Here is a 45,400-nt window from a genome sequence, read left to right as displayed (position 1 = left end):
AAAGGTAACTCGAGCCTTCCATTAAATATACCTGTATCAATAAAAACATTGGGTGAATACAAAGCAATATGCAAAAAAAACGGTATCACTAACTCAAGGCTACATTTAGAAAATTACAAAAGCATACCAGGTCTTATTGCACATCCAGAGAGGGTTTTTAAGGATGAGTGGGTGAGCTATAAAGATACATTTGATGTCCCTGATTTTTATTCCTATAACAAGTTAAAGAGTATTATTAAGCCATTAGCTCTTAAATCACAAAAGGAATACAGGGCATTTGTTAAAAAACAAGGTGACCCTCAAATACCAAATGATCCGCAGGGGGTGTGGGAAAGTGAATGGGAAAATTGGTTTAAATTTTTAGGTAAAAAAGAACCTTACAATTTAAAATTTATTGCAAAACCATATATAGCTTGGGCGGTAAAAATAGAAGAATTTATGACCCAAGCATTAGGGGGAGGCTCTAAAAACTCATTGCTTTGTCGATTCGTTCGAATCTATATAGAAAAACATGATAAAAGCTTAACTCCAGAAGCATTTCTTACTAAGCAAAAAGTTAATATCAGACCTTTAAAGCAAGAATTAGAAAAGTTGAATACCGATAATATGCGGCGTAATTTAATAATTGCAGTAAATGAGTTTTTGGACTTTGTGATTACCAATGATCTAACTAGTGAGGATGAGGAAACTGGAGAGATCATTCGAGTAATGGATGCTAGAAACCCTTTATCGCTTCTATCAAATTCATCCAGTGTGATGTCTCCCCAGCGAGCTGAATCAACTAAACCTTGCTTACAGTACTATTTTGTTAAAAAGGCCCAAGAGTGGATAATCCCTGCGAAAGCAAAAAATTTTAGAGACCTAAAGCATTTGCAAAAGTTTGATGCTGACTGGCTGAAAGTATCAGCGTGGGAAGTAGATAAAAGTGATCCTGATTGCGTAATAAAAAAGGTTGGAGAGCAGCTTTATATGTGGTCTCCGATCAATTGGCTGCATACGTTTACTTTGACAAAAGTTCCATTACGGGGTCGTCAGATTGCATATAATGACTCAGGTGAAGCTGATGATGTAATAGCTAATGTTGATCAAAATGGAAAAATAATTTGGGAAAAAAATAAATCTATTTTTTCAGGGTTAACAAAAAACCAAGCTTTTATAAAAAGAATGCCTGACGATAACGCAGGGATGTTTATCACTACAAACAAAACAAGTAATAATGGCCAAGGTTATTCAATTCCGTGGATACCTGAAGATCTTATTTACTGGTTGATAAGACTTCGTAAATGGCAGCAAAAATATAATCCTATAGATAGTCCTACAAACTGGTCTAGTTGTAAAAGAACAAATTTAAATGAGTTGCAACTTAAGGCTAAAGGAATAAATTGTTTTTTATTTAGGGCTTATCAGGATGTTGAGCCACAAAGTGTTGGTAATGCGCTAACACCAAGGTTAGCGGCCGCACTTTATAATGTTCAACCATCAAACTTAGAGCTCGCAACGCTATCAGGGAAGGAAACAACATTAAATCAATATAAGTCTAAGTATACTCCTCACTCTATGCGAGTGAGTCTTATAACGGCTTATATAATGGAAATGGGGATGCCTATTGAAATAGTTATGAAAGTTGTTGGGCACTCGTCAATTGTAATGTCTATTTATTACTGCAAAATTACGCAAGGTGACATTAGAAAACGATTAGAGGAGGGCGAGAAAGAGGCATTAAAAACGAGGGTTGACGCTACTCAAAGTTTAATAGAACAAAATAAGATAGAGAAAGTAAAAAATGAACTGGTATCAAATAATGAAGATTTACTAAATTCATTAACAAACTCTATTCCTGCAGGAAACTTCATTTTCAGGGATTATGGTATCTGCCCATATGCCGCCACTCGTTGTGAAGATGGCGGAGAACTTAATGGTAGTGGTACATCATTGCGTGTACCGGCTCCATCTGGTTATCTAGGGACGCAAAACTGTCTACGCTGTCGTCACTTTATTACAGGTCCCGCATTTATTGGTGGATTGCTATCCATCACTAATGAAATATTACTTTACTCTAACACCCAGTCATCTCAATGTACAAAGTTACAAAATAAAGTAACTACTCTTGAGCATAGTTTAGATGAATTAGATCGTAAAGAGTACGTAGCTAATTTAAAAAAAGAAAAAATAGACTTATCAGAGCGTAAAGTTCTTGAGTTAAAAATAAGAAAAACTGAGTCAGAATATGAAAGTGCAGCCAAGAAAATGGATATGCTTTTATGTGACTTACAGTCAGCCTATAAGCTAATTAAAATGACACAGTCAATAACTAATCAAAAAGACAGCTTGTCTCTAGTTAAAATGAGTGATGCAGAAATAGAGATATCTTTAGAAGAAACATCATTATTTGAGCAGCTGCAAGAGGTTTGTGAGAATGCAACGATTTACGAGTCGGCCAATGCATCGCATGCCATAATTCCAAGATCTCAACTGTTGGATAAAATGGCTGCATTTAATGAAATATCTCCAGGTTTATTCTTGCTAACAGAAGAGCAGCAGTTGCATGCTGGAAATCAACTGGCACGCCTTTTAAAGTCTCGTTTAAAAACATGGTCAAAAGTAAGTCGTGTAATTAATTGTGATATTAAACTCTCCGAGCTTCTTGGTGAGGAACAGGTTTTAAAGTCTGAAATAGAGTTTATTAATAAAAACAATGTATTAACTGGTGTTGAGTCATGAATATGTCACCTGAAAATCTACTAACTGAATTACAAAAAGGGTGTTCCGCTAAAGTTAGTGAAACCCTCGAAGCAATTTATAAGGTTTGTATGGAGCAAAGAAATAGAGGTGTTGATGACTATTCTATTTCTACTATATCAAAGTTAGGCACTCAACGAGGAGTTCCAAAGGCACAAAGCATTCGCAATAAATCGGGTGAAAAATATAGAGCACTTATTGCATCATTTGCAGAGAGTAGCCCAGTAAAAGATCTTGGTAAGCAAAAGCATCAAGAGTTAAATTGGATAGATGAAATAAATAATCCAAAGCATCGATTACTAGCAAAAATTCAAGCTTCCGAGTTAATTGCGACTCGAAAAAAGCTACAAGAAATTATTCCACCAAACCTTAAAATTGATATTTATGACTACAAGTCTACTGGGCTTGATTCAGAGCACAAACTGTCGCCTCAAGAGCGCAGGGCATTAGAATATTTATTATCAAATAGCTTTCAAAGCAAATGGAAATTAACACCAACTGATTATGGGGAGCTTATTGATGAAAATAAGCAGGCTGTTTTTAAAGCGGCTACCCTTGACGCTATAAAAAAAGCTTTAGATTTTTTATAGCCGTAATATCTATAACACACGCTAAAATTTAATTTGCTGCGACAACTAACTTGAAAAACTCCGGTACCGATTGGTCCAGTCATAGAATTTTATGAGGGTGGGTCGTCTTCGTCACCAAACTCAAAATAGACTGACTTAGAAAGAGAAGCTCTTGAATACCTCATATCTAAAGAGTTTATGCGCCGAGCAGGTTTGGAAGTGGGGCCAAACGGTAGTATATTATCAAGTAATGATAAAGATAATTTTCTCCCGGTTGCAACTTTAGATGCTGTTAAAAAAGCATTGCAGTATTTGTAATAGTGGGATGGGGCAAACTAATTGTATACCAATCTAATAACGCGTGAAGGATTAGACAAGCTAAATAAAGAGCTTAATTATCTTTGGCACGACTACAGACCTGAAATAACAAAAAAAGTAGCTTGGGCTGCTAGCCTTGGCGATCGTTCAGATAATGCCGATTATAAAGAAAATAAAAGATTACTTAGACAGATAGATTCTCGAATTAGGTTCCTTAGAAAGCGCATCGAAGCCGTCAAAGTTATTGACTACTCTCCTCAGCAAGCCGGCAAGGTTTTCTTTGGGGCATGGGTAGAGATTGAAAATGATGATGGTGAAACAAAAGCTTTTCGCATAGTTGGCCCTGATGAGATCTATGGTCGTAACGATTACATTTCTATTGACTCTCCTATGGCCAGAGCGATGCTAAAAAAGGAAGTTGATGATGATTTTCAAGTTAAAACGCCAGTAGGGATAAAAGAGTGGTTTATTAATAAAATTGAGTATAAGTAAAGAGCTAGTGCAGCTTATGCGACAACTAACTTGAACAACCCGAAAGAGAGTACTTATATTTCAGCCCTCTGAACTTTAGTCATCAAAGTCTCCTTTGGTATAAAGACTGTTAGTCTGCTTAGAGCGATTTATAGTCATTCACACCTAAGAACTACACTTTAAAGTGGTTTAGGGTATGTGCTTACTGGCTACGAATAATGAGCGACGCGCGCATATTGTTCCATTTAACTTTACTGAAAAGTTTTAGAAATCTTAGTGATGGCAATACCTTAGATTATTTGTTAAAACTATATAATGTAGAAAAATGAGCGTGGCATCGGCAGAAATATGCGCGTTGAGCGCACTATTAAATTGTTAAATCTGTAACACTATGGGAGTTGTGCATTGAAAAGGATATTAGTTTTTTTCTTTTTTGTTATCTTTACTAACATGTCTCAAGCTAATGAAGGTCTTGAAAAAGCTCTCGACCTCTGTACAAAGGCAATACTACCAGAAGGGTCAGAAGAGTTTAGTTATTTTGCAGAGGGATACTGTATCGGAGTTCTCGATACAACGAGCTTTTTATGGGGCACTACTCATATGTCAAGAAATACTAAAATCTGTCCTAAGGATTATCCTCATAAATACCTTAACGAAGTTGTGATTAAGTTAGCAGAAATGAAGAGAGGGGCAGATCTAATAAGGCTGGGTGATCGCGCACCTGTACCAAAAAATGAAAAAGAGGCTCGAGAGCAACTAATTGCAAAAACCTCTCTTCCTCCAGGTTACAAAGCGAATAAAAAAGCACCACCAGAGTATTTTATTGGATGGGCATATGTTCAAACACAAAAATGTGATTGACATAAAGGTATGGGTCACTATCTCCTTACAAGATAGGAATTGCTGTCAATGATGTAGATCGATCATTGATTTAACAAATGCAGGCACTGTGACGTCCACTACATTGCGCCTTTGGCTCCATTCCGTGGGCGCGCGTGCTGCAAGCGTTAGTTGACACTCAGTTTTCAAGCAAAGGAGTGGACTGAGTACTCCTAATGTTTAAAATGAAATTTACTGTCAGTTGTTAGGTATAAAAATGAAGGGTTCTAATAGCTGAAGAAAATGCTTGTATACCCCAGCCTAACTCTATCCTTAAACGCTCAGTATTTTTTATATCTACACCTTGATGTATAAAGTTAATTTGCTCAAGATGACTTGGTTTTGCACTGATTTTTCCATTGCTTAAAATCTTTATAAGGTCTATTTGTTTATGAATTTCAGAGAAGCTATCCATAGCAACACCTTAAATTAAGTTATGTTTCCTCGTGTAACTGAAATCGATGTTACCTGTAGATTGCTACTTAAGGCCTTAAATTCTAGCGTATTTACCGCAATTCACTTAACCCTAAAGCAATAGCCTCTTGCTGAAAGCGGCCTGATATATTAATAATTCGCTCATAGGCACCGGTTAAAAAATGCTCCTCTGTCGCTTCAGGCCTATTGCTCATAATTGGCTGATCAAAAAAGTCAGCAAAGTTATTAAAATCAAACTGAGCTTTGGAAGATTTTTTACTTTGTTTATTAAAAGTGATATCGCTTGAGTCTGTATCTGCGGTGTTTTTTCCAGCAGGAGTTTCAATCTTTTCAAACTTAACTACATCGGCTTCAAATGGAACATCTTGATTAACTCTATACGCGTACTCTAAAAGCTTAGGTTCGGCGGGCATGTACATAATAGCTTCTTGGTTTTTAGAGTTTGTTACCCTCAGTATACGGCCCAATATTTGCCTAAAATGCATTTCTGTTTTTATGTTTGTAAGATGGCAGCAAACCTGCAAACGAGGGATGTTTGTACCTTCGCTAATCATACCAACAGAAATAATCCATTTACTGTGCGCATGTCTAAACTGCTGAATAATACTTGTAGGTTCACTTTCTCGGTAGGTCACTACAACGCTGTCCTCGTCAAAGTAAGTTCGCATTAGCATAGAGATTTGATGGGCATGCTCAACAGACGATGCAACAATCAACCCCGCGGCATCAGGGTTTTTTAATCTGATTGAAGTAAGCTTTTTTTGAGCGGAAGAAACGATGTATTTTATTACCGCTTCATTTTCAATAATTTCTTGATAAGAAACGCCAGAGTCGGTTAATAACGCTTTAAAGCAGTTAAATGTTTTGGTTTCAGCGTCATCTACAACTGTAATGCGGCTATTATCAACTGCTACTATTTGTGGAACCCGACAAACATTATCTCCAATAGCCTCAGAAAGCCCGTAAACGTAATCACACGCTATTTTATTGTTAGGCTGTTGATATGATGAAAGAACAATAGGAGCAGCGTCAGAGCGCCAAGGAGTGCCTGTTAAGGCTAATGTGTACTGTGCTTTATTTTGAATGTTAAGTATTATCTGCTCACCCCAAGCATTGGCGTTGTCAATATTAGAGCCAGCACAATGATGAATTTCATCAAATATTACAAAAACACGATATCGTTCAAATAGCTGCCAAAAGTGCACATCTAAATACTGTAAGCTTTGATAGGTTAAAGCTCTACCTTTAGCGCCAATAAGCCCATCAAATCGTTCATTCGTTTTTAGCTGTAAGCTTTCCTTAAAGTCTTGAGAAACAATAGATGACGGTGAAAAACAAATAATCACATCGACCATATTATTTTTTAATAACTGGTTAGCTAATTCCGAAGCCATTAAGGTTTTACCCGCCCCTGGAGTTGCCAAAGCTAAAAAGTGGCTATCTCCATTCTGATATTGTGCAAGCGCTAAATTAATACATTCGGCTTGCCATAGTCTTAGTTTCATATTTTCTCTAATGCTTCGTTTTGCTTCAGTAAGCCTTCAATTGCTCTAATTTTGCCAAGTATTCTGGTGTTGTTGTCTCTGGCTTTGTTATATTGGGGCTGAAGTTCATCTACTAATTCGGGTGACTCCAAATAAAGCTCTTTATATGCCTCAGATTCACCCATATTCAATAATAGCTCGGCTTTGTAATGATTTAACTTATTAAGTAACAGTGCGTGTTTATCATCTGCCTTTTCTGTTGTTGCAATAGGTATGGCACTAGCTAAATGAGTAATTGCCTCAACGTTAAAACTCTCAGTTTTATTGAATCGCGTAAATCCTTTTTTATTTGATACCACCTTTTTCAGCCAGCCTTTTTTAACAAGCTTGATCAGTTCGGCATATATACTTCGCCTAACTGCTGTAGGTACTAAAGAAGAATCACTTTTTAATGCTAAGTACGCCGAGCGTACATCGCTTGTTGTAAAGTTATCAAAATTTGGTGCAACAATAATTTGAGCTACGAGAGGGTCAAATTTCAAAGTAAATCCTAATAAACTTCTTATAATAATGGGTATTATAGGGCGTGGTAGTTAAGCCCTCAACATGAAAATCTAATCATTTTGCCTTGAGGAAAATCAGGTGAGTGATTTAGTTAAACATTTTGGTGAAAAGCTACGAGAAAAACGCAAAGAAGCAGGCTATTCGCAAGAAGGTTTTGCCGCCTATGTCGGTATAGAGCGCGGTAATTACGGAAAAATGGAAAGAGGTAATGTTAATATTAAACTCGAAACCTTATATAAATTAGTAAACGCATTAAATTGCGAGTTCGAAGAGATACTACCGGCAAGGCAAAAGTATAAAATTGACCTAGATTAACCAAAAACTACTTGGTACTAATATATTATTAATTTTTTAATTAATTAGGGTATATTAATCACTATTACCTCAGGAATATAAATAAGCGAGTGAGTTGCTTTAAGCAAAAAAATCATCTCAAGCTCACTGGCTAACAAGGACTTAATTTACATGTTCGAACAAACCTTTAAAAATATCGACGACATTTTCCATAAAGACGCAGGTTGCTCTAGCGAACTAGACTACACAGAGCAATCGTCGTGGATGCTATTTTTAAAATACCTTGATGACTTAGAGTTTACTAAGTCTCAAGAAGCCGAATTGATGGCAGAAGACTACCAATATATTATTGATGAAGAGTACCGTTGGAGTTCGTGGGCTGCACCGAAAACCGCTAATGGTGAGTTTGATCACGACAACGCCTTAACAGGTACCGATTTAATAGATTTTGTCGATGGCGAGTTATTCCCTTACCTTAAAGGCTTTAAGCTTCGTGCTAAAAGCCCTGACACCATTGAATACAAAATTGGTGAGATATTTAGCGAGATCAAAAACAAAATTCAAAGTGGCTACTCACTTCGTGACGCCCTAGAGAAAGTAGATGAATTACGTTTTCGCTCACAAGAAGAAAAACATGAGCTTTCACACCTGTACGAAGTAAAAATTAAAAACATGGGCAACGCTGGTCGCAACGGCGGTGAATACTACACACCGCGGCCATTAATCCGCGCGATGATCGATGTATTACAGCCGCAAATTGGCGAAACCATATACGACGGTGCAGCTGGGTCGGCAGGTTTCTTATGTGAAGCATACGACTACCTTCGCCAAGGTGGTGCAAGCCGTAAGCAGCTTTCAACCAGCGACTTAAAAACTCTGCAAGAAAACACCTTTTACGCCAAAGAGAAAAAGTCTTTAGCCTACGTTATCGCCATTATGAACATGATTCTGCATGGCATTGAAGCACCTAACGTTATTCACACCAATACCCTAGGCGAAAATCTACAAGACATTACTCCAAGCAACCAGCACGATATTGTATTAGCTAACCCACCATTTGGTGGCAAAGAGCGTAAAGAAGTTCAGCAAAACTTCCCGATTAAAACCGGTGAAACTGCCTTCTTGTTTTTGCAGCACTTTATAAAAATGCTCAAGCCTGGTGGCCGTGCCGCTATTGTTATTAAAAACACTTTCTTATCGAATACCGATAACGCCGCCATTGCCTTGCGTAAAGAGCTATTAGAAAACTGCAACTTACACACCGTGCTCGACTGCCCAGCAAAAACCTTTTTAGGCGCTGGGGTAAAAACCGTGGTGTTGTTTTTTACCAAAGGCGAACCAACACAGAAAACATGGTTCTATCAGCTTGATCCTGGCCGCAGCTTGGGTAAAACCAACCCTCTCAACGATAACGACTTAAAAGAGTTTATTGAACTACAAAAGGGCTTTGAGGACAGTGCTAAGTCTTGGTCATTGGCGACGACTGAACTAGATGATGCAACATGGGACTTATCGGTTAAAAACCCGAATCAAGCGGAAGAAGCCCCACTGCGTGAACCTCAAGCCATTATCGAAGAAATCATCGCGCTGGATAAAGAGAGTGAAGCGATTCTGGGTAAGATTCAGGAGTTGTTGTGATGGGGTGGCTAACTTATAAACTAGGCGATATTTGTGATTTTCAAGGAGGTTCGCAGCCTCCAAAGTCTGTATTTATTCAAGAAGAAAAAGATGGATATATTAGGCTTCTCCAAATACGAGATTTTAAAAGCGATGATAAGGCTATTTATATACCAGAGGCTAAGAAAAACCGTATATGTAAAAATGATGATGTAATGCTAGCGCGATATGGTGCATCTGTTGGTCAAGTTCATCGAGGTAAATCAGGCGCATATAATGTGGCTCTGATTAAAACAATTCCAAATACAGATATAATCGATAAAGACTTTTTATATTTATATCTTCACTCAGAAAGTTTTCAAAAACGACTAATGTCGGTTGCAGAACGATCCGCTCAAGCTGGATTTAGTAAAGCGGATATATCGCCCTTTGAAGTTAGCGTTCCACCTATCCCCGAACAAAAACGCATCGTCGCCATTCTCGACCAAGCCTTCGCCGATATAGAGCAAGCCCGCGCCAAGACCGAGCAAAACCTCAAAAACGCTCGCGAGCTGTTTGAAAGCTACTTGCAGCAAGTATTTAGCCAGCATGGTGATGATTGGGGAGTTAAGAAGATTGCTGAAATCGCTGAAACATGTTTGGGAAAAATGCTTGATAAAAAGAAAAATAAAGGCAATCCAAAGCCATATTTAAGAAATCAAAATGTTCAGTGGTTTAATATAAATACAGATGATCTTCTTGAAATGCGTTTTGAGGATAGTGAGTATGAAAGATATGCTATTAAAAAAGGAGACTTGGTAATTTGTGAGGGTGGTTATCCAGGGCGTGGAGCTATTTGGGAGCAAGATGAAGATATCTTTTTCCAAAAAGCCTTGCATAGAATACGTTGTCATAATCCACTCTATAATCGCTGGGTTTTATACTATTTATATCTGAGCGATTGTAATGGCACTCTAAAAAACAGTTTTACTGGGGCTGGTATCCAACATTTTACAGGGAAGTCTCTAAAGCAATTAGCCTTGCCGATTCCACCGGTTGAATTAACCGAGAAGTTTGTGCGCAATTTTGATGAGTTATTTAATCACGTAATAAGCTTGGAACATGTATATCATAATAAATTGAACTCGATAGACGAACTCAAAAAATCCATCTTACAAAAAGCCTTTTCCGGCGAGTTGACCAAAGAAAAAGAAGGAGCGGTGGCCTAATGTCACAAGCAAGGACGCGTAACGAAGCCGACACCAGAGCGGATTTAATTGATCCTAAGTTAGTTGCTGCGGGTTGGGGTGAAGTTGATAACAGCTTTATTCGCCGGGAGCTTATTTGCCCTGGCCAAATTATGGCCGGCGGTAAACGCGCTAATAAAGTGCCTTGCGATTATGTGCTGGTATACAAAGGCCGCAAGCTTGCCGCTGCAGAAGCCAAAAAAGAAAGCCTGACTTATAGCGAAGGTGTGCGCCAAGCCAAAGACTACGCACAACGCCTGCAATGCCGGATTGCGTATGCCACCAACGGCCATGATATTTACCAAATTGATATGCTCACCGGTGTTGAGACGCTGGTAGATGAATACTTATCACCGCAAGCGCTTTGGGATTTAACTTTTGAGCAAAAAGGTGATACCCCTGAAGCCGCTTTCACTACCGCTTGGCGTGATGCGTTTTCCAGCATTCCCTTTGAAGCCAAAGGCGATTGGGCACCCCGTTATTATCAAGAAAACGCCATTCACAATGCGCTTGAAGCCATTGCCCAAGGTAAAAATCGCATACTGCTTACATTGGCTACCGGTACAGGTAAAACGTGTATTGGCTTTCAAACCGCATGGAAGTTGTTTCAAACCCGTTGGAGTTTAACCGCGCAGAAAGATATAAACCTTGCTAAAAAGCGCCCACGTATTTTGTTTTTGGCCGATCGTAATATTTTAGCCAACCAAGCGTTTAACGATTTTGGCTCATTTGGTGAAGACGCCATTGTACGTATCACCCCTGACGATATTCGTAAACGAGGTGGCGTTCCTAAAAATGCTAGCGTATTTTTTACTATTTTTCATACGCTTATGTGTGGTCCTAAAACCGAATTAAAAGAAGCCACAACAGAAGATGATGAAAATGCGCCAATTAAAAAGGCAGAAAACCCGTATTACGAGCAATATCCGACTGATTTTTTTGATTTAATTATTATTGATGAGTGTCACCGTGGTGGCGCAAATGATGAAAGTGCTTGGCGTGATATTCTTAATTACTTTGCCCCTGCTGTACAACTGGGTTTAACCGCAACACCCAAACGCACCGATAATGCCGACACCTATGGTTACTTTGGCGAGCCTGTTTACAGCTATACTCTAAAAGAAGGCATTAACGATGGCTTTTTAACGCCATTTAAAGTGTTACCGATTGTTGGCACGATGGATGAGTATATTTATACAGAAGGTGATGGCGTTGTTGTAAAAGGCGACCCAGAACCCGGCAAGCTTTATAAAGAAGGCGATTTCAACCGTATTATCACCATTCCACAACGTGAAGAACGCCGCGTTCATTACTGGATGGATCGCTTTAAACCCAATGAAAAAACCATCGTGTTTTGTGCAACACAAGTTCATGCCGGTATGGTGCGCGATTTTATTAATCAGTACGCAGTAAAAAAAGGCTGGACCACCAACACTAACTATTGTGTTCGTGTTACCGCTAACGATGGTGTAGCGGGTGAAAACGATTTAAAAACCTTTTGTGATAACGAAAAAACCATTCCAACAATTTTAACCACATCACGCAAGCTTTCTACAGGCGTAGATGCGCGTAACGTCCGTAACATTGTGCTCATGCGTCCTTGTAATAATATGATTGAGTTTAAGCAGATCATAGGCCGAGGCACCCGCACTTACGATGGCAAAGACTATTTTACCATTTACGACTTTGTAAAAGCGCACCATAACTTTGCTGATCCTGCTTGGGATGGTGAACCAATACCCAGCGAAGTATGCCCAGAGTGCGGCACAACCCCGTGCCAATGTGAAGACACTGGCGGCGATGGTGCCGGTGAAAAGAAACCGTGTAAAGTGTGTGAACAAAAACCATGTGTTTGTGAAAAGCCAGAGCCTGAAGGCTGTGAAAAATGTGGCGAAAGACCATGTGTATGCGAAAAGCTCGAAATAAAGCTCTCAGACGGCCGTACACGACAAATAAAGCATATATCCTCAGCAATGTACTGGAGTGCTGAAGGCAAGCCCATTACAGCTAAAGAGTTTGTTGAACGTATGTTCGATGACCTACCGCGCTTTTTTGAAAACGAAGACCAACTACGAGAAATCTGGAGCGACCCAACCACTCGCGAAAAGCTATTAGAAGATTTAACCGAAGCGGGTTACGATAGCGAAAAACTCGATAGCATGAAGGCAGTAATTGATGCTCAAGACAGCGATGTATACGATGTTTTATCGTACGTAGCCTATGCCGCAGAAGCGCAAACACGCACCGAGCGAGCTCAACAAGCTAAACCTAAAATAAACTCAGCGTTTAGCGATTATAAACAACAAGAGTTTATCAACTTTATATTAAGTAAATACATTGAAGACGGCGTTCAAGAACTGGCACCAAAAAAAATGCGCAGCTTAGTAGAGCTTAAATACAACACCATTAACGACGCCGCCATTGAATTTGGCTCACCAGCCGCGATACGCGACACATTTATAGGTTTTCAGAAGTATTTGTATGCAAGGTAGTTAAATTATCTATAGCTATCAGTAAGCAATTGAAAAAGCTTACTTGATGCCTCTGAGGGGTAAGTGAGCGACTATACTCTTAAGAGGCTGATATAATTATTAATTTAAAAAAAGGTAAGAAGAGCAAAAATTACTTTTGCTCTTCTTACTGCTAGGCGTGCTTATAACCAGTATACCCACACCCACACGCCCCACAATAACTACAGACAATCCAATTACATGCCGCGCATTCTATATCCTGAGAGTTATCAACAGGATTTTTACACGAGTAACAATCATATATAAGTAACTAAAAATAACAGTGGAGGTTTCTACCCTAATGCAATTTAAGTGATGCTAGCTGTGCGTCTTAAGAAGAAAAAATTACGCTCAATTTTTTACTATTTAATCTCGGCTAGTTTGAAAAGTTATAGTTTTGAATAGTATGAAAAATAGTACGCATACTAGTTTTTGAAGCTTTAAAAGCTTAGCTCTTATAGTATTTAGTATGTTTGTAATGGTTCTAAGGCATAGTCGGCATTTTCTGAGCGGTCGCCAAGGCTTGCCGCCCAGCTTACTATTTTAGTCACTTCAGGGCGTTTAACGTTCCATAAATGGTCGTGTTCTTGCTGGAGTTGTGTGTAGCCTTCGCGGGTAATTAAATTAGTTTTCACAATGCTTGTCTTGGATTTACATGTGGTCAAGCAAGGTATAAAAAAAGCTATGTTTTGTCAAAGCAGCCATCCTGAAATGTTCCGTAACAATCTAGCTGGGTAATTTGTTTTTTATTATGCGGTTTTTCATTTATATTAATGGCTATAGCTTACAACAATAAGAAATAGTCATGGGACATGAAACTACAAAAGTGTTAGTCGTTGATGATGATATGCGCTTACGCAGTTTATTAGAGCGTTACTTGGTAGAGCAAGGGTTTATAGTACGCACTGCAGCCAATTCAGAGCAAATGGACCGCCTTATTGAACGTGAGAATTTTCATTTAATAGTGTTAGATTTGATGCTACCCGGCGAAGACGGCCTTTCTATTTGTCGGCGTTTAAGACAAAAAGAAAATGAAATTCCGATTGTTATGCTCACCGCAAAAGGCGATGAGGTCGACCGTATTATTGGGCTTGAGCTTGGTGCTGATGATTATATTCCAAAGCCGTTTAACCCTCGTGAGCTACTGGCGCGCATTAAGGCCATTTTACGTCGACGTGCAAAAGAAGTTCCTGGTGCTCCTGCCGCAGAAGAAAATCACATTACTTTTGGGGAATTTTCACTTAATTTAGCTACCCGTGAAATGAAGCAAGGCAATACAACGATGTCGCTGACCAGTGGCGAATTTGCAGTATTAAAGTCGTTAGTTACTCATCCGCGAGAACCGCTTAGCCGTGATAAGTTAATGAATTTAGCTAGAGGCCGCGATTACAGTGCACTGGAACGCAGCATTGATGTGCAAGTCTCAAGACTTAGGCGCATGATTGAAGCGGATGCAGCCAATCCCCGTTATATTCAAACCGTGTGGGGTTTAGGGTATGTATTTGTTCCTGATGGTAAAAAATAGCCTACATGAGTATGTTTCCTAAAAGTGCATTTGGGCAAACGGTATTTTTGGTTGCAGCATTGCTGCTGATAAACCAAGTTGTATCGTATATCACTGTAAGCCTGTATGTTGTTAAACCGACTATTGAACAAGTTAATCTGATCCTCGCTAAACAAATAAAAACCGTATTTATTGATTGGGAGGATGGCGAAGAAGTTAGCGATAAAGTGTCGAGTAAGCTTTTTGAAATTACCGGCATAAGTATCATGAACCAGCGCCAAGCAATGCGCGAAGGGTTAGGGCAAGCACGCGAATATTCAATGTTGTCACGCAGTATGTCAGAACAGCTTAACGGTTCTGCGCGAGTGCGTATCAGCCAAACTGATCCACTGGTTTATTGGATTGAAGCACCACAAGCTCCTGGTTATTGGGTGCGCGTGCCATTGACTGGTTTTAAAGAAAATAATGTCGAGTTTTTGACTTTTTACCTCTCTAGTATCGGCTTTTTAAGTGTATTAGGGGGATGGCTATTTGCTAGGCATTTAAATCGGCCGTTAAAAGAGTTACAGCATGCGGCTGTTAAAGTGGGAGTTGGAGACTTTGCGACCAAGTTAGAAGAGCGTGGTTCAACTGAAGTGATCGAAGTAACCCGCGCGTTTAATCAAATGTCTCGTGGTATAGCAGCACTTGAAAACGATCGTAGATTGCTAATGGCTGGGGTATCGCACGATTTACGTACACCGCTTACCCGTATTCGTTTAGCTACCGAAATGATGGCCGATGAAGAAGACTATTTACGTGAAGGAATCATTTACGATATTGAAGATATGAATGCCATCATCGATCAGTTTATTGAATACTTGCGCCACCATAAACGTGAAGAGCTTGCACTAGAAGATTTAAATGCGTTAGTTGCAGAAGTAGTACATTCTGAACAAAAACATCAACGTACAATTACTTTTAGTGAAGACCTAGCTATCCCCAATATCTCACTTAGCATGTTGGCGATGAAGCGTGTATTTACTAATATGCTTGAAAATGCCATTCGTTATTCAGATGGCGATATAGCGGTTTCAACTACGCTCAGTAATGATAAAAAATACGCTATAGTTGCAGTCAAAGACTCCGGTCCTGGTATTCCTGAAAGTGAACTGGAAAGCGTATTTGAACCATTTAAACAAGGCGATGCAGCGCGCGGTAGTGAGGGAAGTGGCTTAGGTTTGGCTATTATCAAACGCATTGTTGATATGCATAACGGTAAAGTAAAGTTAGTAAATCGCCCCGAAGGAGGGCTGAGTGCACAAGTTTTTCTCCCTTTGAAATAAGTGATTTTAGTTTAGGTTGAGTAATCTGATGCACTGTTTAGTCTGCTAATATAGGAGTTATAAACAAAATGGAAGATGATAAATTTAATAAATTAAAGCGGCTAATAGATAAAGGTAAGTGACATTATATTTTTGTTTATGGCGTGTTTGGTTGGGGAGTTTCGACAGCTATTTTATTTTCGCTACTGCTGGTTTTTTCGGGCGAAGCTTCTTTTGTTGATGCAATATTCCTATCGCTTATTATGTTTCCAATAGGGGGTTTCTTTTGGGGGCTTTATATGTGGTCTTACTTAGTTAAGCAATATACTAAAATTAATAAAAAGCGTAGCGCTTAACTTATGTTTCGGTGCGCAGTTGTCACTATAAATTGTATATAGCACTGAGAACAAAAGCGCGATTTTAATCGCGCTTTTACATTATTACGCTAAAGTGCTTTAAACCGAATAGCGGTTCCACCGCAGGTGGCAAGCTTTAGAGTTTACTTATCATTGGCAGTGACGGTGCGTTTTTAAATTCATCATAGCCTCAGGTGTTTTTTATGTGCATACCTTACGAAACATCACTTAATTTATTGGGTTCATTAAGATGTAAAATGATGTCTGAGTTAATGAAACCTAGGCTTTTCGACAGTTTGAACAGTATGTCATAGGGAATTAAACGCGCTGTGCTTTTTAAGGGCGATGCCATCTGACTAAGGCGTTAAATCGGCTTGAAAAGTACCCGTTCGACGCTGGTTCAGCATCATACCTGCGTAATCAACGAGTGCGGCTTCATGAATACTAATATGAACACTATCAGTATTTTGGGTCGCGGAGTATGTACGAGCGCTACATCTTGTTATGGGGAGCTAATGGCTTTGAGTTAAAGCCATTAGCTTAACAGGGCTTATTTTTTCGTAAACCCGCGTTTCATATAGTTAGGTGTGGCAAGTGCGCCATGGTGAATACCCGCATTGTAATATTCACTGTGCTCGGCAACTTTGGCTGCATCGTCTTCTCTAAAACCTGCAAACATTTCATCTTTACGAGCAAGAGTAACAGACCATAAACCGCTTGGATAAATTGGCTGTGGGAACGGCAGTGTTTGTAAATCAACAAAACCTACTTCGCTCATCGCATCACGCATTTCAACAAGTAGAGGCATATGAGTTAATGGTGATTCGCTTTGCTGCACCATAATACCACCTGGGCGTAGCGCGTTTAGACAGCTGGTGTAAAAAGCATGATTAAATAAGCCTTCACCAGGACCAACGGGGTCGGTGCCATCAACGATAACAATGTCGATAGATTCGCTTGGCAGTTCGCGCATATACTTTATGCCATCGTCAAATATTACAGTGGCACGCGGGTTTTGATTTGACTCGCACAGCTCTGGGAAGTATTTAAGTGACATTTGTGTGACGACTTCGTCAATATCGATTTGTGTTACTGACTCAATACCTGGGTGTTTTAGTACTTCACGTAAAGTACCGCAATCACCGCCGCCAATAATCACTACATTTTTAGGACCTGGATGAGCAAGTAACGCTGGGTGACTGATCATTTCATGGTAAAAAAAGTTTTCGCGGCTGCTGACCATGGTACAACCGTCGATGACCATCAGGTTACCGAAGTCAGTTGTTTCATACATTTCGACTTTTTGAAAAGACGATTGCTTTTCATCTAACTTTTTATTGATCCGTAATGAAAACGCAGTACCGTCACGTTCACTGATTTCTGTAAACCACTTACTTTGATCTAATTTTGCCATGTCGCTAGTTACACTTATTGAGTTATGGGCGAAAAAGGAGGCAATTCTGCCAGTGCTTGACGATTTGCTCAATGAAATTTTATCAGTATAGCGAATATTTTACCGATGCTTTGGGGAAAATATCAATTTTTGTTAGCGTAGCGGTTAATGACGTATTAAAATGCGCATCTTATAGATGAATTTGCTAACGAAAGAAGAGTTGCGATGACTTGGGGTTTGGACACTGCACGGGAAACTTATAATGTTGCTCATTGGAGCGATGGTTATTTTGATATTAACGCACAAGGTGAACTCGTTGCGTATCCTGACGGAGATCAAAATAAAGCAGCTATTTCATTAAGTGAATTGACCGAACAATTCAAAAAGCAAGGCCTGACTTTACCGGTACTGGTGCGCTTTACTGACATTTTAAAAAACCGTGTAGATACCTTAACTAGTGCGTTTAGCAAAGCCCGCACTGCACGTGAATACCAAGGGCAATATACCTGTGTTTATCCAATAAAAGTAAATCAGCAACGTTCTGTCGTTAGTAAATTATTAGCTCATCCTAGTGGCCTTGTTGGACTCGAAGCTGGCTCAAAACCTGAGCTAATGGCTATTCTAGGCGTTGCCAAAGAGCCCATCACCGTTGTTTGTAATGGCTATAAAGACAGCGAGTTTTTACGCTTAGCGTGTATTGGACAAGCCATGGGCCATAAAGTAAAAGTGGTGGTTGAAAAACTGTCAGAGCTAACTACCTTACTTAATGAAGTTGACGACCTAGGTATTGAACCTGCCATTGGCATTCGTATTCGCTTAAACTCTATTGGCAAAGGTAAGTGGCAAAACACTGGCGGGGAAAAAGGTAAATTTGGTTTAACTGCTGGCCAAGTGCTTAGTGCGGTTGAGCTACTTAAAAAGCACAATAAATTGCACTTAATGCAAATGGTGCATTTTCATATTGGTTCACAAATTGCCAATATTCGCGATATTCACCGCGCTTTACGTGAATGCTCGCGCCATTTTGCAGAGCTTGCCCAGCTTGGTGTGCCACTTAATACTGTTGATGTAGGTGGCGGTTTAGGAGTCGATTACGAAGGCTCAGGTTCGCGTAGCGCCTGCTCAATGAATTACACGGTCGATGAATACGCTCGTAATGTTGTAAATGCCTTTGCAGAGGTGTGTGAGCAGCATAATTTACCACACCCAGCTATTATCACTGAATCTGGCAGAGCACTTACCGCGCACCATGCTGTGCTTATCACCGATGTGATTGATGTTGAGCAAGCTCCTAACCATCTAAGTCCAACCGCCCCTCAAGCAGGTAGTATTTTAGTGCTTGAAGAAATGTGGCAATGCTTGCAACGTTTAACACCACGTATGGCACTTGAAATTTATCACGATGCTATGCATTTATTTAGTGAAGCACATGACCAATATGTTCATGGTTTAGTGAGTATGTTGGAATGGGCTAAAGTTGAGCAGTTGTATTTTACTATTTTGCACCGCGTGCGGGCTTCGCTTAGTACTAATGCGCGTGCTCACCGAGAGGTGCTTGATGATTTAAATGAAAAGCTGGCTGATAAGCTGTTTGTTAATTTCTCATTGTTCCAATCATTGCCCGATGTTTGGGGCATTCAGCAATTGTTTCCGGTTATGCCTATCGAGAATCTAGATAAACCACTAACACAGCGCGCGATCATTCAAGATATAACCTGCGATTCAGACGGCCAAATTCGTGAATATGTTGAAGGTTCAGGTATCGAAACAAGTTTACCCATTCCAGAGTATAAACAAGGTCAGCAGTACCATATTGCGATGTTTATGGTGGGTGCTTATCAAGAGATTCTTGGTGACTTACATAATCTATTTGGTGATACCGACTCGGTGCATGTTGAGCTAACTGAGCAAGGTTATCAGCTTAACAATGCCATAAAAGGTGATAGTGTTAAGGATGTATTAAAGTTTGTTGGCTATGATATCGAAATTTTGGCTGATAATTTCGCGAAAACAGTAAATCAACTTACCGTTAGTGAGCCAGTAAAAGCACAATATATAGATGAGCTAAATGCAGGTCTAGCAGGGTATACTTATTTTGAAGATTGAAGAGACTGTGTTTGTTGCAGTATGGTTTATGAAAGGAATTGAGTCGTAATGTCATTTGTTCGTTGTATTATCAGTACTTTACTGTACACCATAAATACTATTGTGTGGTTTGTGCCGATTTTTATTTGTGGGTTGATTAAGTTAATTCCAATTAAGCCATTACAAAAGTTAATGAGCTTAATTGCCAAAAAGTGCGCCAGCATTTGGGTGTCGTGTAATTCAATTAATCAAAAATTACTCACTCCTTATCAATTAAATGTCACAGGTCTTGAGGATACTAAATTAAAAGACTGGTATTTGGTGATTGCCAATCACCAAAGCTGGGTTGATATTCTAGTATTGCAGCGGGTGTTTAATCGCCGCATTCCCTTTTTAAACTTCTTTTTGAAAAAAGAGCTAATGTACGTGCCTATATTAGGTCTTGCATGGTGGGCTCTTGATTTTCCATTTATGACTCGAACTAGTAAAAGCCAGTTAAAAAAGAATCCTAAGTTACGCGGTAAAGACCTAGAAACCACTCGCAAAGCCTGTGAAAAGTTTAAAGAAATGCCGGTCAGTATTGTTAACTTTGTTGAAGGTACGCGCTTTACGCCTGCAAAGCACCAACGTCAAAACAGTCCGTTTACTGATTTATTAAAACCAAAAGCAGGTGGCATTGCCTTTGTTATGCAAGCAATGGGCGATCAAATTTCTAAGGTTGTTAATGTTACTATTCAATATCCTGACGGTATTCCGACCTTTATTGATTTTTCCAGTGGTCGCGTTAAGCGTATCAACGTACATGTTGAGGTAATGCCTGTTAGCCCCGAGTTGACCGGGGACTACTCTAATGACAATGAGTTTAGAGTGCGTTTTCAGGCTGAAATAAATCGTCTATGGCAAGAAAAGGAACAGCAGCTTAGTAAGTTAAAGCAGCAACCTTGAGTATCCAAGCTGGCAATAAAAGGCAGCCAATTAGTGGCTCACATCGAGGCCAATTAAGTACATGACTGAAAGGGGAATAACAACACCATGAAGCACACCCACTTACAAGAACTGGTTTTTCCTTGGTTTGATAAAATGCCTAAGGCTGAGCTATTTAGTGCGCTAACGGTCACCGCAATTGGTGTTTTGTCTTTACTTATTATTTATATGTTTATTCGCCAATTAATGTTGCCGGGTATTCAAAAGATGGTCACTAAAATATCACCTGAGCGTATCGGTTTATTAGCACCAATATTAACCAAGTTAAACCGACGTATTGCTGGAATGATATGCTGTGTTATTTATCTCGCTACTTTTGACAGCATTTATCCTGTTAATGAGCTCTCAGCAGAAGTACTTAAAACCACCGGACATATTGTATTAATTATTTATGCTGGGTTTATTTTAAGTAGTATTGTTAGTATTGCTGGAGAGGTTTACAACCAATTAGAGTTTGCCCGAGAAGTACCTATTCAAGGCTTGATCCAAGTTGTAAAACTTATCACCTTTATAATTTGTGCAATTTTAATTATTAGTATTCTACTTGAAAAATCGCCGACCTATATTCTTTCGGGGTTTGGTGCCATTGCAGCGGTTACCTTGTTGGTATTTAAAGACACTATTTTAGGCTTTGTAGCGAGTATTCAAATCGCAGCAAACCGTTTAGTTACTTACGGTGATTGGATTCAAGTTGATAGTTATGGTGCGGATGGTGAAGTAATTGATTTAGGCTTAAACACGGTAAAAGTACGTAACTGGGATAATACTATTACGACTATCCCTACTTATATGCTTGTAGCAGGGTCGTTTAAAAATTGGCGCGGTATGCAAGAGTCTGGTGGTCGTCGCATTAAGCGCTCACTGAGCATTGATATGAACAGTATTAAGTTAGTGGATGCGGATTTTCGTAAACGTATTGATGATGGGATACCACTGCATGAATATATTCGTGTTTCTAGTTTACCTGAGCCGGTTTCAAATTTAGGTTTATTTCGTCGTTACGCCGAAGGTTATTTAAAGCAGCATAAAAAAATCAATACCTCGCTAACTTTAATGGTTCGTGAGCTGCAGCCATTAAACCATGGTTTACCCATCGAGTTTTACTGCTTTAGTGAAGATAAACGTTGGATCTCGTATGAACATTTACAAGCTGAAATAATGGATCACCTAATTGCTGTACTACCTATTTTTGAGCTTTATGCGTTTCAAAGTGTTACTGGTCAAATTGTTAATCCAACTAATAACACCTCTAGTTAAATCGAGTATTACAGTGGTAAATAGCTCTGAAGCAGCCCCACAAAAATAAAGCCAATTAATAGCCACCAAATAGGTGGCTTAGCTAGTCTTAGCCATGCAAGTACGCCGACTACAATAGCAATATGCCACACTGAGCTAACCGCCGAATTCCAAATTGGCGAATACAGCGCGGCGGCTAAAAAACCGACTACAACTGCATTTAATGCGGCTATACTACTTGCAAAGTGTGGTCTATTAGCAAGCGCTAACCAACTTTTTTGAAACGCCAACATTAATAACAAACCGGGTAAAAATATCGCTGCTGTAGCGATTAGTGCACCTACAACAACTTGCTCAGGGTAAAGCTGGGCACCTAAATAGGTCGCGATTGTAAACATTGGCCCTGGCACAGCTTGGGCACTAGCATAGGCACTTAAAAACTGTTCTGTAGCAAGGCTTGGCACACTGGCTTGAAGTATTGGTAACACTACATGACCGCCGCCAAATACCATGGCACCGGTTTGATAAAATGCTGTAAATAGCTCTATGTCGTTACCAAAACGGATAAAACTCACTATTAGTAGTAGAGCGAAAATCCCTAATGGTAGCCAGCTTATTGCTTGCTTTTTAGCTGGCTTTGCAAGGAGTTCATTATTGTTATTAGAATTGATATTGAGTAGCGGGAAAAGAGCACCAAAAGCAGCGGCTGATACTAAAACAATAATTTGCGTAGCCATCGCAGGAAATAAAATAAGTATTAGTGTACTGATTAGTGTTATTGCTTTAAGCATATAACTTGTACAAAAACTCTTGGCCATACTTAGGATTGCATCGGCCACAATGACCACGGCAAATAACTTCAAGCCAGAGATAACCGCATGGTAAACATCATCAAACTGACTAGCGCTTACGGCTAATAGTAGCATGATCAGTAGTGAGGGGGTGGTAAACCCTAAAAAGGCAGCAAAACCACCAAGTACGCCACTGCGCTCAACGCCAATAGCAAAACTGACTTGGCTAGAACCGGGTCCCGGCATAGCTTGACTTAAGCTGATTAATTGCGCATAACGGCTGGTGCTTAACCATTGTAAGTTATCTACAAAGTGTCGTTTAAAATACCCTAAGTGAGCCGCAGGTCCACCAAAACTGATGCAGCCAAGTAAAAAAAATTGTTTGAATATAGCTAGCAACATACCCTGTTTATTCCATCTTTTTATATTTCTATATTATGACAAATAAGCGCATTCTTTTTATGACATTTTTATAGTTTTATCTTCATCATTTGTATTTTATGCCCGAACGAGTAACAGCATATCCTCATGCAAGTATGAAGGCTTATTAATAAATTGCAGTAATAAGCGGTACTATACATCTTTGTTATTTTGGCTACGATACTCGCTTAGATAAAGTTGAAGTTCTCACTGAAGTAAATGTCTTTGAAGCGTTGTTTAAAAAGCGTGCTGGTTTCGTTATTGGCGTAGAAGAAATCACCGAATTATGCAGCTCAAAAAATAGGCCTGCTCAACAGCTGAAAGAGGTTTGTCGTTATAGCAACATTATTCACGGTAGCTTGATTATGATAATAAATTTATCAAAATATAGCTGCCTCGTGACTTACAATAACCAATACATAGGTTGATGAAAGTGCTTGAACTTACTCGCCTTGTTACGTCATACAAGCGGCTGCTAGTCAGTGAGTTTTTAAACGCGTCTTCATCGTTTGTTCATATATTCCTTTGCATACTGTTCGTCATTAAAAAATGAGTGGAACAGGAGTGACCATGACATTAACCAAATCTATTTTAGCAGCCAGTGTTGTTGCCGTATTTTTAACTGGTTGTCAAACCAATAATACAGGCATGGGGGCGGGCATTGGTGCCGCGACAGGTGCAGTCTTAGGTAAAGCGACAGGTGACCATGATGATAAGCGTATCTTTATCGGTGCTGCTATTGGTGCACTAGCAGGCGCAGCCGTTGGCGATTACATGGATAAACAAGAAGCTGCATTTCGTGATGAACTTGCAGGCTCAGGTGTTGAAGTTGTGCGTGAAGGCGATAATTTACGTTTAGTTATGCCATCAAATATTACCTTTGCAACGGATCAATCTTATATTACATCTGGTTTTCATGACACCTTAAATGCCATAGCTAAAGTGATGAACAAGTATGAAAAAACCTACTTAAGCATCAGTGGTCATACTGATAGCAGCGGTAAAGAAAGCTACAATATGACGTTATCTGAGCAGCGTGCGCAGAGTGTAAAGGGGTATTTGGTTAACCAGCAAATTCTTAATAATCGTATTAGCACCCAAGGTTATGGTGAAAGTCAACCGGTTGCCAGTAACGATACTGCCAATGGCCGCGCACAAAACCGTCGTGTAGAAATTCAAATAGTACCAAATACCGAAGGTTAATAGCCTAGAGGTAAAGTGATCTCAATTTATTATTTACTATAATTTTATTGAGATTTATTACCGCTTTCAATCACGGTTAAACTGTAATTCACACAACGTTTGATAAAGAGGATTGCTTGTTAGTAATTGTTGATGAGTGCCGGTTGCGATTACCTTGCCATTTTCCATTACGACAATTAAATCAGCGTGTTTTACCGTAGCTAGGCGGTGGGCAATAATTAAGGTCGTGCGATGCTGCATTAAGTGATCAAGAGCCGCTTGTACGTGATGCTCGCTTTGTGCATCTAAAGCACTGGTTGCTTCATCGAGTAATAGTATTTCTGGGTCTTTTAATATTGCCCGTGCAAGTACAATGCGTTGCTTTTGTCCGCCAGATAACCGCACGCCTTGTTCGCCTAAAAAGCTTTTATAGCCGTTTGGTAATTGTTTTATAAATTCATCTGCATGGGCGTGTTTAGCTGCCGCATAAACTTGCTCGTCACAGGCATCTGGGTTGCCGTAACGTATATTGTGCATTACATCTGAGCTAAATAAAATCGGGTTTTGTGCCACCATGCCCATACTGTCTCTGAGTTTATTGAGCGACAGCTCCTTGATATTGATACCATGAAATTTAATCTCGCCATTAGCCGGATCGTAAAAGCGCTGAAGTAATTCAAATAGAGTTGTTTTCCCCGCGCCAGATGGGCCAACAATAGCCACTGTTTTACCTTGTTCAATTGTAAGTGAGATATTATTAAGCGCACTGACATCGGGACGAGATGGATAATTAAAGGTAATATTGTTCAGTTCAATCGCCGCTAAATTACTATTGGCTTTGAGCTGCTCATCGAGGGGCTCCGCGGGATTAACAATTTCACTTTTTACGGCTAATAACTCAAGTAAGCGAGCTGCTGCTCCTGCTGCACGTTGTAGCTCCCCATACACTTCAGCGACGGTTGCCACTGACATGGCGACCATAATGGCGTAAAACACAAATGCGCCTAGCTCACCGCCGGTCATTGTGCCTGCTAGTACATCACTGCCACCAATCCAGAGCATCACACTAATGGCGCTAAAAGTTAGGAATATCACTGCGGCAATTAAAAATGAGCGCTGTTTAATGCGGCTTTTGGCAACACTAAAAGCTTTTTCGGTTTCGAGTGCGAAGGCATGCTGCTCGCGCTGCTCATGGCTATAACTTTGTACTACTTTAATATTTTGAATAATTTCGCCTGCGTAGGTGCTTATATCAGCAATTGCATCTTGGCTAGAACCAGCAAGTTTACGTACCCGCTTACCAAAGACCATCATCGGTACCAGTACTAGCGGCACACAGGCAACCACCACTAAGGTGAGTTTTAAATTTGTGAATAACAACATGGCTAGGCCGCCAATCAGCATGAGCGCGCTGCGTAGTGCCATTGAAAATGACGAACCAATAATGGATTGTAGCAAGGTGGTGTCGGTGGTTAAGCGTGACATTAACTCACCACTGCGGTTTTCTTCAAAATAGCTTGGGTGCAAAGTTACGATGCGATTGAATACGGCTTTGCGAATATCGTTACTGACGCGCTCACCAATCCACGACATTAAATAAAAACGGCTAAATGTGCCCACGGCTAATAAGCTAATTAAACCAATAAGTACCAATACAGCTTGTTGTAACTGGGCTTGGGAGCCTGCGATAAAGCCATGATCTATGACAAATTTAACGCCTTGCCCTAATGATAAGTTAACACCTGCTGTGACTAAAAGGGCAGCAAGCGCCGCTACTACCATCCATTTATACGGTTTAATAAACGCAAAAATAGGTAATAAACTACTAAAGGCGGCTTTTTCTTTTGCTTGGGAGTCTGCTTTGATCATGATGGATTCTTTTTTATGGATAAGGTATAGATATGGCTGCAAATAAAAATATTTCAATAACCAATCTTAATAACTAATAAAGGACTAACTCGCCATCTTAAAGCAGCGTATAAAGTCAACGGCCAGTTTAACGTTAAAATAATATCCATTAAAGGAGGGAGTGCCTAAGGCGTAGATGGCTTAATTTAGGTCGTATGTCGCTTAATAAAACCTACAGATGAGCTGGAAGCAACGAGAACTGGTGAAATGCTCAGTTTTATGACGAACAAGTAAGGGTGTGCTCGTCATATGGCGAATGAGCAAGTTATTGGTACACTTATAGCTAAGCAAGGCAGAAAATAATTGAATTTAAAAAGGCTCGTTTATTCGCCGAGGTTAATATCGCAGCCCTGAATGAACGAGTATGTAAATTGTACAATATGGCTGGAAAGTCATTAACGTGGGGCCGATTATAGGCTATTTCGGGCAAGTATATGGTTATGCACTGCTTATTAAAAATAAAACAGTATTAAATAAAGAGTTATAAATGACACTTTCACTTTGGTTAAGTTTAGCCGCTATTTGCATGATGGGGGCAATGTCGCCAGGGCCAAGCCTTGCGGTGGTGTTAAAACACAGCATCCACGGCAGTATGAAAAACGGCATGTTGGCAGCGCTTAGCCATGGTATTGGTGTGGGGTTTTATGCCGCTGCGTCGTTACTTGGCTTGGGTGGGTTAATGTTGCGGTTTCCTACTATTTATCAAGTGTTGGTCTACTTAGGTGCAGCGTATTTAGCCTATTTAGGGATTAAAATCTTATTAAAAAAACCAAGGGGGAATGAACTAAAAGTTGCTCAGCAAAGTGGTAGTGCCAAGCATGCGTTGCAAGATGGCTTTGCGATTGCGTTTTTAAATCCAAAATTAGCGGTATTCTTTTTAGCGTTATTTTCACAGTTTATAAACCCTGAAAACCTGACGTTTAAGGTGGGTGTGATCATGTGCTTAACTGTATTTTTAATCGATACGAGTTGGTATTTATTGGTCGCATTCTTAACTGACTACTCAAAAAAGCGCTTTGGTTTTACCCGTCAAAACCCATGTTTTGAAAAATTATTAGGGGTTATTTTTATTGTCCTTGCTGTACGGGTGATTATTACTTTATAAGGGATTAATATGTCTGACAACAGCTTAAAAAGTGCTGCTTTTGCTCCCAAGGTAAAGTCTTATTGATTAATTGCAGGGGGGAATATTAGCGGCAATATCGCCCGAACTGAAGCGTAAGCTAGTGGTTAAACGTGGCGTGTTTTTTAAGAAAAAGTCAATTCCTCTTGAAAAGATAGCAGATATAGCATTAAGTTAAGGGCCGTTAACGCGGCTATTTTGTCTATATAGATTAAGCTTTGAAACTTGGGCAATCAGGCCAAGGTGCATTAGTCTCGTTATTAGGTATGATTAATGCCAGTGACTTTCGCGAAGTAATCCTAACCTAAAGAGATAACCTAGTCGGTACAAAACCAACAAAAGCTAAAGCAGATGAACCACTGAGCCAAGTAGAACTTATGAGAGCTCTCACTCATAGCGTAAAAAACATAGAACAAATGCTAGTTACGCTACTGGATGAGAAAAAATTAAAATACTTGGCAAATTTTTTCTGCATTACATGTAATAACAGTGACATTTTTGTAGCCAATACGAGTAAGAGCTTCGGCGCTTAGAGATGCACGAGCCCCACTGGCGCAGTGTAGGTAAATTGCCCGAGCAGGATCTTTTTCAATTTCCATTAACTTCATTTCGAGTAAACCACGTGGGATATTAATAGCGCCAGTTGCAGCCTTGGTTGCGTGCTCTGCGGGCTCGCGCACGTCAATAAGTAGGCCCTGGTTTTGCTCAAGCTCTTGTTTTGCTTGTGCGGCATCAATACGGCGTTGGTTTGGAGTAACTATTTTCATTAGATCTGGGATTGAAGTAAGCATTAGTCTGTAAACCCTCGTTTGCGTAAAAAATTTATAAGTGGACACCATTTGGTAAACGCTGTTTGGATCAGGTTTACTCCTATAAATAATGTTAACCACATAAACCGGCTATCTACAAAGTAGCTTAATATGACCGAAATTGTCACCATACTACCTGCAAGTAAAAGAATTCCGTCATTAACTTTCATATTGACACATTACATTAGTTTTTTCTAATGTAATTTATATTAGATTTAACTAATGTAAAAGTCTATACTTTGCTTAGAACGTTTTATTAGGGCAGTTATGAATATTGAGCGATTAGCGAATAATGCTGAGCAAGCTGAACAATTTCTAAAATTGATGGCAAATAAAAACCGACTAATGATTTTATGCAGCTTACTCCAAGGTGAGTTAAGCGTAGGTGAACTAAACGAACGAGTGCCATTAGCGCAATCGGCACTGTCACAACATTTAGCTAGTCTACGCAAAGCAAATATGGTGGCAACACGCCGAGATGGTCATACTATTTATTATTTTTTGACCGATCCAAAAGTTGAGTCGATCATTGCGTCACTTTATCAATGGTTTTGTGCCACGGATAATAGTGCCAAATAAAGCTCACTAATTTACTGAGTGACTTTTCTTTAGTGCGTGATTTGCCACGGTTGTATTTTCATCAAAGTGACTGGGGTAAGTATAAGTAGTATTTGCTTTAGAGTAAGTAAGAGTGGTTATTTTAAATTTGTTTGTTATTTCCTCATTGTTTTCGCAAATTATTAAGCTATATTAATTATATATTATGAGTGTTGATGGAGAGATCATGAACACTCAAGTAATTGCTCAAGTTAATCAAGGCCAAGCTAATTTAAATCTAACTAACACACGGCCTAACACTATTACAAAAACATGAACTCCTGAGAGGGTAATAATAAAGTGCACCATTTATAACTTTATTAGTGGTGATGAAAAGACCCTTATTTATAACTCTAATTTCACCTCTCCTACAGAGTGAACCAAGCCACAGAAATGTGGCTTTTCTGTTTTTATCTTCGTATGGATTTACTGTTTAAATTCAAGTCGCAATAGACCAATGAAATGCAGCATTTGAAAAAGTCACAAGTCCCCCTTAATTAATCGTTAAAGTGGCTAAAATAGGGTTGTGATCAGAGCTAGTAACTTCTTTGACTTGGGTTTTATCTATAGTTACGTCACGTGCCCAAACTTGGTCAAGCGCTAAGCCGAAGGTTTTAGTGCGCTTATCGTCTAAATAAATAGCTTCACTTAAGCCTAAATTTGATAGTGTTTTTATTATTAAAGCTTGGCGGTCATCGCTCCATGCATTGAGGTCGCCTGCAAAAATGATTGGTCCTGTATGATTTTTCATAATAGCTGCTGTATTTTGCAATTGATGATTAAAATCGTCAGTCCCTAAGGTAAAATTGATACCGTGTAAGTTAATGCTTAACAATTGCTGTTGATTTGGTAAAGCGTATTGCACAATGTTGGTCGCTTTAGGGCTGCGTAGCCAAGGCTCAATATCGGTTAAGGTGCAATGTACGGTTGCTGGCCAACGACTTAAGGTCATTACTCCCGATTGCATGTCGCCATTTTTGTAGCCTTTTGAAAATCGCCAAAAAGGTTTGAGGTTTTTTAACTTTTCGGTCTCAATGGCTTCTTGTAAAAATACAATATCTGCTTGTTGGTTTAGCTCATTTAAATCTTCATATAACCCCTGGTTTTGGGCTTTGTAGATATTCCAACTTAGTAAATGTAATTGCTTTGGCAGTACATAGTGTTTTGCATAAGTTTGTATTTGGCTTTTTTTTAGCTGTTGCTGGCATTGCTCAACAGAGCTAGCAATTTTAGTAATGCCTTGCTGTTCATCAGATAGTGTTGCGGTATGCACTGGAAATAAAATAAAAAAATAAAAAATTATATTCAACACTATTGGCCTCTGTCATATTACTCGGCTGCTACTTAGGCTAAAATCACGTCATTAGTTTCTATGTAATTGTGAACAATTGTAGCCTAGGATTAGTTCGCTGTTCAAATGAATCAATAAATTGCCTCCGTTCAAAAAGTGCTAAGCCGGTAGGCTGTAGTTATACAGTCAATGTTTTTAATAGTGGAAGGGAAGTCGCATGGGCAAATAGATGCCCTTTTTCTGCTATAGCAATCACAGCCCTATAAAGTAGGGGAATACGTATGAGTGTTAGCTTGACTCGTGCTGCAAGTATTGATGAGGCAATTAACATGCTAAATATGTACCACAAACAGTTAAGGTTGAATTATGAATAACATCACTCCCCCCGTGATTGACGAGCTAGTATTGGGGTTTTGGCGTTTACTTGATAGGCAAGCCACGCCGCAGCAATCGTTACAATTTTTAGAAGAGGCTATTTCTGCCGGTATTACTCATACCGATCATGCCGACATTTATGGTGAATATGGCTGTGAACGTGAATTTGGAAAAGTATTAGCGCTTAAGCCAAGTATTCGTGATGAGATAAAAATTATCACCAAATGCGGTATTAAACCTGCCTTTCCAAGTTTGGGTTTAGCAGGCCAAGCAAATCATTACGACTCAAGTGCCCAGCATATAATTGCTTCTACTCAGCAATCCCTTAAGCATTTTAATACTGACCGTTTAGATGTGTTGCTTATTCACCGCCCAGATTACCTAATGAATGCTGATAACGTGGCAGAGGCGTTTAATACACTTAAGCAAAACGGCGATGTGCTTGAGTTTGGTGTATCCAACTTTACGCCTTCACAATTAAACTTATTACAGTCGCGCCTTGATTTTAAGCTAGTAACTAATCAAGTTGAGTTTTCACCCTATGAAATGAAAGCACTAGATGACGGTACGCTCGACCAATGCCAGTTACTGGATATTAAACCAATGTGCTGGTCGCCTTTAGCGGGCGGTTTGTTATTTGATGAAAAAGACGAAAAAGCCATTCGCTTACGCCATGTGTTAGCGCAAGTAGGCAGTGAAATTGGTGCAAGCTCGGTTGATCAGGTTGTATACGCGTGGTTATTAATGCACCCTAGCTGCCCATCAGTAATAGTTGGCACGGGCAATATTAAACGCGTTGAATCTGCAGTAGCCGCTAAAAAATTAAAGCTTAATCGCGAGCAGTGGTATCGTATTTGGCAGGGATCAACAGGGCATAGTGTGCCTTAATTTAGCGGGTGGTTGGTGTACTTTCACATTTGATACTTAAGTTGAATTGATGAGCACTATTTTAATAGTTTAATTACAGAGAAAGGGCCTTGCGGCCCTTAGTGTTGCAGCAAGTAACACATTTTTTATAAGCTAAAATCTACCGAGTAGCTAACATAAGCTTTTAAATCATCATCATCGAGATCGGTTTGTAACAAACCCAGAGTAAAGCCGTCTTTGCTGAGTTCGATGCCATAATCAATATAGTCATCACCAAATAACTCTTCTGCGGTGTCGCCACTGGTTTGACCTAGATGAAAGGCAAGTTCAGTATCGTTTAAAATAGTGAAACTAGCATTTAGTTCTAAATAAAGCATGTCGTCTTCAACTGAAAAACCATCTTGTGCGTTAGTCATGTAGCTGGCTTTACCTGACAGCCATTCCCAGCTCAGTTCGCCATATATTTCGCCAAAATCAAGTGAGTCTGCGGCATCAGGGTAAGCGTAATATAAGTAACCGACGTCATAGTCAAATTCGCCAGCGGTACCTGTAAATCCTGCGTAAAAGTCCGCTTCATAACTAGTACTTGCGGCTTCTCCAAAATCAACACTTGATACCCAAGTTCCGGCGTAAAAGCCTGACTCGTTAGCGTAATCAATACCACCTGATACTGCTGCAGTATCAAGTGTTTGGGTTACACCACGGAAGTAATAGTTTGAGCTTGCAGCAATATTTGCAGTGACTTCTGCAAAGCTGTAGCTTGAACTTAATGTTAAAAAAGCGAGTGCGCTTGCAGTGACTGTTTTTTTTAGTGTTAACATGTTTCGTATCCTGTTGTTATGCTGATTTCTTCTCACAATTATTAATTAGATTGCAGTCTAGTTAACTGTGGATCTCATCTTTAGTTGTCTATTAGGATATTTGCACTGCTTGTGCCAAGTTAAATGGAAGTAATTATTTATATTTTAATCACTTAAAAAACAAAGGTATGAGTGTTTTATTAGAAAGGAAACTTAAATATCAAATGATAGTTACGCACTTTGTTGGTGCGTAAAAAAGCCCGTATGCACAACTCGGTTGCAACGGGCTGTATGTTTTCTAAATGAGTTTAGCCAAATATGGTGCGCATCAGGCTGATCGTTTCAGCAACGCCGCGGCCTTTTTCAACTTCGTTAATTATAGAGCCTCGTTTAGCGCGAATATGCTCAGGAATATCATCATCCGCTAAAGCACGGTCGACAAGTATTTCAGCTGATTCTTTACCTCTACGCACTTTTTTAGCGCCAGTGCTGGTGCTACGTTTAGGTTTGCTTAATAACTTTATATAGTTAGAGTTATTTGGGGTATTTTTATCTGCATAATAAAAAAAGCATGGTAATAATGCTTTTATAGCGACTAGTTGCTGTTCTAGCTCACTACTGCCATTGGCCATTTTAAACCAGGACATGCTATGAATAGCTTGCACAATGTCTTTCCAATAGCGTTCAAAGTCGCGATTGTTAAGCTTGGTAATACCTAATGCAGAGCATAGCGCTTCTAATCGAGAGTTATTAATCGGTGTAAATACATCTGGTCGGCGCATGGCTAAAAGGCGTGTTGCAGGGGCAAGTGTTGGTTTTTCATTACTATCATTAAATGCTAATAAGTAACTTACAACAAACTGTTGGTAATCAGTAGCAGTTACTTCACCTTCAAGCGGAATATGGGCAAGTGCATCATCAAATAATGCTGGTAAATCAGCCAACATTTGATGAAAACCTTTAGCGCTTTTGGTAGAAGCAAACCATTCTACGTCAAAATTATAACTACTTGGATCAAGTGAATTGGTGTGCTTACCGGTAAATGCGAGTAAATCCTCAGGGATCATTTCTTTTAAAGATTGCTCACGAAGGTTATTTATATAGCTTGTTAAGCGTAATTGTTCATCAAGAGCTAGTACTTCTCTGTGTTGCTCTACAAAAGTACTTACAACTGGCCAAGGCGCCACACGCAATGTTTTTAGTTGCAGAAAACTAATGGCAGAGATGAGCTGAACATGAAGTTTTTTTAATATTGGCAACTGACTCTTTTCAAGTAGATCGTAGTTAATGCGATCACGGCTTGCGTTGAGCAATTCATAGCACCAAGCTAGGAATTCTTCAGGATAGCTTTCTACTTTTACCGCCATTAGGTTTAAGCTCAGCTCAGAGGCTTGCTTTAAAATATTTTGATAAATTTGACTTTCTTGTTCGCCTAATGTCATCTCTGACGGTGAAATTAGTAGTTTCTTCATGCCTGACAGTACTCCGAGTAGATACAGTTTAGAACACTAATTTTAGCGCAAAACCGCTTAAAGCAACAGCGCTGTGCGTCATATCGACGTGAATAAAGGGTTAGTGGGTTGTACCTCAAGCATATTTTTTGAATATATTGTCGGGAATAAAAGTATAACAGTTGTATATTTTTGGCTGGCAATATATTCATTTGGCGTAATTAGACTTTAAATTTAAATGGTGAACTGCTTTACTGTTTTAAAATGATGACCGCCGATAGTGTAAGACGGAAGAACTCTACAGTACGAATAGCGACTCCAAATCGACATAGAAAACCAAGCGTTGTGACCGATAAACCTTCCTACTTCTATATATTTTTGTTTCATCGCGCCACACTCTGTGAAAACTTGTCACGTTAGGTATTATTGGTTAATGTTTTTTGTAATCTAAAGGTATTGATATGTTTCAGGAATGATTCAGATATCAACAGGTAAAATTTTAAAAGTTACTTTTTTCTACTCTTGGCAATGATTTCCAGAGTAACTCCCGCTATGATAATAATATTAATTGCACATTTGAAAGGATAGTCATGAAAACCTTGTTTAAAGTTATTGGCGTAATTTTATTATTGCTTGTTGCTTTGATAGTTGCAGCGCCATTTTTAATTCCTACAGACGCTATTTTTAATAAAGTATCTGAGCAGGTTGAAAAAACCACTGGACGCACACTTACTATTGATGGCGATAAAAGTTTATCGGTATTCCCTTCACTTAAGCTTGAACTAAACGATGTTCATTTTGCTAACATGCCTAGTGGCTCTCGCGCTGATATGGCGAGTATGCAGCAGTTGGCAATTCATATTCCGTGGTTTTCGCTATTTGGTGGTGAGTTTAAGCTCGAAAAATTTGTGATTAACGAGCCAAATATTTTGCTTGAAAACGATAAAAACGGTAAAGCGAACTGGCAGCTTTTTGATGCAGTAGCAGAGCAGCCGGCTAATACTGAGCAAGCGGGCGGGCCTACTAAGTTGCCTGAAAACTTTGATATTCAATTAGGTGAAGTGGCAATATACGGAGGAAAATTTACTTACCTTGATGGCGCAACAGGCGCTAAACAAGAAATAAGTGATTTAGACTTGGCCATTTTACTTCCTTCACTGCGTGAAACATTAGAGGTTGAAGGCGGTATTACCTATATGCAAGAACGCTTTGAGCTAGATGTAACACTCGATACGCTGGTTAAAGCGATTGAAGGCGATACTTTTAATATAATGCAAGCAATCACATCGAAGTTAGTCGATGTTGATTTTAAGGGCTCAATTGCAGATCAAGGTAAAGACATTCAAGGGCAATTATCACTTAGTGGTGATTCAGTTAAAAATATTGCTAAATGGCAAGGCGTTGAGCTAAATGCAAAAGAGAATGCCTTTAATGAATTTAACGTTAAAGGCAAAATGCGTTTACAAGGCGAAAAATTTACCTTAAGCGAATTACTTGCAACACTTGATGCATTACAAATTAAAGGTAAAAGCGATATTAACCTTGGTAAACGTTTAGCTGTGAATGCCGATATTGATTTAGGTATGCTTGATTTAAACCCATACTTGCCAGAAGTTGTTGCTAAAAATGAAGATGATGCATCACCGAGCAGCGATGCACCAGCGCAGCCAATTGTGTGGGACGATACAAAAATGGATTTAAGTGCTCTGAATGCGCTAGATGCTAATATTATTGTGCAGTCAAGTGGTTTACAGGCAAATGATATAAAGCTAGGTGCCAATCAATTAACAGTTAACCTAAACAATGCAGTTGCAAAAATAAGCTTAGATAAATTTGTTGCTTATGAAGGTGATGGTAAAGGTATGATTACCGTTAATGCTAAAAAAGCACCTTACGCTATAGCGACTAACTTTAGCTTAGATAAAATCGATGCGCAGCCATTACTAACAGATGCCACAGGTTTTGATAAGTTAATGGGTAAGGGCTCACTTAATTGGGATTTAACAACGACCGGCGAAAGCCAGAAAGATTTTGTTAATGCGCTGCAAGGAAAGCTTGCTTTTGAATTTGCTGATGGCGCAGTGAAAGGGGCAAACATCGCAGAAATGGTGCGTAAAGGTAAAGAGCTAATATCAGGTAACTTTAATGCAGTATCTGATGGTCTCGATACAGGCTTTGATAACTCTAAGCAAACTGATTTCTCAGCATTGACTGGCAGCTTTAATTTTGCAAATGGCGTGGGCAAAAATACAGACCTCTCGTTATTAAGTCCGCTAATTCGTATTTCAGGTGAAGGTGATGTAAATCTACCTGAAACAACCGTTAATTATCGTTTAGTAACAGGAATCGTTGATTCTTTAGAAGGTCAAGCGACCACCGATGATAGTACTGGCTTTAAAGTACCTGTTAGAATAAAAGGGCCATTTCATGATGTTGATTTTAGCTTAGATGTTAGTGATGCTGCTAAAGAAGAAGTGAAGCAAAAAGCAGATGAAGCAAAAGACAAAGCCAAAGACAAAGCCAAAGATAAATTAAAAGGCTTATTCGGTGGCTAATAACATTTCTAACGACTGATATAATAATGAAACAAGGCGCCTTAGCGCCTTGTTTGTTTTATAATCAACAATAAGAATGCTACAGCTTAACAGCACACCCTGATTACTCCGCAAGTAATCTTAATTAATTAAAAAATAACCTATCTCTTGCCTCCCATTGCTGGTACAATTGCCCGCCCTCAAGAGACAACTCGCTTGTTTTTTGAGTGGAATTTAACCTAAACGCTTTGATTTTAAACAAATTAAAGCCAGTTGTAATAACTACACCGGAGGTCATTAGCATGATCCAAATGCAAACTCAGCTGGACGTTGCTGATAACAGCGGCGCTCGCAAAGTGCAGTGTATAAAAGTCCTAGGCGGTTCGCACCGTCGCTATGCGGCTGTTGGCGACATCATTAAAGTTTCTGTTAAAGAAGCTATTCCTCGCGGCAAAGTGAAGAAAGGTGATGTAAGAAACGCGGTAGTTGTGCGTACTAAAAAAGGCGTTCGTCGTCCAGACGGTTCTTTGATCCGTTTCGACAGCAATGCGGCTGTTATCTTAAATGATAACTTGCAGCCAATTGGTACTCGTATTTTCGGTCCTGTGACTCGCGAACTTCGTAATGAAAAGTTCATGAAAATCGTTTCACTAGCCCCAGAAGTACTATAAGGAGTCTATCATGGCAGCAAAAATCCGTCGTGATGACGAAGTAATCGTACTAGCAGGTAAAGACAAAGGTAAGCGCGGTAAAGTGCTTTCAGTTGCTACTGAGTCTGGTCGAGTATTCGTCGAAGGCATCAACTTAATCAAGAAACATCAAAAGCCGGTTCCACAAATGAATCAGCCTGGCGGTGTTGTTGAGAAAGAAGCGTCTATCGACGTATCAAACGTTGCGATCTTCAACTCGGAAACGAGTAAAGCAGATCGTGTAGGTTTCAAGATTGAAGATGGTAAGAAATTACGTATCTTTAAATCTACTGGTAAAACTATTTAATAGTTGGAGTAGAATGATGGCGAAACTGCATGAAGTATATAAAGACAAAGTAGTTTCTGAACTTCAAGAGAAGTTTGGTTTCAGCTCTGTCATGCAAGTCCCTCAGATCGAAAAGATCACACTGAATATGGGTGTGGGCGAAGCCCTAGCTGACAAGAAAATTTTAGATAACGCGGTTGCGGATCTAGAATCTATCTCTGGTCAGAAAGCTTTAATCACAAAAGCACGCAAATCTGTTGCAGGCTTTAAAGTGCGTGAAGGCTACCCGATTGGCTGTAAAGTAACCCTACGCGGCGAGCGTATGTGGGACTTTTTTGAGCGTTTGGTTTCAATCGCTATCCCACGTATCCGTGACTTCCGTGGTGTAAGTGCTAAGTCTTTTGATGGACGTGGTAACTACAGCATGGGCGTACGTGAACAAATCATCTTCCCAGAAGTAGATTTTGATAAAGTAGACCGTGTACGCGGTATGGATATCACAATCACTACATCTGCGAAATCTGATGAGGAAGGCCGTGCGTTGTTAGAAGCGTTTAACTTCCCATTCAAGAAATAAGGGTAGGGTTATGGCAAAGAATTCTATGAAAGCGCGCGAAGCAAAGCGCACTAAATTAGTTGCTCAGTACGCTGAAAAGCGTGCGGCACTAAAAGCTATCATCAGCGATGTTAACACATCTGACGATGATCGTTGGGACGCGGTATTAAAGCTACAGGCTTTACCACGTGATTCTAGCTCTTCACGTCAACGTAATCGTTGTAACGTTACGGGCCGCCCACATGGTTACCTTCGCAAATTCGGCATGAGCCGTATTAAAGTTCGCGAAGCAGCTATGCGCGGTGAAATTCCTGGCCTTAAAAAGGCTAGCTGGTAACAGAATCACGGGAGTAAGACTATGAGCTTGCAAGATCCTATTGCGGATTTGTTTACACGTATCCGTAACGGTCAGTCAGCGAAGAAAGTATCTGTAACGATGCCAACTTCAAAACTGAAAGTAGCAGTAGCTAAAGTACTAAAAGACGAAGGTTATATTGCTGATTTCGCTGTAAATAGCGAAGCAAAACCTGAGCTTTCTATCGAGTTGAAATACTTCGAAGGCAAAGCTGTTATTGAAAATATCCAGCGTGTTAGCCGCCCTGGTCTACGTATCTATAAGAAACGTGACACATTACCTACGGTAATGGGTGGTCTTGGTATCGCTATCGTATCAACTTCTAAAGGCCTAATGACAGACCGCGCCGCACGCAGTGCTGGTGTTGGTGGTGAAATCATTGGTTTTGTAGCTTAATCGGAGGGGAACTATGTCTCGCATAGCAAAGGCACCAATTAATGTTCCTGCCGGTGTAGAAGTTACATTAAAAGGCCAGGACATCACAGTTAAAGGCAAAAACGGTGAATTAACGCGTACTATCAACTCAGCTGTTGAAGTACAACTTAACGACAACGTTATTACAACTTTACCTCGTGAAGACGTAGCAAGTGCATGGGCTCAAGCAGGTACTGCTCGTGCTCTAATCAACAACATGGTTGTTGGTACGCATGAAGGTTACGAGAAGAAGCTTCAGTTAGTAGGCGTTGGTTACCGTGCAGCAGCTAAGGGTAAAGTTTTAGACTTAACACTTGGTTTCTCGCATCCAGTTAATTTCGAAGTTCCTGAAGGAATTACGATTGAAACTCCAAGCCAAACAGAAGTTCTAGTTAAGGGCGTAGACAAGCAGTTAGTTGGTCAAACAGCTGCTAACATTCGTGCATATCGTCAACCTGAGCCTTATAAAGGTAAAGGTGTTCGTTATTCAGATGAGAATGTACGCCGTAAAGAGGCTAAGAAGAAGTAAGGTAAGACGATGGATAAAAAAACAGCTCGTCTACGTCGTGCTAAACGCACTCGTAGAAATTATATTGAACAAGGCACAACGCGTCTTGTTATCCACCGCACGCCACGTCACATTTATGCTCAAGTAGTTAATGCTGAGGGTAATGTACTGGCTGCTGCTTCTACTGTTGAGAAAGCTATTAGCGAAACAGTTAAAGGCACAGGCAACGTTTCAGCTGCACAAGCAGTTGGTAAAGCGGTTGCAGAACGTGCGGCTGACAAAGGCATTGAAAAACTTGCTTTTGATCGCAGTGGCTTTAAATATCACGGCCGTGTGAAGGCGCTTGCAGATGCAGCGCGTGAAGCCGGTTTGCAATTCTAGGAGTAGACAATGGCTAACGTAGAAGCAAAGCAACAACAGCCTGATTTAGCTGAAAAGCTAATCGCGGTGAACCGTGTGTCTAAAGTAGTTAAAGGTGGTCGTATCTTTAGCTTCACTGCACTAACAGTAGTTGGTGACGGCGCAGGCAAAGTAGGTTTCGGTTATGGTAAAGCACGTGAAGTTCCAGCTGCTATTCAAAAAGCAATGGAAAAAGCACGTCGTAACATGATCAATGTAGACCTAAATGGCAACACATTACAGCATCCTGTTAAGGGACGTCATGCTGGCTCACAAGTGTTTATGAAACCAGCCTCTGAAGGTACTGGTATCATTGCAGGTGGTGCTATGCGTGCAGTACTTGAAGTTACTGGTGTGCAGAACGTACTTTCTAAATGTTACGGTTCTACTAACCCGATCAACGTTGTACGTGCAACGATCTCAGCTCTTGAGAACATGAACTCTCCTGAGTCGATTGCTGCAAAACGTGGTCTTCGAGTAGACGAGATTTTGGGGTAAACCATGGCTAATAAAACTGTAAAAGTAACACAAGTAAAGAGCTCTATCGGTCGTTTACCGAAACATAAAGCTACATTACGCGGTCTTGGTTTACGTCGTATCAATCACACTGTTGAATTGGAAGATACAGCATGTGTACGTGGTATGATTAACCGTATTTCATACATGGTTAAGGTTGAGGGGTAATTCGAATGCATTTGAATACACTTTCTCCTGCTGCAGGATCAAAATCTGCTGGTAAACGTGTTGGTCGTGGTATCGGTTCTGGTCTTGGTAAGACTGGTGGTCGTGGTCACAAAGGTCAAAAGTCACGTTCTGGCGGTAAAGTACGCGTTGGTTTTGAGGGCGGTCAAATGCCTATGCAACGTCGTCTGCCTAAGTTCGGTTTCTCTTCTCGCAAATCATTTGTATCTGCAGAGATAAACCTATACGAAATCGCTAAAGTTGAAGGCGATGTGGTAGACCTAAGTGCGTTACAAGCAGCTGGTCTAGTTAAAAAGAACGTTCAGTTCGTAAAAGTTGTTAAATCTGGCGAAGTTTCACGCGCAGTTACCGTTAAAGGCCTTAAAGCCTCAAAAGGTGCTCGCGAAGCTATTGAAGCTGCCGGAGGCAAGGTAGAAGACTAAGGAAGTAGTAATGGCTAAACCAGGTCAAGATATGCAAAGTGCACAAGGTGGACTTTCGGAATTGAAGCGTCGACTACTGTTCGTATTAGGCGCTATCATTATTTACCGTCTAGGTTCATTTGTGCCGATCCCTGGGATTGACGCCGCTGTACTTGCCGATTTCTTCGAGCAACAAAAGGGCACCATTGTTGAAATGTTCAACATGTTCAGTGGTGGTGCGCTTGAGCGAGCTTCAGTGTTAGCACTGGGTATTATGCCGTACATCACAGCATCGATTATTACGCAACTATTAACGCATATGTATCCGCCGTTTATAGAGCTTAAGAAAGAGGGTGAACAAGGGCGTAAGAAAATTAGCCAGTACACACGCTATGGCACGCTTTTGCTTGCTACTATCCAATCAATCGGTATTGCCACAAGCTTACCGGGTATGATGGACGGGTTAGTTGTTAACCCAGGTATAGGATTCTACTTCACCGCAGTGGTGAGTTTAGTAACCGGTACTATGTTCCTTATGTGGTTGGGCGAACAAATAACAGAGCGCGGTATCGGTAACGGTATCTCGGTTCTAATATTTGTTGGTATAGTAGCTAACCTGCCGTCTGCTATTGGTTCGACAGTTGAGATGGCGCGCCAAGGTGATCTGAATGTTTTTGTACTGTTGATGGTTGCTGTAATTGTATTCGCTGTTACTTATCTTGTAGTGTTCTTTGAACGTGGCCAACGTCGTATCGTCGTTAACTACGCAAAGCGCCAACAAGGTCGTCAGGTATTTGCTGCTCAAAGCACGCATTTACCACTAAAAGTAAACATGGCGGGTGTTATTCCACCAATCTTTGCTAGCAGTATAATACTGTTCCCTGGTACTATTGCCAGCTGGTTCGGCCAGGGTGAAGGTCCTGTCGCTGATGTGCTACAAGCCATTGCTACAACGTTGACTCCAGGTCAACCTTTGTATGCATTAGTTTTAGCAGCGGCTATTATCTTCTTCTGCTTTTTCTATACAGCGTTGGTATTTAACCCGCGTGAAACAGCAGATAACCTGAAAAAATCTGGCGCATTTATCCCAGGTATTCGTCCGGGTGAGCAGACATCGAAATACATTGATAAAGTGATGACACGCCTGACATTGGCAGGTGCTTTGTATATAACCTTTATCTGTCTGGTGCCTGAATTCATGACCATGGCATGGCAAACGCCATTCTACTTCGGCGGTACATCAATTTTGATTATCGTTGTTGTGATCATGGACTTTATGGCACAAGTACAAAATCATATGATGTCTCATCAATATGATTCTGTGCTGAAAAAAGCGAACCTTAAAGGCTATGGTCGTTAAGGTCAGTTTACGGAGTTGAGCAATGAAAGTACGTGCTTCCGTTAAGAAAATATGCCGTAACTGTAAAGTTATTAAACGTGCCGGTGTTGTACGTGTAATTTGCAGTGAGCCAAAGCATAAGCAAAGGCAAGGCTAATTAAACAGTCGTGCAGGCTGAGGTTTCTCGGCCTGTGTTTTTAATTGTGATTTGGTCTTCGTTTGAGTATCCTTACGGGCTTTTCAAACTTATGATTACCAAATTCAACTATAGGAGATGTGTTAGTGGCCCGTATCGCTGGCATTAACGTCCCTGATCATAAACATGCAGTTATTGGTTTAACTGCTATTTATGGCATAGGTAAGACTCGCTCTAAGGAAATCTTAGCAGCGACTGGTATCGCCGAGACCAAAAAAATCGGTGAACTTTCAGATGAACTACTTGATGTACTGCGTGAAGCAGTTGGCAAGTACACTGTAGAAGGTGATCTTCGTCGTGAAATTACATTGAATATCAAGCGCCTTATGGACCTTGGTTGTTTCCGTGGCCTACGTCACCGTCGCTCTTTACCACTACGTGGTCAAAGAACTAAGACTAATGCGCGTACCCGTAAGGGTCCTCGTAAGCCTATTAAGCGATAAGGGGATAGTATTATGGCTAAGACACCAATTCGTCGTAAAAAGGTTAAAAAGCAAGTTGCTGATGGTATGGCTCATGTTCATGCGTCTTTCAACAACACTATTGTAACGATTACCGACCGTCAAGGTAATGCACTATCATGGGCTACTGCCGGTGGTTCAGGTTTCCGTGGTTCACGTAAATCTACACCATTTGCTGCTCAGGTTGCTGCAGAGCGTGCAGGTACTGCTGCTCAAGAATACGGTTTAAAAAATCTAGAAGTTTTCATCAAAGGTCCAGGTCCAGGTCGTGAATCTGCTGTACGTGCTTTGAATGCTGCTGGTTACCGTATTACCAACATTACTGACGTGACGCCTATACCACATAATGGTTGTCGTCCACCGAAGAAACGTCGCGTTTAACAATAGGTTAGGAGAAATAACATGGCAAGATATTTGGGCCCTAAGCTCAAGCTGAGTCGTCGTGAAGGTACTGACCTGTTCCTTAAGAGCGGCGTAAGAGCTATCGACTCTAAGTGTAAACTTGAGACTGCACCTGGTCAGCACGGCGCTCGTAAAGGTCGCTTATCTGATTACGGTTTACAATTACGTGAAAAGCAAAAAGTACGTCGTATCTACGGTGTATTAGAAAAGCAATTCCGTAACTATTATAAAGAAGCTGCTCGCCTTAAAGGTAATACAGGTGAAAACTTGTTACAGCTTTTAGAGCAACGTTTAGACAATGTTGTATATCGTATGGGTTTTGCTAGCACACGCGCAGAAGCACGTCAGTTAGTAAGCCACAAAGCGATTTTAGTTAATGGTCGTGTTGTGAACATTCCTTCTTTCGTAATTTCTGCAGAAGATGTAGTAGTAATTCGTGAGAAGTCAAAAACACAAGCACGCATCATCGCTGCTCTAGAGTTGGCTGAGCAACGTGAAAAGCCGACTTGGGTTGAAGTTGACGGTAAGAAAATGGAAGGTAATTTCAAACGCCTACCAGAGCGTTCAGACCTGTCTGCGGACATTAATGAACAACTAATCGTCGAACTTTACTCTAAGTAAAGTTAAGAGTTAAGAGAGGATAAAATGCAGGGTTCTGTTACAGAATTTCTAAAACCAAGGTTAGTCGATATCGACGCTATTAACCCAACGCGTTCTAAAGTAGTTTTAGAACCACTAGAGCGTGGCTTCGGTCATACTCTGGGTAATGCCTTACGCCGTATACTGCTTTCGTCTATGCCTGGATGTGCAGTAACTGAAGTTGAAATCGACGGTGTATTGCATGAGTACAGCGCGAAAGAGGGTGTACAAGAAGACATCATTGAAATTCTGTTAAACCTTAAAGGTCTAGCAGTAACGTTAGAAGGCAAAGATGAGGTTTTTCTGACCCTGGCTAAATCTGGTGTAGGCCCTGTGACTGCGGCAGATATTCAGCACGATGGCGACGTAACAATCGCTAACCCAGATCACGTTATTTGTCATTTAACGACAGATAGCAGCGAGATCAGCATGCGTATTCGTGTTGAACGCGGTCGCGGTTATGTGCCGGCATCTAGTCGTTTATCCTCTGATGACGATGAGCGTCCAATTGGTAGATTGTTGCTTGATGCATCATTCAGCCCAGTTGAACGTATTGCGTACTCGGTTGAATCAGCCCGTGTTGAGCAACGTACAGACTTAGACAAGTTAATCATTGATATGGAAACAAACGGCACCTTAGATCCTGAAGAAGCGATCCGCCGTGCGTCTACTATCTTAGCTGAGCAATTAGATGCATTCGTAGATTTACGTGATGTAACTGAGCCAGAAGAGAAAGAAGAGAAGCCAGAATTCGATCCTATTCTGCTTCGTCCAGTTGATGATCTTGAACTAACAGTACGTTCAGCAAACTGTTTGAAAGCCGAGCAAATTCAATATATCGGTGATTTAGTTCAACGCACTGAAGTTGAGCTTCTTAAAACGCCTAATTTAGGTAAGAAGTCTCTAACTGAAATTAAAGACGTGCTAGCTTCACGTGGTCTTTCTCTAGGTATGCGCCTAGAAAATTGGCCGCCTGCAAGCCTAGCTGAATAATCTAAATCACTATATTAGTTTAGTTAGAAGGATAGGGTCATGCGCCATCGTAAGAGTGGTCGTCAATTAAACCGTAACAGTAGCCATCGTAAAGCGATGTTCAGCAATATGGCAGGTTCTTTGGTGAAACATGAAATCATCAAAACTACTTTGCCAAAAGCGAAAGAGTTACGCCGTGTAATTGAACCTTTAATCACACTGGCTAAGACTGACAGTGTAGCAAATCGCCGTTTAGCGTTTGCTCGCACGCGTGATAATGAAGTAGTTGGTAAGTTATTCAGTGAAATCGGTCCTCGTAACGCGGATCGCCCAGGTGGTTACACTCGTATTATTAAGTGTGGCTTCCGTACTGGTGATAATGCACCAATGGCTTATATTGAACTTGTAGGTCGCCCAGCGACAAACGAAGAAGTTCAAGAAGACGCGCAGTCTGCAGAGTAAGTCTTAAAGAGATACCAAAAAGCCGAGCTATATGCTCGGCTTTTTAATGTCTAAAACTTATCGACCAATCTATATTAACACACGCCTTTTTGCATAAACTTAGAACTGTTAATCAATAATTGAATAACAAAATCATGTCATATAATTGTTCTTGGCTATTGCTCCTATATTACTTTTCCTTCTACATCCATGTTGTCGTATCTTAGTAATTATGTGCTAAGTATCTGTCAGGGACTCCTAGTTACAAAAGTGAGCTACTTGAACAATGCTAGTAACATAAAAATTATTAGTATTAATATCTAAAAGGTATTTTTGATCAAACTGTCAAAAATCAAGGATCTTTCGATAATGCGGGCATTTAAATAGCATACTTTAGGTACTTAGTTTAGTGAAATAATAGATAGATTGGACTCTTTGATATGGTTAATGAGTGTCTTTTAGTTGTGTTTTTGACCGTTTAGCTCAAATATTCAGCGAAAAGTGCTTTATTTCAAGTTTTCTTA

Annotated in this window: 46 protein-coding genes and 4 pseudogenes; 37 read left to right on the top strand and 13 right to left on the bottom strand. The window is 40.1% G+C overall.

Annotated elements, in window-relative coordinates:
- The 5 genes and pseudogenes from gmtZ to ACT3RM_RS04140 form a co-directional block, all read left to right on the top strand.
- Nucleotides 1–2,721, top strand: a 2,721-nt coding sequence (gene gmtZ, locus ACT3RM_RS04160; protein WP_444511339.1) for a gamma-mobile-trio integrase GmtZ, incomplete at its 5' end; no start/stop codon positions are given.
- Nucleotides 2,718–3,329: a gamma-mobile-trio protein GmtX gene (gene gmtX / locus ACT3RM_RS04155; protein ID WP_306288472.1), complete on the top strand. Its 612-nt coding sequence runs from the start codon at nucleotides 2,718–2,720 to the stop codon at nucleotides 3,327–3,329. The genes gmtZ and gmtX (ACT3RM_RS04155), both read left to right, overlap by 4 nt.
- Nucleotides 3,330–3,470: 141 nt before the next feature.
- A pseudogene (gmtX, locus tag ACT3RM_RS04150) lies at nucleotides 3,471–3,626 on the top strand (gamma-mobile-trio protein GmtX); the annotation flags it as partial.
- A gap of 21 nt (nucleotides 3,627–3,647) precedes the next feature.
- The gene (greB, locus tag ACT3RM_RS04145; protein ID WP_306287710.1) at nucleotides 3,648–4,118 is read left to right on the top strand and encodes a transcription elongation factor GreB; all 471 of its coding nucleotides are present in this window, start codon (nucleotides 3,648–3,650) and stop codon (nucleotides 4,116–4,118) included.
- A 384-nt stretch (nucleotides 4,119–4,502) separates the two neighbouring features.
- Nucleotides 4,503–4,958, top strand: a complete 456-nt coding sequence (locus ACT3RM_RS04140; RefSeq protein ID WP_309216596.1) for a hypothetical protein — start codon at nucleotides 4,503–4,505, stop codon at nucleotides 4,956–4,958.
- Between the two features lie 223 nt (nucleotides 4,959–5,181).
- Here ACT3RM_RS04140 and ACT3RM_RS04135 read toward each other — a convergent pair whose 3' ends face one another.
- From ACT3RM_RS04135 to ACT3RM_RS04125, 3 genes are all read right to left on the bottom strand, one after another.
- A complete protein-coding gene (locus tag ACT3RM_RS04135; protein ID WP_441994607.1) occupies nucleotides 5,182–5,391 on the bottom strand; it encodes a hypothetical protein in 210 nt (69 codons plus the stop codon).
- A gap of 91 nt (nucleotides 5,392–5,482) precedes the next feature.
- Nucleotides 5,483–6,916, bottom strand: a complete 1,434-nt coding sequence (locus ACT3RM_RS04130) for a DEAD/DEAH box helicase (RefSeq protein WP_441994606.1) — start codon at nucleotides 6,914–6,916, stop codon at nucleotides 5,483–5,485.
- Nucleotides 6,913–7,437: a hypothetical protein gene (locus ACT3RM_RS04125; protein WP_441994605.1), complete on the bottom strand. Its 525-nt coding sequence runs from the start codon at nucleotides 7,435–7,437 to the stop codon at nucleotides 6,913–6,915. Before ACT3RM_RS04125 ends, ACT3RM_RS04130 begins: the two co-directional genes overlap by 4 nt.
- 100 nt (nucleotides 7,438–7,537) lie before the next feature.
- Between ACT3RM_RS04125 and ACT3RM_RS04120 the strand changes: the two genes are divergently transcribed.
- The 4 genes from ACT3RM_RS04120 (at nucleotide 7,538) to hsdR (ending at nucleotide 13,088) form a co-directional block, all read left to right on the top strand.
- On the top strand, nucleotides 7,538–7,774 hold the full coding sequence (locus ACT3RM_RS04120) for a helix-turn-helix domain-containing protein (protein WP_004588153.1): 237 nt from the start codon (nucleotides 7,538–7,540) through the stop codon (nucleotides 7,772–7,774).
- A gap of 150 nt (nucleotides 7,775–7,924) precedes the next feature.
- A complete protein-coding gene (locus ACT3RM_RS04115; protein ID WP_441994604.1) occupies nucleotides 7,925–9,391 on the top strand; it encodes an N-6 DNA methylase in 1,467 nt (488 codons plus the stop codon).
- A complete protein-coding gene (locus ACT3RM_RS04110) occupies nucleotides 9,391–10,578 on the top strand; it encodes a restriction endonuclease subunit S (RefSeq protein WP_024599467.1) in 1,188 nt (395 codons plus the stop codon). The genes ACT3RM_RS04115 and ACT3RM_RS04110 overlap by 1 nt, the downstream gene beginning before the upstream one ends.
- Complete coding sequence (hsdR, locus tag ACT3RM_RS04105) at nucleotides 10,578–13,088, top strand: EcoAI/FtnUII family type I restriction enzme subunit R (protein WP_145242946.1); 2,511 nt, start codon at nucleotides 10,578–10,580, stop codon at nucleotides 13,086–13,088. Before ACT3RM_RS04110 ends, hsdR begins: the two co-directional genes overlap by 1 nt.
- Nucleotides 13,089–13,597: 509 nt before the next feature.
- Here hsdR and ACT3RM_RS04100 read toward each other — a convergent pair.
- Nucleotides 13,598–13,741, bottom strand: a pseudogene (locus ACT3RM_RS04100) (transcription elongation factor GreB); the annotation flags it as partial.
- 170 nt (nucleotides 13,742–13,911) lie between these two features.
- Between ACT3RM_RS04100 and ompR the strand changes: the two are divergent.
- The gene (gene ompR, locus ACT3RM_RS04095; protein ID WP_441994603.1) at nucleotides 13,912–14,631 is read left to right on the top strand and encodes an osmolarity response regulator transcription factor OmpR; all 720 of its coding nucleotides are present in this window, start codon (nucleotides 13,912–13,914) and stop codon (nucleotides 14,629–14,631) included.
- A gap of 5 nt (nucleotides 14,632–14,636) precedes the next feature.
- Entirely contained in the window at nucleotides 14,637–15,935 is a 1,299-nt protein-coding gene (envZ, locus tag ACT3RM_RS04090; protein WP_441994602.1) for a two-component system sensor histidine kinase EnvZ, read from the top strand.
- Between the two features lie 552 nt (nucleotides 15,936–16,487).
- Here the strand turns inward: envZ and ACT3RM_RS04085 are convergent.
- Together ACT3RM_RS04085 and speE are read right to left on the bottom strand one after the other, a co-directional pair.
- Nucleotides 16,488–16,769 (bottom strand): annotated as a pseudogene (locus tag ACT3RM_RS04085) (glycoside hydrolase family 97 N-terminal domain-containing protein); the annotation flags it as partial.
- A 51-nt stretch (nucleotides 16,770–16,820) separates the two neighbouring features.
- Nucleotides 16,821–17,684 carry a polyamine aminopropyltransferase gene (gene speE, locus ACT3RM_RS04080; RefSeq protein ID WP_441994601.1) on the bottom strand — a complete coding sequence of 288 codons (864 nt, stop codon included), beginning with the start codon at nucleotides 17,682–17,684 and terminating at the stop codon, nucleotides 16,821–16,823.
- Nucleotides 17,685–17,888: 204 nt separating this feature from the next.
- On the opposite strand from speE, the gene speA reads away from it, so the two are divergent.
- From speA to ACT3RM_RS04065, 3 genes are all read left to right on the top strand, one after another.
- Nucleotides 17,889–19,769 (top strand): biosynthetic arginine decarboxylase, encoded by a 1,881-nt coding sequence (gene speA / locus ACT3RM_RS04075; protein WP_441994600.1) that lies wholly within the window; start codon nucleotides 17,889–17,891, stop codon nucleotides 19,767–19,769.
- 48 nt (nucleotides 19,770–19,817) lie between these two features.
- Nucleotides 19,818–20,693 carry an acyltransferase gene (locus ACT3RM_RS04070; protein WP_441993408.1) on the top strand — a complete coding sequence of 292 codons (876 nt, stop codon included), beginning with the start codon at nucleotides 19,818–19,820 and terminating at the stop codon, nucleotides 20,691–20,693.
- Between the two features lie 87 nt (nucleotides 20,694–20,780).
- Entirely contained in the window at nucleotides 20,781–21,989 is a 1,209-nt protein-coding gene (locus ACT3RM_RS04065) for a mechanosensitive ion channel family protein (RefSeq protein ID WP_441993410.1), read from the top strand.
- 8 nt (nucleotides 21,990–21,997) lie between these two features.
- Here ACT3RM_RS04065 and chrA read toward each other — a convergent pair whose 3' ends face one another.
- Entirely contained in the window at nucleotides 21,998–23,161 is a 1,164-nt protein-coding gene (gene chrA, locus ACT3RM_RS04060; protein ID WP_441994599.1) for a chromate efflux transporter, read from the bottom strand.
- A gap of 588 nt (nucleotides 23,162–23,749) precedes the next feature.
- Here chrA and ACT3RM_RS04055 point away from each other — a divergent pair.
- Nucleotides 23,750–24,382, top strand: a complete 633-nt coding sequence (locus ACT3RM_RS04055) for an OmpA family protein (protein ID WP_441994598.1) — start codon at nucleotides 23,750–23,752, stop codon at nucleotides 24,380–24,382.
- Between the two features lie 66 nt (nucleotides 24,383–24,448).
- Here ACT3RM_RS04055 and ACT3RM_RS04050 read toward each other — a convergent pair whose 3' ends face one another.
- Entirely contained in the window at nucleotides 24,449–26,230 is a 1,782-nt protein-coding gene (locus tag ACT3RM_RS04050) for an ABC transporter transmembrane domain-containing protein (protein ID WP_441994597.1), read from the bottom strand.
- A gap of 526 nt (nucleotides 26,231–26,756) precedes the next feature.
- Here ACT3RM_RS04050 and ACT3RM_RS04045 point away from each other — a divergent pair.
- Entirely contained in the window at nucleotides 26,757–27,374 is a 618-nt protein-coding gene (locus ACT3RM_RS04045) for a LysE family translocator (protein ID WP_441994596.1), read from the top strand.
- 76 nt (nucleotides 27,375–27,450) lie between these two features.
- Nucleotides 27,451–27,838, top strand: a pseudogene (locus ACT3RM_RS04040) (PH domain-containing protein); the annotation flags it as partial.
- Here the strand turns inward: ACT3RM_RS04040 and ACT3RM_RS04035 are convergent.
- Both ACT3RM_RS04035 and ACT3RM_RS04030 read right to left on the bottom strand, forming a co-directional pair.
- A complete protein-coding gene (locus tag ACT3RM_RS04035; protein WP_441834348.1) occupies nucleotides 27,839–28,183 on the bottom strand; it encodes a rhodanese-like domain-containing protein in 345 nt (114 codons plus the stop codon).
- Nucleotides 28,183–28,371, bottom strand: coding sequence for a YgaP family membrane protein (locus tag ACT3RM_RS04030; protein WP_256828955.1), 189 nt, complete (start codon nucleotides 28,369–28,371; stop codon nucleotides 28,183–28,185). The genes ACT3RM_RS04035 and ACT3RM_RS04030 overlap by 1 nt, the downstream gene beginning before the upstream one ends.
- A 97-nt stretch (nucleotides 28,372–28,468) precedes the next feature.
- Here ACT3RM_RS04030 and ACT3RM_RS04025 point away from each other — a divergent pair, with 97 nt between their 5' ends.
- Nucleotides 28,469–28,780, top strand: coding sequence for an ArsR/SmtB family transcription factor (locus ACT3RM_RS04025; RefSeq protein WP_441834346.1), 312 nt, complete (start codon nucleotides 28,469–28,471; stop codon nucleotides 28,778–28,780).
- Between the two features lie 511 nt (nucleotides 28,781–29,291).
- Here the strand turns inward: ACT3RM_RS04025 and ACT3RM_RS04020 are convergent.
- Entirely contained in the window at nucleotides 29,292–30,110 is an 819-nt protein-coding gene (locus ACT3RM_RS04020; RefSeq protein WP_441994595.1) for an endonuclease/exonuclease/phosphatase family protein, read from the bottom strand.
- 345 nt (nucleotides 30,111–30,455) lie between these two features.
- On the opposite strand from ACT3RM_RS04020, the gene ACT3RM_RS04015 reads away from it, so the two are divergent.
- Nucleotides 30,456–31,352: an aldo/keto reductase gene (locus tag ACT3RM_RS04015; protein ID WP_441994594.1), complete on the top strand. Its 897-nt coding sequence runs from the start codon at nucleotides 30,456–30,458 to the stop codon at nucleotides 31,350–31,352.
- Between the two features lie 125 nt (nucleotides 31,353–31,477).
- Here the strand turns inward: ACT3RM_RS04015 and ACT3RM_RS04010 are convergent, their stop codons facing one another.
- Complete coding sequence (locus ACT3RM_RS04010) at nucleotides 31,478–32,152, bottom strand: TorF family putative porin (RefSeq protein WP_441993129.1); 675 nt, start codon at nucleotides 32,150–32,152, stop codon at nucleotides 31,478–31,480.
- A 287-nt stretch (nucleotides 32,153–32,439) separates the two neighbouring features.
- The gene (locus ACT3RM_RS04005; RefSeq protein WP_441994593.1) at nucleotides 32,440–33,603 is read right to left on the bottom strand and encodes a hypothetical protein; all 1,164 of its coding nucleotides are present in this window, start codon (nucleotides 33,601–33,603) and stop codon (nucleotides 32,440–32,442) included.
- A 569-nt stretch (nucleotides 33,604–34,172) separates the two neighbouring features.
- Between ACT3RM_RS04005 and ACT3RM_RS04000 the strand changes: the two genes are divergently transcribed.
- From ACT3RM_RS04000 to rplQ, 18 genes are all read left to right on the top strand, one after another.
- Complete coding sequence (locus tag ACT3RM_RS04000) at nucleotides 34,173–36,137, top strand: AsmA family protein (protein WP_441994592.1); 1,965 nt, start codon at nucleotides 34,173–34,175, stop codon at nucleotides 36,135–36,137.
- 281 nt (nucleotides 36,138–36,418) lie between these two features.
- Nucleotides 36,419–36,787, top strand: coding sequence for a 50S ribosomal protein L14 (gene rplN, locus ACT3RM_RS03995; RefSeq protein WP_441834340.1), 369 nt, complete (start codon nucleotides 36,419–36,421; stop codon nucleotides 36,785–36,787).
- A gap of 10 nt (nucleotides 36,788–36,797) precedes the next feature.
- Nucleotides 36,798–37,112, top strand: coding sequence for a 50S ribosomal protein L24 (gene rplX / locus ACT3RM_RS03990; protein ID WP_441834339.1), 315 nt, complete (start codon nucleotides 36,798–36,800; stop codon nucleotides 37,110–37,112).
- Nucleotides 37,113–37,128: 16 nt separating this feature from the next.
- Nucleotides 37,129–37,668, top strand: a complete 540-nt coding sequence (rplE, locus tag ACT3RM_RS03985; protein ID WP_441994609.1) for a 50S ribosomal protein L5 — start codon at nucleotides 37,129–37,131, stop codon at nucleotides 37,666–37,668.
- A 10-nt stretch (nucleotides 37,669–37,678) separates the two neighbouring features.
- Nucleotides 37,679–37,984, top strand: coding sequence for a 30S ribosomal protein S14 (rpsN, locus tag ACT3RM_RS03980; RefSeq protein WP_130049941.1), 306 nt, complete (start codon nucleotides 37,679–37,681; stop codon nucleotides 37,982–37,984).
- A 21-nt stretch (nucleotides 37,985–38,005) separates the two neighbouring features.
- A complete protein-coding gene (gene rpsH, locus ACT3RM_RS03975; protein ID WP_441993296.1) occupies nucleotides 38,006–38,398 on the top strand; it encodes a 30S ribosomal protein S8 in 393 nt (130 codons plus the stop codon).
- 13 nt (nucleotides 38,399–38,411) lie between these two features.
- Nucleotides 38,412–38,945 carry a 50S ribosomal protein L6 gene (gene rplF, locus ACT3RM_RS03970; protein ID WP_441833675.1) on the top strand — a complete coding sequence of 178 codons (534 nt, stop codon included), beginning with the start codon at nucleotides 38,412–38,414 and terminating at the stop codon, nucleotides 38,943–38,945.
- A gap of 9 nt (nucleotides 38,946–38,954) precedes the next feature.
- Nucleotides 38,955–39,305, top strand: a complete 351-nt coding sequence (rplR, locus tag ACT3RM_RS03965) for a 50S ribosomal protein L18 (protein WP_441833676.1) — start codon at nucleotides 38,955–38,957, stop codon at nucleotides 39,303–39,305.
- A 9-nt stretch (nucleotides 39,306–39,314) separates the two neighbouring features.
- On the top strand, nucleotides 39,315–39,821 hold the full coding sequence (rpsE, locus tag ACT3RM_RS03960; protein WP_016710200.1) for a 30S ribosomal protein S5: 507 nt from the start codon (nucleotides 39,315–39,317) through the stop codon (nucleotides 39,819–39,821).
- Nucleotides 39,822–39,824: 3 nt separating this feature from the next.
- Complete coding sequence (gene rpmD, locus ACT3RM_RS03955; RefSeq protein WP_441833677.1) at nucleotides 39,825–40,007, top strand: 50S ribosomal protein L30; 183 nt, start codon at nucleotides 39,825–39,827, stop codon at nucleotides 40,005–40,007.
- A 5-nt stretch (nucleotides 40,008–40,012) separates the two neighbouring features.
- Complete coding sequence (rplO, locus tag ACT3RM_RS03950; protein WP_441833678.1) at nucleotides 40,013–40,447, top strand: 50S ribosomal protein L15; 435 nt, start codon at nucleotides 40,013–40,015, stop codon at nucleotides 40,445–40,447.
- A gap of 10 nt (nucleotides 40,448–40,457) precedes the next feature.
- Nucleotides 40,458–41,786 carry a preprotein translocase subunit SecY gene (secY, locus tag ACT3RM_RS03945; RefSeq protein WP_441993297.1) on the top strand — a complete coding sequence of 443 codons (1,329 nt, stop codon included), beginning with the start codon at nucleotides 40,458–40,460 and terminating at the stop codon, nucleotides 41,784–41,786.
- A 22-nt stretch (nucleotides 41,787–41,808) separates the two neighbouring features.
- Nucleotides 41,809–41,922, top strand: a complete 114-nt coding sequence (rpmJ, locus tag ACT3RM_RS03940) for a 50S ribosomal protein L36 (RefSeq protein ID WP_002959476.1) — start codon at nucleotides 41,809–41,811, stop codon at nucleotides 41,920–41,922.
- A 125-nt stretch (nucleotides 41,923–42,047) separates the two neighbouring features.
- Entirely contained in the window at nucleotides 42,048–42,404 is a 357-nt protein-coding gene (rpsM, locus tag ACT3RM_RS03935; protein ID WP_441993298.1) for a 30S ribosomal protein S13, read from the top strand.
- A 12-nt stretch (nucleotides 42,405–42,416) separates the two neighbouring features.
- On the top strand, nucleotides 42,417–42,803 hold the full coding sequence (gene rpsK / locus ACT3RM_RS03930) for a 30S ribosomal protein S11 (RefSeq protein ID WP_002959471.1): 387 nt from the start codon (nucleotides 42,417–42,419) through the stop codon (nucleotides 42,801–42,803).
- Between the two features lie 21 nt (nucleotides 42,804–42,824).
- The gene (gene rpsD / locus ACT3RM_RS03925; RefSeq protein WP_441834333.1) at nucleotides 42,825–43,445 is read left to right on the top strand and encodes a 30S ribosomal protein S4; all 621 of its coding nucleotides are present in this window, start codon (nucleotides 42,825–42,827) and stop codon (nucleotides 43,443–43,445) included.
- Nucleotides 43,446–43,469: 24 nt separating this feature from the next.
- Nucleotides 43,470–44,456, top strand: a complete 987-nt coding sequence (locus ACT3RM_RS03920) for a DNA-directed RNA polymerase subunit alpha (RefSeq protein ID WP_404342176.1) — start codon at nucleotides 43,470–43,472, stop codon at nucleotides 44,454–44,456.
- A 39-nt stretch (nucleotides 44,457–44,495) separates the two neighbouring features.
- Nucleotides 44,496–44,897 carry a 50S ribosomal protein L17 gene (gene rplQ, locus ACT3RM_RS03915; protein WP_441834332.1) on the top strand — a complete coding sequence of 134 codons (402 nt, stop codon included), beginning with the start codon at nucleotides 44,496–44,498 and terminating at the stop codon, nucleotides 44,895–44,897.
- Nucleotides 44,898–45,400 lie beyond the last annotated feature (503 nt).

It is taken from the genome of Pseudoalteromonas sp. AOP7-A1-14, assembly GCF_052376275.1.
Classification (GTDB): Bacteria; Pseudomonadota; Gammaproteobacteria; order Enterobacterales; family Alteromonadaceae; genus Pseudoalteromonas.
The sequence above is the reverse complement of the archived record's forward strand: the minus strand, read 5'-3'. Positions and strand labels throughout refer to the sequence as shown.

Excerpts from the sequence above, each read along its gene's own strand:
- gmtX (WP_306288472.1), top strand. The coding sequence starts at position 2,718 with ATGAATATGTCACCTGAAAATCTACTAACTGAATTACAAAAAGGGTGT.
- ACT3RM_RS04135 (WP_441994607.1), bottom strand. The coding sequence starts at position 5,391 with ATGGATAGCTTCTCTGAAATTCATAAACAAATAGACCTTATAAAGATT.
- ACT3RM_RS04130 (WP_441994606.1), bottom strand. The coding sequence starts at position 6,916 with ATGAAACTAAGACTATGGCAAGCCGAATGTATTAATTTAGCGCTTGCA.
- ACT3RM_RS04115 (WP_441994604.1), top strand. The coding sequence starts at position 7,925 with ATGTTCGAACAAACCTTTAAAAATATCGACGACATTTTCCATAAAGAC.
- ACT3RM_RS04110 (WP_024599467.1), top strand. The coding sequence starts at position 9,391 with ATGGGGTGGCTAACTTATAAACTAGGCGATATTTGTGATTTTCAAGGA.
- hsdR (WP_145242946.1), top strand. The coding sequence starts at position 10,578 with ATGTCACAAGCAAGGACGCGTAACGAAGCCGACACCAGAGCGGATTTA.
- ompR (WP_441994603.1), top strand. The coding sequence starts at position 13,912 with ATGGGACATGAAACTACAAAAGTGTTAGTCGTTGATGATGATATGCGC.
- envZ (WP_441994602.1), top strand. The coding sequence starts at position 14,637 with ATGAGTATGTTTCCTAAAAGTGCATTTGGGCAAACGGTATTTTTGGTT.
- speE (WP_441994601.1), bottom strand. The coding sequence starts at position 17,684 with ATGGCAAAATTAGATCAAAGTAAGTGGTTTACAGAAATCAGTGAACGT.
- speA (WP_441994600.1), top strand. The coding sequence starts at position 17,889 with ATGACTTGGGGTTTGGACACTGCACGGGAAACTTATAATGTTGCTCAT.
- ACT3RM_RS04070 (WP_441993408.1), top strand. The coding sequence starts at position 19,818 with ATGTCATTTGTTCGTTGTATTATCAGTACTTTACTGTACACCATAAAT.
- ACT3RM_RS04065 (WP_441993410.1), top strand. The coding sequence starts at position 20,781 with ATGAAGCACACCCACTTACAAGAACTGGTTTTTCCTTGGTTTGATAAA.
- chrA (WP_441994599.1), bottom strand. The coding sequence starts at position 23,161 with ATGTTGCTAGCTATATTCAAACAATTTTTTTTACTTGGCTGCATCAGT.
- ACT3RM_RS04055 (WP_441994598.1), top strand. The coding sequence starts at position 23,750 with ATGACATTAACCAAATCTATTTTAGCAGCCAGTGTTGTTGCCGTATTT.
- ACT3RM_RS04050 (WP_441994597.1), bottom strand. The coding sequence starts at position 26,230 with ATGATCAAAGCAGACTCCCAAGCAAAAGAAAAAGCCGCCTTTAGTAGT.
- ACT3RM_RS04045 (WP_441994596.1), top strand. The coding sequence starts at position 26,757 with ATGACACTTTCACTTTGGTTAAGTTTAGCCGCTATTTGCATGATGGGG.
- ACT3RM_RS04035 (WP_441834348.1), bottom strand. The coding sequence starts at position 28,183 with ATGCTTACTTCAATCCCAGATCTAATGAAAATAGTTACTCCAAACCAA.
- ACT3RM_RS04030 (WP_256828955.1), bottom strand. The coding sequence starts at position 28,371 with ATGAAAGTTAATGACGGAATTCTTTTACTTGCAGGTAGTATGGTGACA.
- ACT3RM_RS04025 (WP_441834346.1), top strand. The coding sequence starts at position 28,469 with ATGAATATTGAGCGATTAGCGAATAATGCTGAGCAAGCTGAACAATTT.
- ACT3RM_RS04015 (WP_441994594.1), top strand. The coding sequence starts at position 30,456 with ATGAATAACATCACTCCCCCCGTGATTGACGAGCTAGTATTGGGGTTT.
- ACT3RM_RS04010 (WP_441993129.1), bottom strand. The coding sequence starts at position 32,152 with ATGTTAACACTAAAAAAAACAGTCACTGCAAGCGCACTCGCTTTTTTA.
- ACT3RM_RS04005 (WP_441994593.1), bottom strand. The coding sequence starts at position 33,603 with ATGAAGAAACTACTAATTTCACCGTCAGAGATGACATTAGGCGAACAA.
- ACT3RM_RS04000 (WP_441994592.1), top strand. The coding sequence starts at position 34,173 with ATGAAAACCTTGTTTAAAGTTATTGGCGTAATTTTATTATTGCTTGTT.
- rplN (WP_441834340.1), top strand. The coding sequence starts at position 36,419 with ATGATCCAAATGCAAACTCAGCTGGACGTTGCTGATAACAGCGGCGCT.
- rplX (WP_441834339.1), top strand. The coding sequence starts at position 36,798 with ATGGCAGCAAAAATCCGTCGTGATGACGAAGTAATCGTACTAGCAGGT.
- rplE (WP_441994609.1), top strand. The coding sequence starts at position 37,129 with ATGGCGAAACTGCATGAAGTATATAAAGACAAAGTAGTTTCTGAACTT.
- rpsN (WP_130049941.1), top strand. The coding sequence starts at position 37,679 with ATGGCAAAGAATTCTATGAAAGCGCGCGAAGCAAAGCGCACTAAATTA.
- rpsH (WP_441993296.1), top strand. The coding sequence starts at position 38,006 with ATGAGCTTGCAAGATCCTATTGCGGATTTGTTTACACGTATCCGTAAC.
- rplF (WP_441833675.1), top strand. The coding sequence starts at position 38,412 with ATGTCTCGCATAGCAAAGGCACCAATTAATGTTCCTGCCGGTGTAGAA.
- rplR (WP_441833676.1), top strand. The coding sequence starts at position 38,955 with ATGGATAAAAAAACAGCTCGTCTACGTCGTGCTAAACGCACTCGTAGA.
- rpsE (WP_016710200.1), top strand. The coding sequence starts at position 39,315 with ATGGCTAACGTAGAAGCAAAGCAACAACAGCCTGATTTAGCTGAAAAG.
- rpmD (WP_441833677.1), top strand. The coding sequence starts at position 39,825 with ATGGCTAATAAAACTGTAAAAGTAACACAAGTAAAGAGCTCTATCGGT.
- rplO (WP_441833678.1), top strand. The coding sequence starts at position 40,013 with ATGCATTTGAATACACTTTCTCCTGCTGCAGGATCAAAATCTGCTGGT.
- secY (WP_441993297.1), top strand. The coding sequence starts at position 40,458 with ATGGCTAAACCAGGTCAAGATATGCAAAGTGCACAAGGTGGACTTTCG.
- rpmJ (WP_002959476.1), top strand. The coding sequence starts at position 41,809 with ATGAAAGTACGTGCTTCCGTTAAGAAAATATGCCGTAACTGTAAAGTT.
- rpsK (WP_002959471.1), top strand. The coding sequence starts at position 42,417 with ATGGCTAAGACACCAATTCGTCGTAAAAAGGTTAAAAAGCAAGTTGCT.
- rpsD (WP_441834333.1), top strand. The coding sequence starts at position 42,825 with ATGGCAAGATATTTGGGCCCTAAGCTCAAGCTGAGTCGTCGTGAAGGT.
- ACT3RM_RS03920 (WP_404342176.1), top strand. The coding sequence starts at position 43,470 with ATGCAGGGTTCTGTTACAGAATTTCTAAAACCAAGGTTAGTCGATATC.
- rplQ (WP_441834332.1), top strand. The coding sequence starts at position 44,496 with ATGCGCCATCGTAAGAGTGGTCGTCAATTAAACCGTAACAGTAGCCAT.